Source organism: Sediminibacillus sp. JSM 1682029 (assembly GCF_041366435.1).
Lineage (GTDB): Bacteria > Bacillota > Bacilli > Bacillales > Amphibacillaceae > Sediminibacillus > Sediminibacillus terrae.
In genome coordinates this window covers 230,685-288,355 of sequence record NZ_JBEWYY010000003.1, presented here as the reverse complement: position 1 = coordinate 288,355, position 57,671 = coordinate 230,685, and the positions used below count along the sequence as shown (strand labels likewise).

The window sequence follows — 57,671 nt, the reverse complement described above, 5'->3', positions numbered from 1 at the left end:
ATATACGGAAATCAGAACACGATAACATAGCGAAGGCAAGATACGGAGACTCCTACGGAAACAGCACGAGTTGAAAATCCCGCAAGAAAACGGTTTGGTGCTTTCTGAGGAAGTGGAAGCCATACCCGAGGAAAGCGTAGTACGCCGTAGCGATAAGAAACCCATCGAACAACAGGATAAAAAGATCTAAGGAACTTACAAAACCAAAAAACAGGTTGAATGCTATTAGCATTCAACCTGTTTTGCTTGGCGGCCTTGCTTTTGTCCTGCCACCATGACTATACATTTGCTTTCGTTACGAAACAGTTTCCAAATTCATTGACGGTCCGAAAAATTCGAAATGGATGCGATTTTCAGGGACTTGCCATTCCAGCAGAAATTGGTTGATTGCCGACATAAATGGAACAGGGCCGCAGAAATAAAAATCAGCCTGATTGGTGCCAAGGACTTCTTTCAGCCATGACAATGTAACATAGCCTTCTTTGTCAAAGCTTCCGGCTGCTTTGTCTGCTTCCGTCGGATCGCTGTACACGACATAGCTGATGATATCTCCATTCGTTCTTGCCAGCTCCTTCACTTGTTCGTCCAGAGCATGTACCTTTCCATTTTGAGCGGCATGGATGAAGGTTACTTTACGTCCGGGCTGTTGATCCACAATTGTCCGTAGCATACTCATCATTGGCGTCAATCCAACCCCTCCGCTCAAGAGCACGACCGGTCTGTTACTATCCAGGTCGAGTGTGAAATCGCCAGCGGGTGCACTAACCTCCAGGGTGTCCCCTTCTTTCACATGACCATGAAGGTGGTTGGAGATTTTTCCGTCGGGATTGTTTTGTCCTTCTTCCCGTTTCACGCTGATCCGGTAATACGGTTTTCCCGGCGCATCGGAAAGACTGTATTGGCGGATTTGCGTGTACGGTTCCCCTTCGATTTTCACTTTCACAGAAAGATACTGGCCTGGTAAGTAGTCAGCCAGTTTGCCTCCATCTGCAGGAACAAGGTAGAAAGACGTAATTACATCACTTTCTTTCACCTTTTTGTCCACGATAAACGGACGGAAGTCTTTCCAGCCGCCCTCTTTCTCGGCTGCTTCCTGATACATTTCTTTCTCTACTTGAATGAATACATCGGCAATGACACCGTATGCCTCCCCCCAAGCCTCGATGATTTCATCTGTAGCCTGGTCTCCCAGCACTTCTTTTATAGCCAGTAATAAATTCTCTCCTACAATAGGATAATGCTCCGGCTTGATACCGAGACTGCGGTGCTTGTGTGCTATTTGTTTCACTGCCGGCAAAATCGTCTCAAGCTGGTCGATATGAGCAGCAGCAGCATAAACAGCATTGGCGAGCGCCTGTTGTTGTCTGCCTTTCTTTTGATTGGCATGGTTGAAAATATTCAATAGTTCCGGGTGGTTTTCAAATAAACGTTCATAGAATCTGGTTGTGATGGTCGTGCCGTGTTTTTCTAAAACTGGCACTGTAGATTTTACAATATCAATCGTTTTTTGACTTAACATAGGATTACCTCCAGCTAAAGATGTATTACGTATACATCTTTTCACTATTCGATATTTAAAGCAATATTATAAATACATGTTTTTGAATTTTGCCACATTCCTTTCACAAAACGTTCAAAATACCGGTAAAGCAGGCAAAGGAAAAACGGCCTGTTCTCTCCATCTAAAAAAATATGATACACTTAACACATAATCAGAAAAGAGGAAGATTACTATGAAATTGACACGTTTTACTGATTATTCGTTGCGAGTACTCATGTTTTTGGCCACCCGTCCGGAAGGTCAGCTGGTCCAAATCAAAACGATTTCAGCTGTTTATAATATTTCGCACAACCATTTGATGAAGGTCATTTATGAACTTGGTAAATTAGGATATATAGAAACGGTCAGGGGACGTAATGGAGGTCTGCGTCTTGCAAAAGACCCGCATGCCATTTCAATAGGAGAAGTAGTGCGTCAAACAGAGGAAGATTTCTTTGTCGTCGAATGTTTTGATCCCTCTAAGAAGGATACTTGCCTTATCAGCGATGCCTGTCGTTTGCAGGGGGTCCTCGGAAAAGCGCTGCATGCATTCCTGGAAACACTTGACCAATACTCTCTCGGCGATTTGATCATCAACAAAGATCAACTGCAAGCTCTGATGGAAGAAGTTACGTAGAGAAAGCCCCGGAAAACGTGAACGCACGATTTCCGGGGCTTTTCCTATAGAATATTCACCTTCCTACATCTCAGTACCATGTGGTTTCACAAAAAAATAACCGCCTTTTATAAAGGCGGTCCATAAATAAACAGATTAATCTTCGACTAAATCCTTTTCAGCCGTCCCTTCTTTCCGGACAGGCTGACTAGCTTTCGAGGGAAAGATTTGCTGTTCTTTCCCTAAAATACGCGCCACTCTGATGGCATCCCACAATGTCGGCAGCATCAGCAGTGACACCGGCACGGCCGTCACGACAATTGAGTTCTGAATGGCAGTAATACTCCCCGGATCGATCGCTAATAAAATAATCGACAGTACCCCGAAAAGCAGCACCCAGAATACGCGAATCCATTTTTGCGGGTGATCGTTACCGGTCAATGTGACCGCAACAGTATAGGAAATCGAATCGACTGTCGTTGCCACAAACACGAGCGTGACAATCAAGAAGCCGATGGCCAACAGCAATCCCAGCGGCATCTGATCCATGATGGCCATCACTGCTGCAGGCATGCCACCCGCGTTCAATGGCTCGGAAATGACTCCCGGATTGGTTAACTCGGCATCGATTCCGCTGCCACCGACAACGGTGAACCAGAAATTACTGATCAACGGCGCTACAATAGCGACGGCGATGATCAATTCTCTAATGGTTCTACCCCGGGAAATTCTGCTGATAAAGATGGCCATCATCGGGCCGTATCCCAGAAACCAGCCCCAGAAAAACACTGTCCAGGCACCAAGCCAGGCTTGATCTCCCTGGTATGTCGACATTGTCAGCATGTTTTGCAAATGGAAACCTTCTGCCGAAATAAACTTGTTGATAATAAACATCGTGGGACCGACAACCAGCATGAAAGCTGCCAGTACAACAGTCAAACTGACATTCATCCGGCTGAGGAACTGAATACCGCGGTCCACACCCGTTGCAACAGAAATCGCTGCTATCACGACGAGAACGGCGATAACAATGATATTCGTCACCAAGTTATTCGGCACCCCGAACAAGGAATGCAGACCATAAGTCAATTGCATGCCGAGAAAACCGATTGGTCCCATGGTGCCGGCTGCAACTGCCACAATCGAAACAATGTCGGCTATCGTGCCGACTACACTCTTTTGAAAGATTTTTTCACCAAACAGCGGGTAAAGCATCGCCCTAGGTTTCAGCGGATAGCCTTTATGATAGTGAGCATACATGAGAACGATGGTTGCCAGTGTTCCCAAAATCGCCCAAGCCATAAAGCCCCAATGCATGAAACTTTGTGCTAACGCAGGGTCGACACCTGCCATGGTCGAGGAGTTGTCTTCAAACAACGGGGGATTCGTGATAAAGTGATACATCGGTTCAGAAGCCGCCCAAAACACACCGCCGCTGGCCATCAGGGTGCATAAAATCATGGCGATCCAGCGGAAATAACTGTTTTCCGGCTTCGCTTTATTACCTAACCTTACCTTTCCATACTTGGAAACAGCCAAGCCTAAGCCAATAAGCAAATTTGCCAACAGCAGCAGCTGCCAGTAAGAACCAAAATATTTGGCAGAAACGTTGAAGGATGCTGTGATCCAGCCTCCTACCATATCTAAATCCATTAGTGATAAAAGGACAAATAAAAGCAGCAGTCCTCCACTTACGATAAAAACAGGATTATCCGTCTTGTTATTCAAACTTGTTTTTTTATCTTGTCGCACTTTTTTCCTCCTGAAAGTTAAGGAGCAAGTGCCTACAATAACGCTTCCCTCTCTCTATCTGTCATCATTGCAGACCATTGGATGGGAAATTATTCTGCTATAAAATTTATGATCATACCATTTAAAAATCGAATAATTTTCAAGTCCGAAAACCATCGGCTTGCTCTCTGAATTTTTTACTGTGTCTGAAGTGTCATTTTCATTCGATTTTTACTGCTAAAGGAAAACGGTCCACGTCCTTTCTTATTTTGCCAAAGATAATAAATATTATAGGGTTTCTTTCAAACATTCGTCAAATATTATAAACAGAACAAAGAAAAGCGCAAGCGCTTGTCTAAAGGAAACCTGACTAAAGGCTGGTTCCTGCCATTATTGTTCCACTGGCATTTCGTTGATTCTTTCACAGACAATTAAAAAGGGCTATCCGACAAACTCGGTATAACCCCTTGGATTGAAGAGAACCCTCGATTTCTTTCCGGTCAGAACGAAGAACAGGCCGAAGAAAGACCGCCCGACTCTTTCCGCGAAACAGAAGATATGTTTTAGTAAATTGCAGATCCTTTTTGAGAATGCAATATGCCATTAAATAGATATAGTGTTTTCCTGTTTCACCGCTTCCAGTTCCCGCTTCAAAAAACTTGCCATTTCCAGCATGCCATACTGGCCGGCTTTTGCTTCCGCTTCAGAATTATAATTGGTGTTTGTATTGACGTCGTAAGTGAAAAGCTCCCCATCTTGGTTGAAAATGAACTCAATACCAGCTACGCGTATACCATTATCCGCCAGGAAATGTTCATACCTTTCGATAATCGGCTGGTTGAAATTTTCTACAATGCGGAACTTTGTCTGATCCTCCGGTTGTTCTCCTGCCGGGCAGAACAAGTCGTCGATCGTACAGGCATCTGCAGGACATAACTCGAAGCCTTCAGACGTATCGACCTGGACAGCGTATAGAAACTTGCCGTCTATGAATTCACAGCGGGTAATATAAGGCTCGGGGGCTTGTATATATTCCTGAACCAGGGTGATGCCGTCGACCGGCTCGTCAAAATCGGGGCCATTCAAGTACTCCTTCAAACCGTCGATGGTATGAAACAACTGCACTCCCAACCCCTTACCAGCCCTGTTGTGTTTCGTGATGAAGGAGTCTGCATGGAGTTTGAGTTTTTCTGCCGCTTCCACAATCTGCTCCTTGCCGACGGCTGCCAGCGTTTTCGGAGTACGAATTCCAGCTTCATTCAATGCCATATACTGATTGACCTTGCTCAATTCCAGCCGGAGGGTACTGCTGCCATTGATCACCGTGCGCCCGTGTCGCTCCAGCCACGCTAAAACCGCCTCCGTCAATTCAGGGGCATACCGATGATCTCTTGTATGGGAGGAGGCACTGATCCGGCTATAAAAGATTCCTTCTGGTGGTTCTTCTGTCAAATCGACCATCCCCTGGTCCAAAAACCATTCTTCATAAGGGACATCAAGCTCCTCCAATCGTTTCGTCAGGTGCTCGGTCCATTCACTATTTTCATGGATGACATATACTTTGCTCATTCTGCCGTCTCCTCTCCTTGGTATGGTTTCAAGTTATTTCAATAACTGACGTCGTTTTTCTTCCACAAGCGGCATGACTTGCTGCGAGAAACGCTCCATTTCTTCCAGCTGGGGCGAAAACTGCAGCAATAATAAGTCCAATCCCGCTTCTTCGTATGCCGCGATCCTTTCCGCAATTTGGTCCGGTGTCCCGATTAAATTTGGACGCAAGCCCCGGTTCGAGACCGAATAATCATTAAGTTCAACTTGTTGCTCCAACTGCGATTTGCTGACAAAGTCTTGATAGCCGGCGTATCCCGCGCTATCTTTCACGTCAGTTATTCGTTTCCATTCTTCCAATGCTTCTTCCTCGGTATCCCGGCAAATCACGTAGGCCGCCATGCCAAACGATTGGAATTCTGGCTGACTGGCTTCTTCCCGCCTTACCTTCATTTCCGCTATCTTGCTGGCAATCTCATCGACCGTGCCTCCGTGCATGACATAGGCGTCACAGGAATCGACAATTGCCTGTTTGCCACGATCGCTTTCCCCTCCCGCATATAGGGTCGGGAAAGGTTTTTGTACCGGCTTAGGAGCAAGTTTGGCATTGTTCACTTCATAATAATTGCCATGGTAAGAAAACGTTTCTTCCTGCCACATCCCTTTCAACACTTCCAGGAACTCCTCTGTCCGGTCATACCGTTCATCGTGGGCGGTAAATGCTCCACCATATTGTTTCGCTTCTTCTTCCCACCATGCCGAGACGACATTCAGTGTAAACCTGCCGTTACTGATATGGTCAATGTTAGCAGCCATTTTTGCTGCTACAGCAGGATTGTGGAACCCGGGACGGACTGCTGTCATGATTTCGATTTTCTCTGTCACTGCTGCCAGTCCGGCCGCTGTCGACCATGCTTCCAGAGAATCTGCATCGATTCCTTTTATGTCGTTCAAATATAACTCAGCAATCAACGTGGTATCATAGCCCCATTTCTCTGCTGACTGGATCACTTGTTTTGCATAATCAAAGGTTGGAGGCATCAGTTCATCCTCTACATTTCGCAACCATCCGCCGAAAATCGGCAGCCAAAATCCGTACTTCATGTTATCTCTCCCCTGCCTGAATGCTGACAAATTTTGTTTCCGAATAAGATCTTATTTGAAACCAGGCGTTATAAAAAAGCCTTCTCCCAGAGAGGAAGAAGGCTTATTCGTCATTCAGCTTCTTATCTCTCAGAGTACATTCACTCTGTAGGAATTGGCACCTTCCTGAAATTCCAGTGGGTTGCCGGGCTTCATCGGGCCTGTCCCTCCGCCTCTCTTCATAAGAATCGTTATTCGGTTGAAGTAATCTTATCAAATAACTCGGGTTAATTGCAACTGGTTGATTTCCACAATTCCATTGATTTTGTTTTTCATAAAACCTATAAACTGTGAATTAACTTGAGTGAGTCCCCCTGACATCCGGCCTTTATTTAGGTTGGAGAACAGCGCTGAGGAAATACCCTGCGCTTTCCGCGGGCGGCTGGTGAGCTTCCTCGAGCTAACGCTCTGCGGGATCTCTCCGAGGCCTTTGCTCCCGCAGGAGTCTCCGGGTATTTCCTCAGCTAAGAATAGCTTCCTGTTTTTAAGCGAGTATACTAGATATATTTTTCTTCATTCAATAGCATGAAACATCTTATCAAAAGACATTTCTAGGAAAACAAGCAGAAAGCCGAGAGAAGGGGAAAAGACGAAACCCAAACTGTTTTTTATGAAAAGACACACATATCCTGACAAGCGTTTTATTAAGAGGCTTAATGTTTGCGATAATCAGCAAACTTCTTAGCGAAGGTAGCATACGAAGACTCCAGCGGGAACAGCGCGAGCTGAAGATCCACTTGGTAAAGCGGTTTTCTTTACCAAGTTAGCTGAAGCCGTGCCCGCGGAAAGCGAAGTATGCTACCGAAGCGTTAGTTACACGCTTTTTGCATAGGCAATGGAGCTCCCCATTAAAGTTACTGCATAGTTTCTATCAACTCTCGAGACGAAACAATAAAGTCTGCGATTCTTGTTTTGGCTGCATGCGCCCAATTCGGACGGAAATTGCTAGATGTCTCTTGCCTATGCCCTGTCATACAAATCTTCCGGCAGTTGTTGCAAAAAAGCGGACATTGGACCGATCGAGAACACAGCCAGTTCATGCATCGCCCTCGTACAGGCTGTGTAAAGCAAATTCCGCTCCAGTTCCCGAGAATATTGAGAAGCCGAAGCATTATAGATAATCGCCGCATCGAACTCGATTCCTTTTGCCAGATATGCCGGAAGCACAAGCAGCCCTTTTTGGAAGGTGTGCGTTTCTTCATCCATCAGCTTTGCTTCCGTTTCTTCGCGCAATAATTGATACGCCTCCCGGCTCTCCTCCATCGTTTTGCAAATAATGGCGATTGTTTGGTGATTTGCAGCGGTATAGCCCTTTATTGTCTGCAATATTTGCTGTTTTAGTTTATGTTGATCAGACACCTGGATAATCAATGGCTTTGAACCTTCCCGGTTGAAAGGCTCAATGACATCGCCGCCTGGCATAAAGGCTTTGGTAAACTCCACAATTTGCCTGGTTGAACGATAACTTCTCGTCAGGGTGATCCGTTCGTGCTTTGCTTCCAATCGAGAAGAAAGCAGGGTTTCTTCCGTGGAGGCATGCGCATAAATCGCCTGGTTGTAATCTCCTAGAAGCGTCATCCTGCTAAGAGGGAAAACCTCTTGGAAATAAGCAAACTGGAACGGGGAGTAATCCTGGGCTTCGTCGATGAATAAATGCCTGATAGACCGATTCACCTGAAAGCCGACCAGTCGATTGTAAAAGTATAAGTATGGAGCAGCTTCTTCCCAGGTCAATTTTCTTTTCTCCAGTAACTCCAGCGATTGCCGGCAAATTTCCGGCCAATTATCCGGAAGCTTTACGCCATCGACTCCTGTCTCAGCATCAAAAAGCTTTTGAAAAGTTTTTTCCGCATGAAAGAAGCGGCGACGCTTTATCTTTTGGCGCAACGGCTGGAAGTTATCGTCAATCACCTTTTGACGAAGCAATTCCTCTTCCCGTACAAAGTCATAATAAGGGTCATCGGAGGATGCATCCTCTTCCTGCAACTGCTGGTACACCGAAAGAAAGTCTTCTTTTTCCAAAAGCTGCCCTTCTTCCAACACCCAGTCCTCCTGCAGCTGCCCCTTTGCAAACTTGTCCACTTGTTTCAAAAGCCATTTGGCAGTCGCTTCCATCCTGTTCGGGAGACTCATCGCCGGATCAAGCCTGTAAAAGTAATCAGTTATGGAATATTTATCTACAATCACCGCGCCACGGAAGGTAACGTTCCTGAATTCGATTCCACCAGCATGCAATCCTTCAATAAACTGATCCACCAACCGTTTATACTGGGCTCCCGCTTTGAACGTCATCGCGGAAATCCGGGTATGATAATCGGCTTCCTGATTTGCGGCCAGGTAATATTCCACTTGGGCAAATGGCGTTTCAATGTCAAAACGACTGCCAAGACGCTGTTCCAAATATTCATGAAAGGTCGTCTGCTGCATATTTTCTTCGCCCAGTTCAGGTAAAACCGTGGATACATAACTATTGAACAACGGATTTGGAGAGAACAACACCATATTATCCGATGTTAAAACTTCCCGATAGCGATAGAGTAAATACGCGACACGTTGTAAGGCAGCCGATGTTTTGCCGCTTCCGGCAACCCCTTGGACAATCAGCAAATCGTTTTTCTCATTGCGGATGATTCGGTTTTGTTCTTTTTGGATGGTGGCAACGATGCTCTTCATCTGTGTGCTGGCATTGTTGCCGAGCACAGATTGCAATAAATGATCACCGATGGTCAATCCAGTATCAAACATCCCCTTTAACTGACTGTTCCGGATAATATATTGTCTTTTCAGCTTCATTTCGCCATTGATCGTTTCTTCCGTCGTTTGGTATGCCGCAGGTCCGGGCGGATAGTCATAATAGAGACTCGAAATCGGGGCGCGCCAGTCATAGACAAGAAACTCGTCTTCCTGTTCATCCATCAATGAAGCAATGCCCAAGTAAATTTGGTCTGCGTCCTGTTCCCCGTCTTCCAGAAAATCGATCCTTCCAAAATAAGGGGATTCCTTTAATCTGGCGAGTGTTTTCAACTGCTCACTCAATTGACCATGGCTTCTTTCCCGCTCCGATAGCAGCTCGGCCTGCTGTTTCAGGCTCGCCTGCGTTTCGATTACGTCATCCGGCTCATCCAGGTTGACGGTAACGTCTTCCCAAAAGTTTTTGCGGAGGTCCAAAACCCGGTCTTTGATTCCGCCTTTTCTTTCCTGCAACTTTTCAGCAGTTGCATCAATGATATCCAATACTTCATTCAATCGTTCTCTTTCTTGCTTCCAGTCTTTTTCGTCCAAGCCGCCACCCTCCTATCGGCATTGATCATCATATTGTTATGTAATCGCTCCTGACTTGAAGCCTAGGAAAAGGCTTTGGCCAGTAGCTCATACCCTTTTTGTTTATCGGCAAAATAGTAGTTCATCGATGCCAGCATGAACTCCTCTGTTCCGTATTCCTCACTTAACTGCAACAGTTGGCTGCGAACCGTTTCCGGCGAGCCTACCAGCATCCGCCTTCGGTTCTCCCGGACTAGCTGTATCTCATAAGGTGCAAATTGGTAACCCGCTGCTTCTTCCGGAGGAAGGATGCCTTCGCCGGTCTCTCCTCTGGCCATTTTCAACATTTGCACGTCCATGCTTTTAGCCTGCCACTCTGCTTTTTCATCTGTTTCTGCACATACCAGGAAAAATGCGGCTAATGCTTGCGGCTCTCTCTGCAATATCGATGGCTTATATCGTCGTTGATAACTTTTTACAACCGAACCACCATGCTGTCCACTGATAAATTGAGCGAAAGCATAGGAAATCCCCTGACCCGACGCCAAGCCCGCACTGCCCCCGCTCGAGCCAAGCAGCCATAATTGCGGCGCAGTATCGATATCCGGCATTGCTTTCAATCCTCGAAAGCGGTGGGTTTCATCAGATGATCCCGATAAATAATGGACAAGGTCTTCGATTTGCTGGGGATAGCTGTCTCCTCCCCCTGGCCCCTTACCTTCCTGCAAGGCTGCCGTGGCCAGAGGGATTCCCCCGGGTGCCCGTCCGACCCCGAGGTCGATTCTCCCAGGGTGCAATGCTTCAAGCAATCGAAAGTTTTCCGCAACTTTATATGCGCTGTAATGGGGCAGCATCACACCGCCGGAACCGACACGGATGGAAGACGTGTGTGCTGCGATATGGGGAAGGAACACCTCTGGACTGGAATGGGCCAGCGTTTCCAAATGATGTTCCGATATCCAAAAGCGGTGGTAACCGAGCTCTTCGGCCAGCTGGGCAAGTTTCACCGTGTTCTGCAATGCTTCCCTGGCTGATCCGCCTCGTGGAATCGGTGATTGATCCAATACACTTAGACGTACCATGGTAACTCCTCCTAAATAGAGAGTGCCTCTGCAAGCACTTCCTGGCAGCGTCTCTATCTCGATTTATTTATAATGCTTGATTATTCACTATTTTAATATGGTACATCCATAAATATGTATTTTCCAATTTCTTGCACACACGTTATCCATTTTTCTGTGTTCTGCTGGACTGAACCAGCGATGCATAATGACCGTTCTGCTTTATCAGCTCTTGGTGCGTTCCCTGTTCGGTGATTTGACCAGACTGAATCACTGCGATGATGTCAGCATTTTTCACCGTGTTAAGCCGGTGGGCAATCACAAAACTCGTTTTTCCTTTCATCAGCTGCTGGAAAGCATCATTGATTTTCATTTCCGTAATTGTATCGACACTGCTCGTCGCTTCATCCAAAATCAACAACGCAGGATCGGCAAGCATCACTCTGGCGATGGACAGCAATTGGCGCTGGCCATGACTGATGCCGGAACCATCGGCTTTCAGGACGGTATCATACCCCTTCGGAAGCTTACGGATAAATCCATCAGCATTGGCAGCTTTTGCGGCTTGCACGACCTCTTCATCCGTTGCCTTCAATCTGCCATAACGGATGTTTTCTCTGATAGTGGTTTCAAACAAAATAGAATCCTGCAGGACAATACCCATGTTACGGCGCAGACTTGCCCTCATTAACTTGGAAGCATCCCGTCCATCCAATAAAATCCTGCCACCATCCGGTTGATAGAACTGGGCGAGCAACGAAATCAAAGTCGTTTTGCCTGCTCCTGTTGGTCCCACTAGCGCTACCGTCTGCCCGGGGGCCACCCGAAGGTTGATATTCGAGAGAGTCCTCTCTCCTTCCTGATAAGCAAAATCCACGGATCGGAATTCAACCGCACCATGTAACCTGTCAACAGGTTTTGCTTGCGGACCGTCCTTTTCCGGTTCTTCATCCATGATTTCGAATACCCTTTCTGCCCCTGCCACTGCAGATAGGACCACATTGTACTGATTGGCCAGGTCATTTAGCGGACGAGTGAACTGTCTTGCATACGTAGTAAAGGTTACAATGATACCGATGGAAACCAAGCCATTCACAGCAAGAATGGCACCGAAACCGACAATGATGGTGAAACTGAGATTGTTCAGAGAGTTCATCAATTTGGGAATGAAACCCGAGTATGTCTGTGCCCAATACCCTGAATCCCGGAGTCGTTCATTCTTTTCATGGAACGCTGCTGTCACCCGTTCCTCTTGGGAGAACGCTTTGATGATATGATGTCCGGACAAGGTTTCTTCCACATAACCGTTTACATCCCCCAAATCTCTTTGCTGCGCTTTAAAGTATCGCCCTGTCCTGTTAGTAATCCACCTCATCCCCCAATACATCAACGGTACGATTGTAAGGGTCAACAACGTCAACAGCGGGCTCAACCAAAGCATGATCGTAACAGTTCCACCAAGCGTCAGCACGCTCGTTGCCAGCTGAATCACGGAGGAATTCAACGTCCTGCTTACATTTTCCATGTCATTTGTCAGACGGCTCATTACTTCTCCGCTCTGTCGCTTTTGGAAAAAAGGTAACGGCAAAAGCAGTATATGACTGAATAGGTCGTTTCGCATTGTCTGTACGGTTTCCTGGGCAATCGTGATCATCCAATAATTTTGCATCCAGACTGCACCGGACTGGGCAATAAAAATCACGCCGAGCAGGATGAGCATCACGGTCAGTTGGTTGGTTTGGAAATCGGCGACCATGTGATCCACCGTTACACCAAGCAGATAGGGACCGAGCAGTGAAAGGGCAGAACTGACAACTACCATGATGAGGACAAGATAAAACAGCTTTTTTTTAGCATACATATAACGCCATATCCGTTGGAGCGTCTGCCTCATGTTTTTTATGTTCGGCTTTTGCCTCGGAGCTCCATGGTTGTGTCTGGAGGGTATTCTGGCAGGCTGCTTTCCGGATACATTACGATTCGTTCCCTGCATGCTCGAACACCCCCGCTTCTGATTGAGATTGATAGATCATACGGTAATAAGCACTTTGTTCGATAAGCTGGCGATGTGGACCGCTTGCCTCCAGCTCTCCATGTTTCAACAGCAATATTTTCTCGGCATTCTTAACGGAACTGATTTTGGAAGCGATAATAAAAACCGTACAGGACCGCCGACGAAGTGCCTGCAAAACCCGGGCCTCCGTATTGGCGTCCAATGCGCTCGTACTGTCATCCAGAATCAGGATTTTCGGTTCGCGGATCAATGCCCGGGCAAGGGAAAGGCGTTGTTTCTGTCCGCCCGAAAGATTGATCCCCCGCTGGCCGATAACCGTATCATACCCTCGCGGCAGACTCATGATGTAGTCATGGATGCTGGCATCTACCGCCGCCTGGATGATCTCCTTCTCTGACGCCTCTTCGTTACCCCATAGAAGATTCTCTTTGATAGTTCCGGAAAACAAGTGGGCCTGTTGCGGAACCATGCCGATTTGCCGACGTAGTTGCTGCATTTCAAATGATTCGATCGGCTTCCCGTCTAAAAAAATACCTCCACGGGTCACCGGAAACAGGCTCGGAATCAGTTGTGCCAAGGTCGATTTTCCAGAGCCGGTTTCCCCGATGACCCCCACCATTTCGCCTGCATCGGCTGAAAAAGATACACCTTGTAGTGCCGGCTGCTTTGCTTCTGGATAACAGAAAGAGACATTCTCAAAGGCGATTTGACCCGACATTCGTTGTTCCCCCTGGTCACTTTTATCCAATTGTTCTTCAGGGGGTTCCAGCAGCACTTCGGTTATGCGTGCAGCAGAAGCCTTCCCCCGGGAAAAATTCATCAGTAAAAAAGAAAAAACGCCGAATGAACCAAGGATTCGCGTTGCATAATTCAAGATAGCGACAACTTCGCCAGGTTGGGCATCCCCTGTTTCCAGTTGAATGGACCCTAACCATAGAATCGTTATGATTCCGGCATTCATCCCCAGCATGACGATCGGCATTACTGTCTCCATTAACTGCAGTGCCCGTTTATTTGTCTCCATCAGGGATTGATTTACCTTCCGGAATCTGTCCGTCTCGAATGAATTCCGCAAAAAAGCCTTTACAAGCCGGATACCGAGCAGGTTTTCCTGAATAATGGAATTCAGTCGATCAATCTTAGCCTGGACAGAACCAAACAGCTTGACCCCCTTTGTCATCAGAAAAAGCATGACGAGCAGTAAAAAAGGCACGAATGCTGCCAAAATAAGCGCCAATTGGACATTTACGGTAAAAGCCATGATAACCCCGCCTATGATGAACAAAGGGGCTCGCAGCATAATTCGCATTGCCATAAAAATCAACGACTGAATTTGTGTAACGTCAGTAGTCAATCTCGTAATCAAGGAGGACGCCGCAAACCGTTGAATTTGCGTAACGGAAAACCGCTGAATCCGTTCGTACACATCTTTTCGCAAATCATATGCAGTTCCCTGGCTGACTTTTGAAGCAAAAAAAGAATTCAAAATGCCGGAAGCAAAGGCCAGCACCGACGTACCGAGCAGAACCGCTCCCCAAAAGCCAATCCTTCCCATATCGCGCTGCACTACCCCTGTATCGATAATCGATGCCATTATAACCGGCTGAATCAATTCGACGACTAACTCGACTGCCATCAAAAGCAAAGCCAAGACAGCAGCTGCTTTATATTTGGCTACGTATGTAACGATTTCCTTCATCCCTATTTCCCCCGTAATGTGCCGTTAGCAAAGAATGCTACTAACTATTATACGTCATTGATAAGAAGGTATGGCAGTTGAGGATTCATTTTTCGAGGTTCCATTTCCGCCACTCGAGGAAAAGCACATTGCAAATCCCTTTTTATTTGAAAGAGTATCGGCTAAAATATTTAGTGTTACGAAATATTTTGAAAGAAGTGACCCATTATCACGACACAGGAGAAAATTGCAAAAAGAAACTTGTTCATCATGTGGTTTGCCAACTTTTTCATCGGCGGCAGTATGACCATGATCCTGCCGTTTATTTCGTTATACATTGAAACGCTTGGCAATTTTTCAGATACATTTGTGCAAAACTGGTCGGGATGGACGTTTGGAATAACCTTCGTTGCCGCCTTTACCTTTTCTCCCATTTGGGGAAAAATCGGAGACCGATACGGTAGAAAACCTATCCTGGTCGTTTCTGCTGCAGGTCTTTGTGTATCTGTTTTCGCAATGGGCTTTGTCACGACGGTTTGGCAGCTATTTCTGCTGCGGCTGTTCATGGGGGTTTTCACTGGATTTATCTCGATGTCGCAAGCGCTCATTTCCACCCAGACTCCGAAACATATCGCCGGTAAAGTACTGGGCACGTTACAGACCGGCAGCATCACCGGCAGCTTGATGGGACCATTGATCGGCGGTGCGGTCGCCGATGCGCTCGGATTCGCCACAACGTTCAAAAGCATATCGATCGCTTTGCTCCTGTCGGCCTTGCTCGTATTATTCGGCGTCAAGGAACAGCGAATCGAGGAGGAAGCCGGCAGACAAGCATCTTATACAAGTAAGGAAGTCATTCTGCATATCATACGACATCCTGTCTTGTTGATCGTGATGCTTGTCTCGATGTTCGTTCAAATCGCCCACTTCAGCATTCAGCCGATTTTATCTTTGTATGTGGCAGAATTGCACGGTACTGCGAATATTGCCCTCTTTTCCGGCATCGCGTTTTCGGCGGCGGGACTTGGCAATTTGTTGATGGCAAGGAATTGGGGGAAAATCGGCGACCGGATCGGCTATATTAAAATTTTGGTGTTTCTATTATTCATGGCCGGCATTGTCTATTTTCCGGGAGCCTTTGTCACGAATATATGGCAGTTGGTTGTATTGCGGTTCTTTCTTGGAGTGGCGATTGGCGGCATCATTCCCGTCCGCATCGCTTATATCCGGCAGGAGGCCCCGATTTCCATGCAGGGAGAAGTGCTTGGCTACAATACCAGTATCCGCTTTTTCGGCAATATGATCGGACCCGCGCTGGGAGGAATGTTGTCCGGCTTTTTCGGTTTCGCCTCCGTGTTTTTTGTCACAAGCAGCTTGCTCGTTTTAAGCGGAATCGTTTTGCTAGGTACCATGTATCGCCATCCCGCCCTGTCGGGGCATCAGTCTCATTCCCATTGACAAGGAATGATAGAAATATATCAAGAAGGTTGGCTGGGACAAACACAAGTTTGTCAAAGCAAAAACCGAGCGAATTCGAACACTTAGCAGTTCGAATATCGTTCGGTTTTTTGATTTTCTATTACCTGAAAATTAACTTGGCAAATAAGATACCTTTTTAACTTTCCAATGATCGCAAACACGCCAATCCGGCAAGTTACTTCGCTTGCCGTAGCGATGACAAGCACTCCATAAGTTAAGGTTTTGTTTCAATTTCAACTCTTTATTGATCATTCATCCATGGTGAATTGTTGAAAAATCGTATCGCGCTGATTGGAGTAAACCTGCCTGCCGGCGATCCGATTGATGATGTGCACATTGCGCTGAACGGACAAGCCCAGGTTGGTCGCACCCGCTCCATGGGAATGCTCCAAATTGGTCAAGGTGAAAAACTGGTTCGGCCGGTTCCGCTTGAAGGCAAGTCGATAATCTCTCGTCACCTTGAACCGTTTGTCATCCTCCCACTCGATCTTATCCGCTAACCGATCATGGAACCAATCAGGAATAGCTGGCTTATATCCTGTGGCAAGCACCACTTTGTCCGTGTTAAAAGAGAATGTCTTGTCCTGCTGCCATTGATGGCATGTCAATTGATAGCCATCCTGATTTTTCGTGATATCCTTTATCTCCGTCAAAGGCTGGATGGTGACCGGAATTTCCCTTCCGCCATGAGATTTTTGATAAAGTGTGTTGTAAATCTCCGTCAAGGTGTCCGGATCGATTCCCTTCCGCAGCTTGTCCAGCATACCAAGGGTTTCGGCCCGCTCCTCAAAATCCAATGCATGGAAATAATCGACATAATCAGGGGAAAAGAACTCCTGTCCCAGCTTGGCCTGCTCCAGTTGAAACAAACCGGGAGAGCGGGTGAACAAAGCCAGATGGCAGCCTATTCTATCCTGTTCCTTTAATAAATCGAGAAAGACTTCCGCTGCACTCTGTCCCGATCCAACAACCGTAATACATTCCGCACCGAGCAGATTGTCTTTTTCCGCCAAATAGCGGCTGGTATGGACAATATCGCCAGCCGGCATTCCTTCAAGCGGCTTTGGTACGGATGGTTTACTTCCGGTGCCCATTACGACATGGCGCGCATGGTGACTGGTGCGCGTTCCATTGCCAATATCCTCCACGATCAGTTCGTAATAAGGAACCTCTGCTTCCTGGTGATCCAGGATGTCGACGACCCGTGACTGAAAATGAAGATTATCGAGCTTTTGTATCGCCCATCTTAAATAGTCATTGTACTCATTCCGCGGAACCTCGAACTTTTTAAAGAAATAAAATTGGTACAGCCGATTGCGTTCATGAAGGAAGTTCAAATAACTGAATCGGTTTGTCGGGTCGGCGAATGTCACCAAATCGGCTAAAAACGGGACTTGCAAATCCATTTCTTCGATCAACATACCTGGATGCCAGGCAAATTCTGGCGATTCATCAAAAAAAGCGGCTTCAAACTCCGGCACATTATCGAGCAACGCCGCAAGTCCGAGGTTATAAGGACCAAGACCTATACCGATTACATCCTTTATATTCTTCATTGGTTTGCAAACACATCCTTGCAAAATTTAATTAATATTAGCGTCCCCCATGGTCGGTTATTTTACGCTGCATGACTCTTCTCTGTTTCTCTCCAGGACTGCTCCAACACAATGACCAAAATGGTTCCGACCAGCAGTCCATTGCTCGCCAGGTTTTGAATCAGTACCGGGAGCTCAGCGAATACCTCCATCGGTAAAAACATACAGCCAATCCCGAATAGATAGGAGACACCGATGATGGTCAACCGTCTGGAATCAAGCGGCTCGCTGGCGACATTGCTGAGGCCGAGTCCCATCAGCTGTACGAATGTCGCCAGGATGGCTGCATTGGCTATCGGTGCAGGGATACCAGAAATCCAGGCCACGATAGGCGGGAAGAACGCAATGATGATCAATAAGCCGGAAGCGAGCAAAAACGGCCGTTTCCGCGTTTGTCCGGTCATTTTGATAAATCCAGCCGACGTCGCAAGCGGCACGTTTGCAATTGCCGAAAACATCCCCACCAATCCATGATTGACTCCGAGGACGGTGCTGCCTCTATTGATTTGACTGCTGGAATAAGATGCTTTTCCATATACCGACTGGCTCGTCGCCACCACGGAAGCCACCACGTTCGATAGCAAGATGACAGCTGTGATGAAAGCGATTGGCAAGACTCCCCAATCCATGTTCGGGGCTCCCCAGGCAAACCATTCCGGTACGGAAAATCCAGCCACATCCGGTGTCCGGGAAGAGTCATTCCCCACGAATATGCTGTAGGAAATCCAACCGATTACAATCCCGATCAGTACGGCGTAATTGCCAAGCCAGCCTTTGCCGAATATCGAAAGGCCCAACACGATAAAGAAAGTGAGAAATGCCAGCACTGCTTCTGTTCCGTGAATCGCTTCTACTTCTTGTTGAATCCCAAGCATTCCCTCCAGAAACGTACCGCTCAATTGGATTGTCAGGAGGAACAAAAACGAACCTGTTACAAGCGGTGTAAACAACGGCAGCAGCTTTTCGGCAAGGCGGAAGACACCAAAAAGGACCAGAAAGCCACCGGTGAACAGCATTGCTGTCTCTACTGATTGCAATGTCTCTCCCGTACTCATCCCTTGCTGGGCCCCGGTGACCGCCATCACGGAAAAAATACTGATCCACAGCCCCGCAGGACCTTCCATGATGGGCAATCGATGGCCGAGCAGGCCCTGCAATAGCGAGGCAGCTCCAACAATAAAAAAAGTGCGCTGCATTAAGCCGGCGACTTCGGTAAAGTTCATTTCATAAAGAGAGCCGATGACAATCGGCAAGGCAACCGAGCTTGCCAACAAGAAGATGAACCATTGCAATGTCTCAAGCCCGGTTTTGGAAATCGATGTATTGGAAGAATCCATGCAAATCTACGCTCCTGTAGCCAAAAATGGTTTTTATCTTATCTATCATAATAGGAAAAAGCCGCTATCGTCTATTATAGCGGCTTTGCCATATCACTTTTTAATTGAACAACCCTTTGATTCCTTCGATCAACCGGTTAAAGAAATCGGCCACTCCCTGCCAGAAACCTTCATCGCCGGCAACCTCATCAAGCTTTGAACGGATATCACTGGCGATGTCATCAAGCTGGCTGCGCACATTGTCAAAATCGATGTTGATATTGCGCATTTTCTCGAAGAGATTCGTGAGCATTTGCCTGTCCTCTTCACTCAACTCGATATTCATTTTATCCAGCTGCTCCTGGACGATTTGCTCTACCTCTTCCTTGGTTGCAGGGTTTTGCTCCGCGATTTGCTGCTTGATTTGGGTGAGCAAATCACTTACTTTTTCCTGGTCCATTCCTTCCTTGTCAGCAAGGTCGGTCGCAACATCCAATTCTTCATTGGCTACTTCCATGCGATCTTTATCGAGCGATTCGCCTTCCACGTTGAACGCTTTGTAAATACCAGTGAGCGCCGAATGGCCTGTAACTTTCACCGGGGAAGCGACATCTACTACCGCATTTTCCACTCCGGCAGTCAGCAAGGCATTTGCATACATCTCATTGGTGACCTGGGTGATATTTTCAGAATTGACGACATTGATCACTAATCCGCTTCCTTCTTCCGTACGGGTGATTTTCGCTGAGGAATACATCCGGGAATTCGGATCACCATCGATGTAATTGACCAGATCCTCAGCCGTCACAGTGTATTCGTCCACCGATTCAGGATCCTCCACATCGAGGAGATTTCGCACTTTATCTTTTTGGGCTTCTGTCAATGTTTCTCCATACACAACCCGGGGAACGCCCAATTTTTCATTGATGACATCCCCGCTTTCTTTATCATTGCCGTCACTGGCGAATACGGTGGTGGCTGTACTGACAAATCCTATGACTAACATCAAAATGAACGATATTTTTAACCATTTTTTCATTGTGTTAACGTCTCCTTTTTTCAAAGCGAGTGATAATGGTTGTCCCATTATTATTATTATGCTGGTTTTCTCATAATATGGGAAGTTATTTTTGAGAAGTTATTGGAACAAACACACCCCAACTTTATCAGTCTCTCTGCAGAAAGGAATCGGCCTAAAGGCGTATTTTTCTCGGAGTCTGCTCCCTAAAGCAAGGGGGAGTATAAATGCCAGCCAGTCTTGATGGAAGGTCAAAGAATATAAAGGATCCTGGGACAGAAGCATCGTGACCAAAATGAAAACCGAACGATTCGTTCGGTTTTTTGATGAGCAAAAAGCTAATCGTTTTTCCTTATGTCACCTTGTCTTTATCATGCGGAAATCAGATGGAGCGGAGGCAAGATACGGAGAATCCTACCGGAACAGCACGAGCTGAAAATCCCGCAGGAAAGGAGGCCACTGAAAAAGTCCTTTCTAAACCAAAAGAGCTGTTAAAGGTTGTTGTTGATGCTCACGCGGGCTCTGCCCGAGGAGGCTTGCCACTCCCCCGCGGAAAGCGGAGGGTATTCGGGCTACGGGCTAATGACAAACTCTATAAGGCGGCATTTTGCTCGGTTTTTACTTTAGTGGCCATGGTTTTGTCCTGGTCCCCTCCATTTTATTCCCTTACCGCCAATACATCCATCTCGATGCGGACATCTTTCGGAAGCCTGCTTACCTCCACGGTGGCTCTCGCTGGATATGGTTTGCTTAAATAGCCGGCATATTCTTCATTCACTGTTGCAAAATCATCCATCGAAGCAAGATAAATCGTAAACTTGGCGACGTTGGCAAACGTCAGGTCTGCCTCTTCCAGCACTGCCTGGAGATTTTTCATCACCTGGTTGGTTTGCTGCTCGATCCCTTCAACCACTTCACCTGTAGCTGGATCGATCGGAATCTGGCCGGATACAAACACAAACCCTCCCGCTTCGATAGCCTGAGAATAAGGACCAATTGCCTGTGGAGCGGCTTTTGTTTGGATTTCTTTTCTGTTCATCAGCTTTCTCCTCCCATGTTTCTGATTCTTTTTCTATTTCCAGTCTATCATATACGAGTCCTCTCAATAAGCTTTATAGAACCTGCATGTTACAATAGGGAAAACAAATGGAGCAGCGAGGAGGATATGTTATGGATAAAATCAATGTCGGCCTTGTCGGTTATGGATTTTCAGGAGCAGTGTTTCACGCTCCGCTGCTAAAGGTATCTGAACAGTTCGCTATCACCAAAGTAATGACTTCCCGTCTTGAGGAAGTGGCAAAAGACCTGGGAGAAGTAGAAGTTGTCGATGATTTAGAGGACATTCTCCATGATAGGACGATAGATTTGGTTGTCATCACCACCCCCAATCAATTTCATTTCGACATGGCCAAGCGAAGTTTGACAGCAGGTAAACATGTGGTACTGGAAAAACCGATGGTGCTCACCAGCAAAGAAGCAGAAGCACTTATCGAGTTGGCAAACCAGAAAGACCTTGTGCTCAGTGTTTACCAAAACAGGCGCTGGGACAGCGACTTTTTGACCCTCCAAGAATTAGTCCAGAACGAGAATCTGGGATCCATCAACACGTACGTCGCTCATTTCGACCGATTCAATCCGCAACCGAACCAACAATGGCGGGAACACCGGCAAAAAGGTTCCGGTATGCTCTATGATTTAGGCTCGCATCTGATCGATCAAGCCTTGTATTTATTTGGCGAACCGCAGGAAGTGTTTTGTGACCTTTGGAACCAGCGGGAAGCTTCGCTGGTAGATGACTATTTTCATATCATCCTGGGTTACCAGCGCATGCGCGTGATTCTGCATTGCGGATCGATCGTCAAGCAGCAGGGACCGAAATTCATGGTCCACGGCAGCAAAGGGAGCTTTATCAAGTATGGGATCGATGGACAGGAAGCTGCCCTGAGTGAAGGACAATTACCAGATCAAGGAGATTGGGGTGCCGATGAACCGGAATTCTACGGAAAGCTGTATGTAAACGAAGTTGGACAAGAGATGGAAAAAACGATTAAATCCGTTCCAGGCAATTATCCTGCTTATTATCAGGGGATTTATGATTGCATCCGGCATGGCGCTGAAAATCCGGTTCCGGCAGAAGATGGATTGCGAACCATCAAGATCATCGAAACCGCAGTAAAAAGCAGCAAAGAGAAGGCAGTAATACGGCTTTACTAAAACACTTCTCATTGAGACGTGTCACAGTTTAAATCTCCAAGTTTTCAGGAACTGGCTGGATGGAAGATGGAATAAGTTGAAAATGCTTATATCTCTACTCCGATTGCCAGAATCGTTAAGGAATAAGCTTTATCCGATATCCGTCTGATACAGAAAGCACACGATTAGAGCGGGAGGAAAGATATTGGCGAGACCCCGCAGAGGATAGTTCGGGGAAAATCATCAACAGTCCGCGGAAAGCGTAGTGTGTTTCTGCAGCGAAACGCCAAATATGCTCTGTCCGGGTTATCCCGACAGGATGCTATTGCTTAATGTATCTTTTTCTAATATACCAAAAAGAGAAAAGGAGATTCGTCATGAAGAAGACTTTTCAAGTGAAAACAAGCAACCACTCACAGATGATCGATATCACCGATGAATTGGAAGCCTGGATTAGACAGGAAAATGTCGATGAGGGGATACTCATTGTTTCCTCTTTGCATACCACTGCAGGAGTCACCGTGAACGAAAATGCTGATCCTGATGTGAAAACAGACTTTTTAATGCGTCTCGACGAGGTATTTCCTTGGGAACACCCGAAAGACAGGCATGCAGAAGGCAACACGGCCTCTCACTTGAAAACGAGCACGGTCGGCCATGCCCAAACCCTGATTATATCCAACGGCAAACTTGAGTTGGGCACATGGCAGGGTGTTTACTTCTGTGAATTCGACGGCCCGCGCAGCCGGAAATACTTGGGTAAAATCATTGAGGGATAAACGGGAAAGGAGCTGCATATGATTTGGCAGCTCCTTTTCTTACCCCCTTTTTTTCAACTCTTCGATTGTCTTACTTAAATCGGCATGGATGACAAACTCAAACTGATCATCCATCGCTGTCGGTTCCCGATTGATCAATCCGGATGGTTTCCGTCCATCCCATGCGTATATCGGCAACAGGTTGAATGGAGATACGAGCAGGGAAGTGCCCATTACCAGTAACAGATCTGCCTGTCGTACAGCTGCTTCCGCTTCCTCATGCTTGGTGATCGGATCACCAAATAAAACGATATCCGGTTTCAATATATCGCCACATCCAGCCTGTGTGCAGCCTGGAACTTGTTCGGTCATTATATGCTCCAATGGGTACTGCGTTCCGCAAGCAGGACAAGTTGCTGTATTTAGATTGCCGTGGTATTCAATCACATGGTGATTCCCTGCAGTGGAATGCAAGCCGTCAACATTTTGGGTGACTACTGAAACTTGCTTGCCCTTCTGTTCCATTTCCCGCAAATACAGATGAACATGGTTTGGGGCGTAATTCTTCAGGAGCTTCAGTCGGAAGATTTCCTTGTACTTGTTCCAGAAATCTTCGGGATTATGTTGAAAGTACTCACGCGACATATAGTATTCCCGTGATTGGTCTTCCCGCCATATTCCGTTGGCAGACCGGAAATCAGGAATTCCGCTTGCCGTGGACACACCTGCACCAGTCAAGACTGCAATCGCATTGGCGTTATCTATTTCGGCTGCCAGTTTTTTCACTTGTGGATCCAAGAGAATGACCCCTTTTCTTCGATGTTATGGCATTATCTTATAACTAATACCGGTTTTATGTAAATAAAAGGGCCTCTTTGTTTATTTGGATTTATTTTTGCTGATCATATCCAACGCTACTGCAGCTAAAAGCACCAATCCTTTTATCGCCTGCTGCCAGTCAATTCCGATTCCCAAAATCGACATGCCATTATTCAAAACACCCATAATCAGCGCTCCGATGACTGCCCCTATAACGGTCCCTACACCTCCTGCGAGGGATGCACCGCCAATGACCGCAGCAGCAATGGCATCGAGTTCAAATAAATTGCCGGCCTGAGGAGTTGCTGCGTTCAATCGACCCGCAAAAATCAATCCGGCCAACGCGGAAAGAACCCCCATGTTGACAAATACCCAAAAGGTCACTTTTTTCGTCTTGATACCCGATAACTGGGCAGCGTGCGTATTGCCGCCTACAGCATAGATATGACGACCTGTCGTTGTATTGTTCATATAATAGCTATAGCCGATAATCAGCAATAGAAGAATTAACAATACATTGGGCATCCCGGCATACAAAGCGAGAACATAAGAAAAAATTAGAATTATTATAGAAATAGCTATCAATTTACCAAGAAACAAAGGGAAACTGATAATGTTGTAGTTATACTTAATATAGTCTCTCCTCAACTTCACTTCGTTGAACAGATAGACAACCACTGCCAATCCACCCAATAGCAAAGTCAAAATGTGTAAATTCCCTCCACCGAACAGATCCGGGAGAAAGTCTGAGCTTATTGTACTGAACCCTTCTGGAAAAGGGGACAACGTCCTTCCGCCCAATACAATCAAAGTTAATCCTCTGAAAATCAACATTCCTGCCAATGTCACAATAAAAGCCGGCACATTGACGAATGCGACCCAGAAACCTTGCCAGGCCCCGATGAGAGCTCCCACCAAAAGCGAAAGAATGACTGCAACAGCTACAGACATATCGAGATTGATCATAAAATAAGCAGAAATCGCACCGATAAATGCAGCTACCGAACCAACAGATAAATCAATTTCTCCGGTGATGATGATTAACGTCATCCCGATGGCCAGTACGATGATATAACTGTTCTGCATGACGATATTAGTTATGTTCAAAGGAGTAAGCAATATACCGTCTGTAAGTATTTGGAATAAAATCGCAATGCCAATTAATGCAATCACCATTCCGAATCTTCTTATATTCTGTGAAAATACCTCTTTTACCTCTCCCATTGTCAAGACCTCCTGCTACGAGTCATATAAGTCATTAATTTTTCCTGGTCTGCGTCTTTTCTATTGACCTCCCCGCTGATTGCCCCTTCTGCCAACGTATAAATCCTGTCACACATACCCAATAATTCAGGAAGTTCAGAGGAGATCATTAAAATACCTTTTCCTTCTGAAGCTAGATCGTTGATTTTTTTGTATATCTCATTTTTGGCCCCTACATCTATCCCTCTAGTAGGCTCATCTAGGATCAGCACATCTGGATCGGTAAAAATCCACTTCCCAAGCACAACCTTTTGTTGGTTGCCACCGCTTAGATTCACTGTCTTCTGTTCAATGGTAGGCGTTTTAATATTCATCGACGCTTTTAAACTCTCAGCTTGCTCGACCTCTTCATGTTTATGAAGAATCCAGTGGTTGGAAATCTTGTTTAAATTGGCCAGCGTCAGGTTTTCTCTTACACTATCATTCAGTATCAAACCATACTTTTTGCGGTCTTCCGATACATAAGCCATGCCCTGCTCAATCGCCTGGTTCACATTGTCTATTTTAATCTCCTGACCATTTTTAAAAATTCGGCCGCTTATATTCCGTCCGTAAGACTTCCCAAATATGCTCATCGCCAACTCCGTTCTGCCTGCCCCCATTAAACCAGCTATTCCGACAATCTCCCCTTTTTTAATAGAAAAACTGGCATTATGGATAATTTGGTGCTGAGGGTTTTCCGGACTGTAGACATTCCATTCCTGAATCTCCAGTACGGTATCCCCAATCGGGGAGATGCGTTCAGGATAAAGATCATCCATATCGCGTCCTACCATCCCTTTGATGATACGTTGTTCCGTCACTCCGTCCTTTTCCATTGAAAGGGTTTCGATTGTCTTCCCGTCCCGAAGAATGGTGATGCTGTCTACAACAGCCATCAATTCATTCAGTTTATGGGAAATCAGTATCGAAGTAATACCTTGATTTTTGAATTCAACCAAAAGGTTCAGGAGATTCTCACTGTCTTCCTCATTCAAGGCTGCTGTTGGCTCATCGAGAATAAGCAGTTTTACTTCTTTTGAGAGTGCCTTGGCTATTTCCACAAGCTGTTGTTTTCCTACACCTATATGTTTGATCAACGTTTGGGGGTTGATAGCTAAACCTACTTTGTCAAGCAACGCTCTGGTCTTCTCAATTGTTTCCGGCCAATTGATGACACCTTTGGTCGATTGCTCGTTCCCTAAGAACACATTTTCAGCTATCGACAGCTCCGGAATTAAAGCCAGCTCCTGGTGTATGATTACGATTCCCAATTCCTCACTCTCGTTGATGTTCTTGAACTCGCATTTCTGGCCTTGAAAAAAAATATCGCCAGAATAACTATTGGAAGGATGAACACCGCTGAGTACCTTCATCAGCGTAGACTTTCCTGCACCATTCTCTCCTACCAATGCATGGATTTCCCCTTGCTCCACTTCCAGGTTTACATTATCGAGCGCTTTTACGCCCGGGAATGTTTTTGTAATATTTTTCATCGATAATATTGTCGCCATCTGATTGATCACTCCTGCAAAAAGGATATAGATGACTCGGTTAACAACCGAATCATCTATGTATCAGATCTACTTTAAATCTTCCTCTGAGTAGTATCCTGTTTCGATAAGTTCTTCTTCGTAGTTCGAAGCATCTACAGAAACCGGTTCAACAAGATAAGAAGGGACGACTTTCTTTCCGTTATCATAGGTTTCCGTATCATTCACCTCGGGCTCTTCCCCTTTTAATACGGCGTCGGCCATTGCAACCGCTTGTTCGGCCAAAGTACGTGTATCTTTAAAAATTGTTTGCGTCTGTTCTCCTGCAATGATCGACTTTATTGAGGCACTTTCAGCATCTTGTCCAGTTATCACCGGAAGCGGCTTGTCGTCGGAACCATATCCGACTGCTTTCAAAGAAGAGATAACCCCAATACTTATTCCATCATAAGGAGAATAAACAGCATCCAGTTTTTTATTTGAATAATGAGCGCTGAGGATGTTGTCCATACGTTCCTGTGCCTCTGAACCACTCCACCTTAAAGTTGCCGCTTGATTAAAATCGGTTTGACCACTTGGAACTTCCAGCTTCCCTTCATCCATGTAGGGTTGAAGCACCGACATCGCCCCATCCCAGAAGAAATAAGCGTTGTTATCGTCCGGAGACCCTGCGAATAACTCTATATTGAATGGTCCCTTTTCACCGTCAGCAAGGCCTAATTTATCCTCTAGATACTCTCCTTGCAGCACACCCACTTGAAAGTTGTCAAAGGTCGCATAGTAGCTTACATGTTCGCTATTCATGATTAATCGATCATACGCGATAACCGGAATATCAGAACGTTGAGCCTGATCCAGGACATCCGTCAGGGCCTCTCCATCAATAGAAGCGATAACTAACAGGTCTACTCCTTTCGTAATCATATTTTCAATTTGGGACACCTGATTTTCCACTACATCTTCTGCATATTGCAAATCCGTTTCATACCCTAACTCTTCAAACTGCTCCACCATATTATCGCCATCGCGCACCCATCTCTCCGATGACTTTGTCGGCATGGCAATTCCTACGGTTTTATCGCCTTCCCCCTGTCCGCCTGCCTGACCACTGTTTCCGCAAGCACTCAAGATAAGCGTAAACACAATGACTACTAGTGCACAGCATTTTTTCATGCTTCTCCCCCTCGCCTTTCTCAACGAATTTTTTAGATAGCGCTTTCAACAACGAGTCCACTTGTTTATCAAGCGTCACCTAAGTTGTACGTACGATTATTATAAAATAAGCGCTTTCATTATGCAATGACTTTTTGCAAGTTTCTAAAAACTTGTACGTTTTTTATAGTAAACCGGCTATTTAAAGGGGGTTTTACGTAAGAAATGCCAATAAAAAAGAGGATCTGGTTGTACGTACTTTTAACCAAATCCTCTTATATATATCATTTCTTTCGACAAACACCCTGCGTTCCGTTATCCCTTCACTATCTGGAGATTTTTCGTAGAGTTTCTTTCAATCAATTCGGGTTCATATACGACAGAGGAGATAGAATCTTGGTTCCTGTTATCTCTTTCATTCTTGGCATCTATCAATTCAACAACCACTTGTGCCGCCTTTTCCCCCATTTTGCTCTTCGGGTGGGCGATAGTAGTCAGTTTCACTTCAGATAATTGAGCGAGGATAGAATCATCATATCCCACTATCGAGATATCATCGGGTATTGATAACATCCTTCCTCTCAAAACATCTAAAATATTCAACGCAAGTTCATCATTATAGCAGACCAGTGCAGTTGGTATTTCGGAGGAGGACAGAAGCGATTCTAACTCTCTTGAGGGCTTCAGGAATTTCTCTTCTGTACTGTATGTGACGATATTTTGCGGATCAATCTGCAAACGGTTGGCCCGATGGGCTTTGATAAACCCCTTCATCCGTTTTACTCCTTGCAAATCATCCGTTTTAAAAAAACCGACGATATTTTTATGCCCTTGTTTTATAAGATGCTCCGTCTGGTTAAACCCCCCTTTTTCATCATCCATCACAATATAAAGGGGTTCCAGTTCCTCGTAAAAGGCATTGATCATTAAATAGGGGATATTCAGCCTTTCTAAATTTAAGTACAAGTTGATGTTCGGGTTGCTGAATGCGCTTTGCGTAGGCTCGACAATCACACCATCATACTGCTGCGTCAACAGCCTCTCCAATATTTCCTTTTCGTTTTGATGATTATTATTCGTACTGAACAACGTCACATTGTAACCCTTATCGCTTAGGTATGATTCTGCACCGCGAATAATAGAAGGAAAAATATAATCAGAAATATACGTCGTGATAATGGCAATGCTTTTTTGACCGTTCCTGCCTTTTTCCTCTAAATGGGAACGATCGGCACAAAATGTGCCAGAACCTTGTTCCCGATATAGCCACCCTTGATTCACCAGGTCACCAATAGCTAAACGGACTGTATGCCGGCTGACATTAAATTGTTTCATTAGTTCACTTTCAGAGCTTATTTTTTGATTAGGCCGAAAGGTGCCATCGAGTATTTTTGATTTTATCGCTTGTTTTACCATACTATGCTTCGTTTGCATGTAAACACCTCAGTTTATTATCCATTCCGTAAGTTATTCGTATAAGTTACCCTTGTCAGTATAACACCTCCTTCTATGAAAGGCTATGGTTCCAAAACATTATCCGTTCTTGCCTGTATCTCCCTTAGACATAAAAAGGACAGAGATTTTGTTTATCATCTCTGCCCCACACTCATTGTTATTTCCAGACAGCTTCATTCCATTTCAGCTCGTTTTTTAATTGACGCACGTTGGTATCCTTGTCGATAACAATACATTCCATCCGTGTCATTTCCGCAAAATCCAAGAGCTGATCAGTCGTTACATTAAAGGATAAAACCGTATGATGGGCGCCCCCTGCATAAATCCAAGCTTCTGTAGCCACGCTCAATGATGGTTGAGGTTTCCAGAGGACCTTGGCTACTGGCAGATTCGGTGTTGCGAACGGCGGTCGCTCCGCAGTCACTTCATTGACTACTAATCGGTACCTGCCGCCCATCTCGATGAGAGACGCATTAACAGCATGACCACCGCGTCCGTCAAATACCAGTCTGGCCGGATCTGCTTTTCCTCCCATGGTCAGAGGATTGACAACGATCTCTGGTTTCGTGTCAGAAACCGTAGGACAAATCTCCAGCATATGGGATCCCAAAATCATCTCGTTCCCCGGCTCCAAGTGGTACGTATAATCCTCCATAAAAGAGGTGCTTTGATTGTTGGCAATGATTTTCATCATTCGCAGCAATGCAGCGGTACGCCAATCCCCTTCACCAGCAAAACCATACCCCTCGGCCATCAGACGTTGTGCGGCCAATCCCGGCAATTGCTTCATGCCGTGTAAATCCTCGAAATTCGTCGTAAATGCCGAATAACCTCCCCGTTCCAAGAATTGTTTAAGGCCTATTTCTATTCTTGCCTGTTCCTTTATGGAGTCTCTGTTTTCATCCTCATCACGGATGTTGTAGAGACGTTGGAATTCTTCATACAAGGCATCGACCCGATCCTCTTCCACCCGGTTGATTTCCTCCACCAAATCGCCAATCCCGTAATAGTCAACGGACCAGCCAAACTTTATTTGGGCTTCGATTTTGTCCCCGTCGGTAACTGCCACATTACGCATGTTGTCGCCGAAACGGGCCACCTTGATATTCCTACCTTCCACAACGGCCACCGCTGTCTGCACCCAGCTCGAGATTTTATTCAAGACTTCCAGACTACGCCAATGACCGACCACCACTTTGCGGGCAATGTCCATCCTCGTCCCGATAAACCCATACTCCCGATCTCCGTGGGCTGACTGGTTCAAATTCATGAAATCCATGTCTATATCCCGCCATGGTATGTCCCGGTTGTACTGGGTATGCAGATGGAGCAGCGGCTTTTGAATACTGCCGAGTCCTGCAATCCACATCTTCGCCGGTGAAAATGTATGCATCCAGGTTATGATTCCCGCACAATTTTCATCCGCATTTGCCTGCTGACTTAGATGATAAATTTCTTCTGCTGTCGTAAGCACAGATTTAAATATTATTTGAAAAGGGAATGCTCCTTTTTCATTCAGCCCTTTCACTAGTTGGACCGAATGCTCTTCCACTTCTTTCAATGCATCGTCTCCATAAAGGTGCTGACTTCCCGTGATAAACCAAAACTCGTAAGGTTTCATCTTCAACATCAATGTTCCTCCTCTGCCCAGTTAAACGATCATTATTTCAGGTAGTTTTCACTGCTTCTTTTCTCACATCTGCTTTTACATGCTTCAACCGTTTCATCACATCGTTTTCGCCACGCCCGAAGTAGTCATGCAGTCTGTTGTATTCTTGATAGAGCCGTTCATAAACGGTTACATGCTCCGGTATTGGCCGGACAATCTCTTCTTTTACTCGACCCATTTTTTCTGCAGCTTCTACGATGGAATCGAAACCACCCTGCCTTTTTCCAGCAGCAACAGCGCTAAACATAGCTGCTCCAAGGGCCGGAGTCTGCCTGGAATCGGCAATCCGGATTGGCCGGTTGGTGACATCGGCATAAATCTGCATTAATAATTTATTTTTTTGCGGAAGTCCACCGCATGCATACAATTCGTTAACTGGCACGCCATTAAAATGGAATGCATCGACTATTTTTCTTGTACCGAAGGCAGTAGATTCGAGAAGCGCGCGATAAATTTCTTCCGGTTTTGTTTGGAGTGTAGCTCCGATCAGCAGACCACTCAATTCAGTATCTACAAGCACCGAGCGGTTGCCGTTCCACCAATCAAGGGCCAATAGTCCAGATTCTCCCGGTTTATATGCGTTCGCCCGGGTTTCCAGCCATTCATGGACGCTGACGCCCTTTGCTTCAGCTGCCTGGAATATTTCTTCTGGACAAGCCTTATCAACAAACCAGGCAAATATATCACCCACTGCCGACTGTCCTGCTTCATAGCCATAATAGCCCGGAATTATCCCATCTTCTACGACGCCACACATACCTTCCACTTCTCGCTCTTCTGTTCCGAGCAGCATATGGCAAATCGATGTTCCCATGGCCATCACCATTTTCCCCGGCGAAACCACCCCCATCGCCGGAACGGCAGCATGGGCATCAACATTTCCGACAGCTACTGCAGTACCAGGTTTCAACCCTGTTATACGCGCCATTTCTTCAGTCAATCCCCCGGCTCTTGTCCCCAACGATACCACTTCGCCCCGAAGCTTTGTGTCTGTCAGGTTTTCGAGCTTAGGATCCAATGCTTTGAAAAAGTCTTTGTCCGGATAACTTTCCCGCTTATGCCATATTGCTTTGTACCCCGCAGTACAGCTATTACGCAAAAGCTGATTGGTCATCCTGGAAACGACCCAGTCCGTTGCCTCTACGAATTGATCGGTTTGTTCATAGATGTCAGGAGCTTCATTGAGGATTTGCCATATTTTCGCTATCATCCATTCAGAAGAAATTTTCCCTCCATAACGAGGCAAAAACGATTCTCCACGGGTTGCGGCCGTTTCATTCAACTTGGTCGCTTCCGGTTGTGCTGCGTGGTGTTTCCACAGTTTCACCCAGCTATGTGGATTATGTGTCAAGGAAGGATCGAAACATAGCGGATTGCCTGTATTATCGATTGGGAGCATGGTACAAGCAGTAAAGTCGATTCCGATACCGATGATGTCCCCCGGATTGACGCCGGATATTTTCAATACGACAGGTATGGAATGACGAAGCACTTCCAAATAATCATCCGGATGCTGCAAAGCCCACTCCAAATCTAATTTTTCCCCCGTAGGGAGCTGATCGGTCATCACACCGTGTGGATAAGCCGTTACATGATCCGCGATTTCTCTTCCATCGTTCAAGGAAACAAGTACAGCCCTGCCTGATTCTGAACCAAAGTCTACTCCGATTGCATATTTTTCTGTCATTGCCTATCTCCCTCCTTACTTATTTCTGTCCATAGTAAGCACCAGTTCCATGTTTTCTCAGGTAATGCTTATCCAATAATGCGTGATCCATGTGGTCCACCTCTGGATTCAACTGAAAGGTATGCAAGGCCATTTTCGCCACTTCTTCGAGCACAACGGCATTATGGACAGCTTCCCGGGCATCCTTTCCCCAGTTGAATGGCGCATGGCTATGTACCAGTACACTTGGCACCCGTTGGTAGTCAAGATTTTCAAAGGCTTCTACGATGACTTTTCCTGTTTCCAACTCATAATCTTGTTGAATTTCCATTTCAGTCATCCGACGCGTGCATGGAATGCTTCCATAAAAATAATCGCCATGGGTAGTACCGAGTGCTGGTATCGCTTTCCCTGCCTGAGCCCAACTCGTAGCCCAGGGAGAGTGAGTATGGACAATGCCTCCGATATCTTTAAATTGCCGATATAGAACAAGATGTGTAGGCGTATCCGAGGATGGCTTTAAAGTACCTTCCACGACATTGCCCTGCAAATCGACGACCACCATGTCTTCTGCAGTAAGATTCTCATATGCCACTCCGCTTGGTTTAATGACAACGAGTTGGCTCTCTCTTTCGTAACCGCTTACATTTCCCCAAGTAAAGGTCACCAATCCATGTTTGGGTAAAGCAAGATTTGCCTCCAACACTTCCTGTTTTAGCTGTTCGAGCATGCTGCTACCCCTTTCGTTAATGAGTTATCATTATTTGTACGTATAAGTTAATGATAACTACATAATAATTCAAATTGTACGTACAATCAATACTTTCAAAGGAATATAAAGAAAAAATGTTGGAAAGGAGAAAGAGGAAGACTGGGAGAGCAAAAGCTTCGTAGTGTAGACAGATGTCAGAAAGGGGGCTGAGTGGAAGAGCTCCTGACAGAAACTACATCCATTCTACTATTACAAAAAAAGCCCAACCAAACCTGGTTGAGCCTTTCACTAGTGGGGAATTTTATCATCATGCTTCCCTTTATGATGTTTATGTTCGATAACAAAACCGTTCTCTTCAAGCATTCGGTAGTGTTCATCAAGATGCTCGATGATTTTGTCGGCTTTTTCCTTCTCGATTACACCGAACTCCACATATTTGCTGATAATCCCTTTGCGCTTATCAAACATATCCTGATACATGATTGCCAGCTCTTTTTGTTGGTTTTCCGTTAGTTCTGGCATGGTTTCTGTTGGCTTCTGGTCCTCCGCCTGAATGCCGCCTGCACCTGTAAACAAAACGGCTGCCAGTAGCGCAATGGCCCAACAACTTCGATAAAAACGCCGCATCGCTATCCCTCCAATCTATGACTCGTTATCGTCATTTTTTGCATCTTTTGCAAAACTATACAAAAAAGAAGTGGGGACATGGCATTCAGCCGTTTCAAAAACGATCAAGGATTGCACAGATATGGGAGATTAGCGATGAGAAAGGGAATTTAGCACAAAAGGGCAAGTTTGTATGTACGTATTTTTTATAAAAGAAAACGAACGGGTTCGAATGCTGTGGAATTCGAATCACCGCTCGGTTTCTGTTTTATCCGTATGCTTCAACCCCTGGGCCTTTCCGGTTATTGTTGAAGATTGACGACCATGCGCCCTTGAGCTTTTCCTTCCAAGATGGTATTCAAGGCTTCCGGTAAATCTTCCAGACGGATTTCTTTTTCAATGTATTCCGTCAATCCAGCAGGCTTCAAATCATCTGCCAGTCGTTCCCAAACTTTTTTACGAATATCCATCGGACAATTAACAGAGTCAACCCCCAACAGTTGGATACTGCGGCTGATGAACGGAAATACTGCTGTAGGAACGGAAGTGCCACCCGTCAAGCCACTGACAGCTGCCGCTCCTCCGTATTTCAGCTTCGCAAGCAACGCAGCGAGCTGTTCACCACCGACAGGATCGACTGCCCCGGCCCACTCCTGTTTGTCCAGCGGACGGATTTTCCCATCATAGACTGCTTCACGGGAAACAATCTCGTCAGCACCAATATTGCGTAAATACCCATGGGCACTCTCTTTTCCTGTGCTGGCTACTACATGGTAGCCCCGTTTGGCCAGCATCGCAATCGCAGTACTGCCCACGCCGCCCGTTGCACCTGTAACCAGGACCTTTCCTTTATCCGGATTCAATCCTGCTGCTTCCAATTGCTGAATGGACAGGGCGGCGGTGAAGCCTGCTGTTCCGAAAATCATTGACTCTTTCAAAGACAATCCATCCGGAAGCGGCACAATCCACTCTGAGGGAATTCTGGCATATTCACTGTAGCCGCCATAATGACCGGTTCCGATTTGATAACTGGTCGCGATCACTTTATCTCCGGGTTTAAACTGGTCATCTTCCGACTCAACCACTTCACCAGAAAGATCAATCCCTGGAACCATCGGGTAGGTCTCCACTATTTTGTTATCGGGTGTGTTGGCCATTGCATCCTTGAAATTGACGCTGGAATAATGGACTTTGATCAACACTTCTCCCTTTGGCAGCTCTTCCGGTTGAAGGGTCCTTATACCGGCCGAAAAGCCAGATTCTGTCTGATTCACTTTGTATGCTTTAAATGATTGCTTCATATACATACTCCTTTCCCGTCTATCCTTCTCCTATGTATTTCCACCTATGCTGGCAGAATAATCTTTCTTGCTGCCCATCTTTCATTCTCCCTTGTAAATTGCTTTACAGAACGGGCTTAACAAAAAAACGCAACCGGATAAACGGCTACGTGTTGAGAATGAACTTCACATCCGGGTGCTGGTAAACTGTTTGAAAGTCGCCGTTCTCCTTTAAATTATTATACAGGTCTTCCGGCGAAAACCAAAGAAAGTCGTTTTCCAGCTTATAATCAGCTCCATAGTAATAGCTGAGCCAAATCAGTTTCGAGCAGTATATATATTCCCAAGGATCATCCAGTGAGGATGACAGGTTGAATGAAAAAACAGGTGCCTGCTGCCCTTTTTCCTTGAATTCATTTAGATATCCTTCTGCATATTCCGCTGCAGCCTTACCATCCTCCGAAGCTTTTGGCCGAAAGTGACCGTGGACAGGGTGCTTCGTCAAAAACTGTTGTATGGGAGCTTTGCGAATGGCCGGATGCAAGCCCGGCGATTCAATGACATTCTCTTGATCCACAACAAGCGCCGAATGCCCGACATATCCAGTTTTTATCTCATCGAGATTGTCACTCGCGACCAGAATATCACCAGGTTGGAAATCCCTTTCTCTGAAGTTTTGCTGACCTATGCGAAAGTTCCAGCCGGCAAAAGCTACAGGTCTTCCTGTCGGCAGTTCAAAAGAGATAATTTGTAACTGATGGAATCCTTCCCGAAGCATGGTCGTATCGATGGAAAAACGACCGCCTTGCACTTGCACCATATACAACAACTGATCGATATAAACACTGTGCCCGACATCTTCCCTGAGGAAGCTTGATTGGATCGTAATACGTTCCGGTTCCTGATTTAATTGGAAATGACTAGTCAATTACATCACCGCCCATAGCTAACCTATTCAGTGGCAGTGAAAAATGTGCTTAACTTGCCTGTTTTTGCTTCCTTTTCTGCATGGCTTTTTTGACGAACGGTGCATGATACATGTAATCAAAAGCAGTGCTTATTACCAGTCCATGCAATATAACCCCCACTATTGTCAGCAGTACCACCGTCACCTGGCCAATTGCTGTGGCCGGTGCGAAGTCCGCCTGCCCAAAAAAAGTGAGACTCATCAAACTGCCGAGCAATGCTTCCCAGTAACTCGTCAATCCTGGCTCGTAATAATACAACGGAATGATAGATACAAATACCAAAACCATGGTGACGGAAAAAGTCGTCCCTATATGTTGACGTCGTAAAAGCTTGAGGAAAGGCTTCGTATAGTATTTGGTGATTGTTTTCAATCGCAGTAAATGCAGAATCCTGGCTAAGCGCGCAAATTGGAAGACTGCATCTAAGGGAATTACAGCAATGAGGAGAAAAGGATTACTTTTGATGAATTGCCATTTGTGCTTGCTGCGCAGAAAGCGGTAAACAAAGTCGACGAAAAATATAGCCCAAGTGACCCAGACGATATAACCGTCATACTGGGTGCTTTGCCAAATCGTTGCAATCGAGCATGCAGCCAGAAAAATCATGAATATTTCATAAACAAACTGTTTTTTTGATTTAGTCTGCAAAATCGGCATCCGGGCACCTCCGTTCTCCGTTTCGATAATCCATCGTTTTCAGTATAACGGAAAACAAGGAAGGCTTAAATGGATAGAAAATTACCACTCCACCCATATTATTAAGTCCTCCATTTCCTTATAATCCGAACATGCATAGGGTGTTGTGAGCGGCACTTTCTTTTCATCGTAACCACGCCTCTTTGGCTTGGTACTTCGCTCATTTGAAAGTTATACGAAAAAATCAAAAAACCGAACGAATTCGAGTGCTTACCATTTCGAATATCGCTCGGCTTTTAGTTGTTCACCATGCATTTTGAAGCTACTTTTATTTAAAACACAATCGTTTTGTTTTGATGGACGATGATCCGGTCTTCCAGCTGCCACTTGACCGCCCGTGCAAGGACGCTCCGTTCGATCGATTGTCCGATTTTCTTCATGGCCTCACTGTTGTCGCGATGGTCTACGCGGCTGATATCCTGTTCAATGATCGGCCCTTCGTCCAGTTCATCGGTAACAAAATGAGAGGTTGCCCCGATTAATTTCACACCGCGCTGATAGGCACGCTCATATGGATTTGCACCGACAAAAGCCGGCAGGAAAGAATGATGAATATTGATGATCTTGTTCCTGTTGGCTGCCACGAAGTCTGGTGTGAGGATTTGCATATAACGTGCCAGAACGATCAAATCGATGTCATATTCCTTTAACAGTTCCAGCTGTTTCGCTTCTACCTGTTGACGAATATCCTTGTTTGCCGGAATATGATAAAACGGAATACCCAGTGATTCAACAATCTCCTTTGCATCTTCATGATTACTGATGACGAGTGGAATATCTGCCATTAAATCGCCGCTCTGCCACTCCCATAACAATTCACGGAGACAGTGCAGTTCTTTACTGACGAAAATGGCGACCCGTTTTAGTTGATACAGGTAACTGAACCGCCAATCCATTTGGAAGGATCGGGCGATTGCTTGGAACTTCTGCTCCAGTTCTTCTTTAATAGATGGAAGCTGTTCTGCTTCGAATACCACCCGCATAAAAAATTCCCCGCCGGCAGGGTCGGTCGTATATTGATTAGACTCGATGATATTTGCGCCCTGTTGGTATAAAAATTCAGAAACAGCCGAGACGATCCCCGGCTGATCCGGACAATGAATCAGTAACCTCGCTTTGTTTTTATTTTGTTCCTGGAAAGCACTCCATTTGGTTTGCAATGTATCTGTCATGAAAATCCCTCTTTTGCTAAGTATCTGCTTTTATATTGTACTCGATATGCACAATATATTTAAGGAAAGTGCAAGCATCTTGTCGTCTCCCGCAAGTTACCACGCCAGATACCAGTCCTGTTTATCCCGATTTGGTCTTCGAAACACCTTTTCTATACCAGCCACTGGATTGGTCTCTTATCCCTGAGCACCATACTTCCTGAAAAATGCAAAGCGGCAGACCTTTATGAAGCAAATACCTTTTCCATCACAGAAATGAATTGATCAATTTCCGTTTTATTGGTTGTCAATGGGGGCAGTATGCGGATTACGCTCGGCCCGGCTACCAAGACCAACAAATGGTGTTGTTCCCTCGCTTTTATCACATAATCCATTGCATTGCCTTCGACGACGATTCCCTGCAGCAGACCCTTTCCCCTGATTTCTTTGATGTAGGAAAACTGCTGTTTTAGACATTGTAGTTGCTCTTCTAAATAGGCACTCAATTCTGCAGCTTGATCAATCAGCCCATTGTCCATGATGTGCGTAATCGTCGCGAGTCCGGCTGTCGAAGAAAACGGGTTACCACCGAACGTACTGCCGTGCGAACCCGGTGAAAACGCGCTGGCCACTTTTCGACCGGCGATGATCGCGCCGATTGGAATGCCGCTCCCCAGTCCTTTAGCAAGGCTGATGACATCCGGTTCGATTCCGTACTGTTCATAAGCGAACAAGGTTCCTGTTCTGCCAATACCAGTTTGTATCTCATCGATCATCAAAAGGATGTCGTTCTGCTTGCAAAGAGCCGCCAGCTGTTTCACCCAATCTTCGTCTGCCGGAATGACTCCCCCCTCTCCCTGAACAAGCTCGAGTAAAACAGCACAGGTTCTGTCGGTGACCAACTGTTCCAGCGCTCTCTTGTCATTATACGGCAAATAGCGGAACCCTTCGGCCAGAGGGGCAAAGCCTTGTTGAATTTTATCCTGTCCCGTAGCTGCCAAGGTAGCTAGTGTCCGCCCATGGAACGATTGACTAAAGGTGACGACCTCGTATGCGTCGGTCCCTTTGATTTCCTGCGCATATCTTCTCGCCAGTTTGATAGCTGCTTCATTTGCTTCAGCTCCGCTGTTGCAGAAAAACACCTGGTCGCCAAAGCTATGCTCCACCAGTTTTTCCGCCAATTGCTCCTGAGCCGGTATATGGTATAAATTCGAACAGTGCCAAATTTTATCCAGCTGATTTTTCAATTGTTGCTTGACGCTGTCAGGTGCGTGCCCTAAATTGCATGTGGCGATGCCTGACGTATAGTCGAGATATTTACCACCTTTGTCATCCCATACCCAGCTTCCCTTTCCTTCGACCAAGGTAAGAGGAAAGCGATTATAGGTGGGCATGAGCATAGGGGCTGCCGCTGGTATTGTTTGTTTAGACATATCCAACCTCCGAAGTTAAACTGATTTTTGTTCCGACTGCTGCTCCCTGGTAAAAAGACAGCAGGCTGTCCGACACCAAACCATTCAAGATGACGGTTTCCGGCACTTGGTTCTTCAATGCCTGCAAGGCTGAACGGACCTTCGGAATCATCCCGCCGGTGATCGTGCCATCGGCGATAAGCTGTTCGATTTGGCTGCTGGTTGTTTCATGCAAAACCTTTGTTTCACCATTGTTCTCGACTAAAATCCCGGGGATGTCACTGATGTAACATAATCTTGCCTGCAATGCCTGTGCAACGGCAGCCGCCGCCACATCGGCATTGACATTCAACTTGTTTCCTTCTTCATCCATGCAAATCGGGGAGATGACCGGGATGAATCCTTGGTCGACGAGATGGTGGAGAATCGAAACGTGCACCTTTTCCACCGTACCGACAAAACCAAGTGCAGCATTGTCAGACTGGGTTGCCTGCAGCAGTCGGCCATCCACTCCGCTTAGACCGAATCCTTTCCCGCCTTGTTGCTGCAGTTTTTGGACAAGCTGTTTGTTCATGGTTCCGCTCAAAACCATTTCCGCCACTTCCAATACTTCTTTTGTGGTCACCCTCAATCCGTCGACAAATTGAGTTTCCACCTGCAGGCGGGACAGAGTACGGGAAATCAGCGGACCTCCACCGTGGACAAGCACCGGCTGGACCTCTCCCTTATTATGCAGTTCTGCAACATTCTGATAAAAAGCAGGAGGCAGCTGGGAAAAAATACTGCCACCGCATTTGATCACTACATATTCCAATCCAATTCCTCCCTCAAGTACGGTACGATGCATTTATCCGTACATAATCATAAGACAAGTCACAGCCCCACGCAGTAGCCGTTCCGGTTCCGCTGCCTAAATCGGTGTGGATCGAGACATGCTCCTGTAACAAATAGTCCTTTGCAGCACTTTCATCGAACACAACAGGCATTCCGTTGTCAACTACCAGTACCGGTCCGAGCGAGATGCTGACTTTGCCGGGATCAACAGGCTGGCCGCTGTAACCGATCGCTGTAATGACCCGCCCCCAATTGGCGTCGGCTCCATGAATGGCGGTCTTTACCAGGTTGGAGGATATGATTGCCTTGCTGACGGCACGAGCCGCCTGGTCTGACTCCGCTCCTTCCACCTGAACCTCGACTAATTTAGTGGCTCCTTCTCCATCGCGGGCGATTTCTTTGGCCAGTGTTTCACAAACTGCCGCAAGCCCTTGTTTGAAGAGAAACCAGTCCGGGTGTCCTTCATGCAGCTGGCGGTTTCCCGCTTTTCCATTCGCAAGCACGAGCACCATGTCATTTGTACTTGTATCTCCATCCACCGTGATCATGTTGAATGAGGTATCGGTGATTTCCCTCAAAGCCTGTGACAAGGCATCTGCTTCAACTGCAGCATCGGTCGTTATAAAACTCAGCATCGTCGCCATGTTCGGGTGGATCATTCCCGATCCTTTGGCCGCTCCGCCGATCGATACTTTCTGCCCATCGATTTCGAGTTCAACTGCCACCGCTTTTTCCCGGGTGTCTGTTGTTAAAATGGCCTGCCCGAATCTATTTGAATGATTGTTGTCCTGCAGCTGGGTTTGGTCAATTCCGTATTTGATTTTCTCCATCGGGAGGGGCTCACCGATCAAACCGGTAGATGCAATGGCCGTCAATTCCTCGGGGACACGGAAGGCATCCGCTCCCCACTTCCGCATTTGATAGGCATCGGCCATCCCTCGTTCGCCCGTACACGCATTGGCGATGCCGGAATTGACTAGCAGTGCCTGGATTTTCTGCCCACTGTCAATGCTTTCCTGGGTGACCTTAAGCGGAGCAGCCTGAAAAGTATTGGTCGTATAGACACCGGCTGCTGTGGCGGGAACCTCCGAATAAACCCAACCAAAATCCAGTTTCGTTTTTCGGATGCCGCAGTGGACTCCCCCAGCCGTAAACCCCCTGGGAGTGGTTATGCTTCCTTTTGGCAACAGGGTCAATTCGACCGCTTGTTTTACTTGCTCTGTCATTTTGTCGCACCCTCCTTATGGATAAATAGGTAAGTAGTTTAATCCTGTCGTGACGTCCCAGCCTTTCAATAGATTCATATTTTGAATGGCCTGGCCTGAGGCACCCTTCACTAAGTTGTCGATGACCGAAATGATCGTCAATTTTCCCGTCCTTTTATCTGCATGAATGCCGATGTCACAGTAGTTGCTTCCATAAACCTCTCTCGTTGCCGGAAGCTCGCCGTTCATCCGGATGCGGACAAACGGCTGGTCCCGATAAAACGCTTTGAACACTTCGATTATTTCATTAGTAGAAACTTGCCGGGTAAGGTCAGCATAGATCGTACTCATAATCCCCCTCGTCATCGGGATTAGATGAGTGGAAAACGTCACTTGCACAGGGTGTCCTGCTGTTCTTGTCAGAATCTGTTCGATTTCTGGTATGTGCTTATGTTGTCCTAGTTTGTAAGCTTTCAAATTTTCATTCATTTCCGGATAGTGAGTGCTTGGCGAGGTACCGCGTCCGGCTCCAGAAACACCCGACTTGGCATCGACGATGATCGAACGATCTTCGATCAAGCCGGCGTGAACGGCCGGCAGCAGTCCGAGCAATGTGGCGGTCGGATAGCAGCCCGGATTGGCTATGAGTTTAGCACCTGCAACCTCTTGGGCATAAATTTCACTTAATCCATATACCGCTGTTTTCAAATAGCTTTCATCAGCTGCAGGGGAACCGTACCATTCTTGATAGTCCGTCGGTGACTTCAGGCGAAAGTCACCAGAGAGGTCGATGCATTTTACGTCACGCTCCACAAACTGCGGCGCGAGATCTTTGCTGACAGCTGGCGGCGTGGCGAAGAAAACCACCTCGACTCGCTCAGCCAGCTCCTCTACCACAAGCTCTTCCAAAGGCTTTTCCAGCAAGCCGTCTGTGTGGGGATAAACTGCACCCAGCACCCGGCCGCTTTGTGAATGGGAAATAACCGCTTCAATTTCTGCATATGGATGATTATATAAAAACCGTATCAGTTCGATGGCCCCGTAGCCGGTCCCACCGATTATCGCTACCTTCACCGTGAATTCTCACTCCTGACCTTTCAATTGATTGGTAAATAATTATACTTTATTATGCATTTTTATACAACAGCGTTTTTTCTTTTTTTTCGAATTTTCGCCTTCATGCTTTTCTTCGACCGGATAACCTATAATCAAATCAGATGCCAGCTAAAATGGAGAGTGTTACCATTAAAATAAAACGACTTTTATTATGGAAAGAAAGGGAGAGAAGCATGACTCAAAATCAAGAAATCCAATTAGTGAAAAGACCAGAGGCAATGCCGACTGAAGAACATATTCGCATGATGGATACGGAAATGCCCGAGCCCGGAAAAGACGAGGTACTGCTAAAGACGGTGTACGTGTCGGTCGATCCGTATATGAGGGGCCGGATGAGCAGCGCCAAGTCTTACGTAGAACCATTTGCTCTCAACAAAGCCATCAGCGGCGGCGTGATTGCCCAGGTGGTAGAATCTAATGCAGAAAATCTTCAGCCAGGGGATGTTGTCACCGGAACGTTGCCATGGGCAAAATATTCCACGGCGCCAGCAGAGACGCTTAGAAAAGTAAATCCGGAACTCGGACCAGTCACGACCTCTTTAGGTGTGTTAGGCATGCCTGGATTGACTGCATATTTCGGCCTTACCGATATCGGAAAGCCGAAAGAAGGAGAGACAGTCGTCGTTTCAGCTGCAGCTGGTGCAGTTGGATCGATTGTCGTACAAATTGCGAAAATCTATGGTGCCCATGTAGTGGGAATCGCCGGCAGCGAAGAAAAAAACCGCTATTTGACCGAAGAACTGGGCGCCGACAAAGCCGTTAATTATAAAACCGACAACCTTCCGGAAGCATTGGCCGCAGCTTGCCCTGACGGTGTCGACGTCTATTTTGACAATGTCGGCGGAGAAGTGTCGGATGCAGTATATCCCCTGCTGAACGACCATGCCAGAATTCCCCAATGCGGCTCCATAGCTACTTATAATGATCCGGATGCTCAAGGGCCGCGATTGCAAATGCATATCGTCAAATCCCGGGCGTTGATCAAAGGGTTCATTGTCGGAGATTACCAGCCCCGGTTCAAAGAAGGTTTCAGCAAGCTTGCAGAATGGGTGGGAAATGGCAAGCTGACGTATGAGGAAACAATCAAAACCGGATTCGACCAGATTCCGGAAGCTTTTTTCGGTTTGTTCACAGGTGAGAACATAGGTAAACAGCTAGTCAAAACAGCCGAATTAGAATAAACAGAAACAATCAAGCCGATTTGTCGTCAGAACACGGACAAATCGGCTTTTCACTTAACTATGGACGGAATGTCCTTCTTTCCACGACACCCCTCGACAGTCTTGTGCAATTTGGGGCAGAAATGAGCAATCTTGGTGATTTTCTTTCTATGAAACTTGTACTATAATAAACACTAATTTAGTTTGTCAGGAAGAAGTTGATCCGATTGAAAAAACTGCTTATTCTATTACCTTTTATATGCTTGGCGTCCATCTTTTATTTATTCTATAAAACCACGTCTTTGCCCGCCAAAGTGGAAGAAAAAACTCCGGCAGCAAATCCATCCGTAAAACAGATCGCCGAACCGGTCGTCCAGTCTAACGCTGAGCTGCAGATTGGAGAAAAACAAACCAGCAACCCGGTACTCCGTAAAGGGGATAACTATTACTTGCCGGCCGCCCCGATTTTGGCTTATCATCCATCTACCGAACTGGCTTACGATCCGATTCTACAGGTAGCTACCGCAACGGTAGACAAAGAGACGCTGCATTTTCCCCAGTCCAGGGAAAATGGTTACCAGAACATGCTGGAAGCTTTAAAGACGGATTCAATCGAACAGGAACAAGTGATTCCCTATGAAAATAAGCTTTATGCCACGGCAGACTTCCTTAAGCAGTTCGATATCCCGATTGCTAAACAAGAACAAGATGACGAGCTTTTATTTATACTCGATATTCCCGAAGAAAAAGCGGATTTGCCTTTGGACGTGCCACTTATCGAGCAAATGGCGGCCCCCCGTCTTTATAACGGCTGCGAGGTAACAAGCATGGCCATGATTCTGAATTATCACGGGGTGAACGTGACGAAAAACGAACTGGCGGAAAATGTGAGTGTCGTCCCGCTCACCTACGAGAGCGGCTTGAAGGGAAATCCTAACGACGGGTTTGTCGGGAATATGGCAGACGGCCCAGGCCTCGGAGTCTACCATGGACCAATGCTCGATTTGGCGAAACAATATGTCGGTGACAGGGCAGTCGATTTAACCGGCAGCAGCCCCGATGCGATTTATCAATCGTTGGATGAAGGGCTTCCTGTATGGGTCATTACCACTTCCTCCTTTGCTCCTGTCGGCGGCTTTGAAACTTGGCAGACCCCGAGCGGCGAAGTGGAGGTGACATTCAGCCTGCACAGCGTGGCTGTAACCGGTTATGATGACGAATCCGTGTACATCAATGACCCATATGGAGGTAAAAACAAACCGGTGGGTCGGGACAATTTTGAAAAGGCCTGGGAGCAAATGGGCAGCCAGGCAATCGTTATCAAAGAATAAACAAGTGGCTTAGAGAGACTTAGAGATGACGTAGCAGCGATGGAATAATCGAATTCTATCATTCAATTGATCACCGCAAAGGAAAAACAACGAAGGAAAATGGTTTTGCCTGGATGGATTTCCTTTCATTCTTCCGTTTCTGACCGCTGTGTCAAGATACCAGACTTCAGCGGGATGAGTGCGAGTCGGCGCCTCCCCGCTGATAGTGAAGTATCTTGACGGAGTGGAGAGTTACACTGAATAATCGTTCGTTTTTTCTTTCTTCCCTATTCCCTTGCTCACGATGTTTATGCATCCTGATCGATAACAGCGTTTTCCAACGTCCCAATATTTTCGATTTCCATCGTAACCCGGTCTCCAGCTTTCAAAAACTGCGGCGGGTCCATCGCAAAACCGACTCCGTGCGGGGTGCCTGTCAAAATAATATCGCCCGGTTCCAGTGTCATTAGTTCCGAGAGGAAGGAGACGAGGTAAGGAACATCGAAAATCAGCTCGCTTGTACTGGAAGATTGTCGCAGCTCGCCATTGACGTAAGATTTCACTGCCAGTTTTCCCGGGTCCTCGATTTCATCCGCTGTTACAATCCAAGGACCAATCGGTGTACTTCTATCGAGTGTCTTTCCCTGAAGCCACTGCGGCGTCCGTTTCTGTAAATCACGAGCTGAGATGTCATTGCCGATTGTATATCCCGCAATGTATTGATTCGCATCTTCTCTGGAAACCCCTTTTGCACGCTTCCCGATCACCAGAGCAAGTTCGACCTCATAATCAAGTTTTTCTGTGGCCGGAGACTTTTCGATACTGTCTTCCGGACCGATCAGGGAGTTGGCAAATTTGGCAAACAGCACCGGGTGTTGCGGGATAGTACTATTCATTTCTTTTACGTGGTCTGCATAATTGGTGCCGATGCAAATGATTTTTCCCGGATTAGGCACTGGAAGCTCGAGCTTCACGACAGCTCGCTCCACTTCCGCAGTTGTCACTTGCTGCTCCACTGCATATGCATAAGCCTTCTGCGCCTGACGGATGCCTTTCCGGCCCAAGTGATAGAAATCAGTCGGATCGGATGGCAGCAACAGTGCATCCGCTTCTTCACTTTTTGACAGAAGGAACTGCCTATGGGATTCCTGGAGATCAATAATACGATCACCATGGACTGCGCCCATGCGTGGCTCTCCAAGCTTGTTTTTATAGGTATAGCTGACCAGCTTCATCTTTTTTCCCCGCTTTCAAAAAATTTCGGTAATGATATTTTTATTATAAAGGATTCATGGAACAAAAGCGCAATCGTCTGTTTAAAGGAGCACAGGCTAAAGCCGCCACGTCCTGTGGCAACGCCTGCATGACCTATATCCTGTGGGCCTCCGACAAGCTTAAGAACAGCCTCGCCGTGGCGCTTATTGCAACACAGAGGGTGGGCTTAAGACCTCGAGGGGGTAGGCGCTGGAGCTGGACGTAGCTGTTTCAGCCAATAATTATCCAGTCGATTACATTTTCATTTCCTATACAACAAAGAAAAAGCATTCAAGCTTTCTGAATGCTTTTCCAATTATTTAGGGAGAACATCAATAAATGCTTTATAATCCCGGGCTTTCACCAGTTTTTGCACGATTGCCGGGTCATCGATTACTCTGCCGAGCAAGTCATACATGGACTGCAAGTCGGCTGTGCTGTCCTTTTCCACACTGAGCAGGCAGACAAATTGCACGCGTTTCCCGCTCCAGTCAATCGCCCGATTCAAAGTACAAAACGCCAAGAATGTTTGATTCGACTGCGGGGTAATGGGATGAGGAACGGCCACCAAATTTCCGAATGCTGTAGGAGCCACAGCTTCCCTCTCTTCCACTGCCGCAAGGAAGGTCCCGTCCACCAGTTTTTTTTCTGTCAAAGTGTCGGCGAAAAACTCCAGGACCTCCTGTTTCGAAGTGAAATCCTTTTGTAAAAACACCAAGTCCTGCTTAAAGTAATCGGCGATACTATGTTTCGGATCGGCTACAAATGTCTCGATCTTCTTCAAATCGGCGTCTCCGAGAATGGTGTTCACTTCGATGACCGGCACCGGAAGTTGCTCAGAAATCGGAATCGAGCTTACGATAAAATCAATGTCTTGAAAAGATGCCTGATTCAACCTGTAGTACTCAGTCGTCCCGACAACGTCCAGCTTTTCTCCGAATTGTGATTTGAGCTTATAAAACAGTAACTGTGCACTGCCCATCCCGGAGGCACAAACAACCAGGCACCGCTTCGGTCCTGTTTTCAGTTTTTGCCTCTCGATGGCCGCCCCAATATGCAACGCCAAGTAACCGATTTCATTCTCGTCGATTTTGGCATCGGTGTATTCTTCGAGCACAAGACCAGCAATAAGACCGGCTTCAAAGGCCAACGGGTAATTGCTCTTGATGTCCTCCAACATTGGGTTCCGAATATTCATTCCGTATTTATAGCGATTGATGGCCGGCTTCAAATGAAGGCCCAGGCTGATGATCAGCTCTTGGTCTTGCTTGATGCCAAGTGCCAGTTTTTCTTCGATTCGGTCGAGGATGCTCATCACCACTTGATAGATATCATCCTCCATCACCTGATCGATTTCCATACCGGTCTGATACAGCATTTTTGTCCCTAGTAAATGAATGGCTATATAGGCAACCTCTGGCTGCGGAAAAGCGACTTGAAAGCTTTCCTCGACCCGCCCGACGATTTTCTTGGCGACCTGGTATTCCTTTTTGTCGAGAATGTCATCCAAATCTTTATTGTACAACGAGACATGGTATCCATTTTTTATCCGTTGATAAGCGATTGCCAAATGGATAAATAAATTGTTGATGGCAATATCGGACAGGGTCAGTCCGTTTTCCTTGATTTGATTCATGATGATTTTCCAAATAACCGTCAAGTCTTCCTTCGCCAGGGATGTCAGCTGGTCATTCAACAGATTTTGCCCGGCCTCTTCGCTACGGTCAAAAATATACTCCGCCATACAAAAGCGCAGTTTCAACTCACTGCCGGTGGCTTTCAAGCCATAATTCGGACGGCTTTCCAAATGGATATCATAGTTAGCCAATATTTTTTTTGCATTCTTTAAATCATTTTGAATCGTAGACTTGCTGATGTGCATTTCATCTGCCAAGTCATCCAGCTTCAAGTAATGATCTGTTAGCAGCAGCCTTCTGATCAGGTAAGCGATCCGTTCCTCCGGAAGATCAGGAAGGAGCGTGCCTTCACCTGTTTCCTCTTCCAAAACCTCCTGAAGAAACTTGCGAAATCGTTGGTCATCCTTGATGTAGAGCTTATATCCAGTTCCGCGAATCGATTCGATTTCTGCTCCGTTATGGAAGAGTGTGGCGTCGAGCTGTTTGACATCCTCCCTTGTCGTCCTGGATGTCACTTGATTGATGCTGGCCAAGTAGTCACTTGTCAATGGCGAACGGGCTGCCATTAATTCACGCAGTATGGTGATGGTCCGGGAGTTCATCTAAACGCCTCCTTTCATCGAGGGCTGACTCGTTCCTTCACGCGGAAAAAAGGTTCTGATGGCATCAGAACCTTTTCCAACTGAAAGGATTTTTCCCAATCCACGATTGGTTGCGAGGTACTGTTCTTTTATTATACTACTGTTTCAAAAAATTGTGGCAAGTGTGCTTTATGCGCTTCCAGCATTTCATCGAGAATCTGTTTGGCAACCGTGTCGGATGGGACAAGCGGGTTGATCGTCATGGCAAGCAGTGCTGTACGATAATCACCAGTCACAGCTGCTTCAGCCGCTGTCCGCTCAAACGATTTGATTTGCTGGACAAGTCCCTGTACAGGGACAGGTAATTCTCCTACCTGAATCGGTTTCGGTCCATCCTTGGTGATCACACAATTGACTTCGACAGCCGATTCTGCAGGGATGCCGGAAATTGCTCCGTTGTTTCTCGTATTGACCGGCTGGATATCCCCCCTGTTGTTGTAAATCGAGTCGATCAGGCTACAGGCAGCATCACTGTAATAAGCTCCTCCCCGCTCTTCAAGCTGAGGAGGTTTGATCGCCAATTCTGGGTCGCTGTACAGTTCAAACAATTCCTTTTCCAACTGCTGGACAACCTCTGCGCGCGAGCCCGCTTCGTTTGCTTCTTTTTTCTCCTGGTTCAGCATTTTATCTGTTTGATAATAATAACGATGATACGGACATGGAAGGACTTTCAATGCCCGGATGAATTCCGGCTCCCAGCCGAGATCGACGATGTTTTTCATCGTCATGCTCTCCCCGCTTGTCAGTTTATCCAATACCTGGCTGGTAACTTCTTCACCGTCCAAGTAAACGCGGAGTCCGAAAACCATATGGTTCAAACCGGCAAAATCAATGTGTACTCTATCGGGTTCGACTTCCAGCATCTCCGCCACGCTCATCCGCATTCCGATCGGCACATTGCAAAGCCCGACCGTTTTTTTGATGTCGGTATAACGCAAGACAGCTTCTGTCACCATCCCGGCTGGATTGGAAAAGTTAATTAGCCAGGCATCAGGGCATAACGCCTCTATATCCTTGCATATGTCCAGTATCACAGGGATTGTTCGCAAACCTTTAAACAAACCACCAGGACCATTGGTCTCCTGTCCGATGACATCATATTTCAGAGGGATTTTTTCGTCTTTGGCACGTGCCTCCAACAATCCCACCCGAATTTGCGTCGTAACAAAATCTGCTCCAGGCAGCGCTTCCTTGCGGTCATAGGAAAGCTTGATTTCCATCGGGACACCCGCTTTTTTCACCATTCGTTTGGCAAGTGCTCCTACGGTTTCCAGCTTATCTTTACCTTCCGGAATATCGACGAGCCACAGTTCCCTTATCGGAAGCTCGTTATACCGTTTGATAAACCCTTCTACCAACTCAGGTGTGTAGCTTGATCCCCCACCGATAGTCACCACTTTGATACCAGTCATTATTTTCACGCCTCTCCACTGTTATCGTCATTGCTCTTAGTCAAATCCGCAAAAAAAGGATGGAAAAAAAGACGCAGCGGAATGATTACAATCAATCGGTTCCCGCTGCGCCTCCCCTAATCAGTCGCAGCAAGGTTAAAAGCCATTATTTTCTGCAACTTGTTTGATCCAATCAGCACTTTTCTTCGGTGTTCTTTCTTTTGTTTCTATATCTACGGAAAAGAATCCATATCTATTCTTATAAGCATTCATCCAGGACCAATTATCCATGAATGACCATAAATGATACCCTTTTGTATTGGCCCCTTCTTCGATTGCTTTATGAAGCCATTCTAGATGACCTTTAATAAATTCGATTCGATAATCATCCTGGATTTGGCCGTTTTCGATAAAGCGATCCTCGTCCTGGACACCCATTCCGTTTTCAGATATGAAGGATTCGATGTTGCCATAGTTTTCTTTCAGATTCATCATGATATCGTAAATACCTTTTTCGTAAATCTCCCAGCCGCGATATTTGTTCATTTTCCGGCCCGGCATCTCGTAATGATCAAAGAACCATTCCGGCATGAACGGACTGTAAGGGTTAGGCAGGGTTTCTTTCGCTTTGACACGGCGAGGCTGATAATAGTTAACACCAAGCAGATCCACTGTGTTGTTTTTGATCAATTGTTTATCGCCTTGTTCTGTCACAGGCAGCTGGCCATGTTCCTCTAGGATATCGATCAATTCTTGTGGATATTCCCCTAAAACAGACGGATCTAAGAAACTGCGGTTGAAGAACAAATCAGCAATACGGGATGCCCTTAAGTCAGCCGGGTTCTGGCTTCTCGGGTAAGAAGGAGTCAGATTCAAGATGATACCTATTTTTCCCTCTTTGATATCAAATGTGCGGAACGCCTCGACTGCCTTGGCGTGCGCCACCATCGTATGGTACCCAACCTGAGCAGCCCGCTTGGCATCGACTACGTTCGGGTAGTGGAAATCATACAGATATCCGCCCTCAACCGGAACGATTGGCTCGTTGAACGTAAACCACTTGCTTACTCTGTCGCCAAACAATCGGAAAGCATGCTTGGCATATTCGGCATAAGCCTCCACGACGCCCCTGCTTTCCCAACCGCCCTCGTTTTGCAGTTCAAGGGGCATGTCGAAGTGATACAAATTGACAAACGGCTCAATGTCGTTGGCAATCAATTCATCGATTACATTATTATAAAAGGTGACTGCCTCTTGATTCACTTCTCCGCGACCTCCGGGGATAAGACGGGACCAGGAAATCGATAGACGAAACGTATTATGGCCGATTTGCTTCATCAGCTGGACATCTTCTTTATAGCGATGATAGAAATCAGAAGTGGTCTGTGGTCCTACTCCTTCAAAAAAACGGTTCGGCTCTTGATCATACCATTCGTCCCAAATGTTTCGGCCTTTCCCGCCTTCCTTGGCAGCTCCTTCGATTTGCGTGGCAGAGGTAGCGCTTCCCCACCAGAATCCTTCCGGAAATTTGTATTGAACAGACATAGCTATTACCTCCAGTTACTTGTGTCGATATATTTCGATGATTTCCACGGCTAAATCTCTGACGGTCATCGAGGTCATCAGGTGGTCCTGTGAATGCACGAGAATCACATTCACAGAAGCCCCCTCCCCGCTTGCTTCTTCTTGAAGCAATTTTGTTTGATAACCGTGCGCTTTGCCAAGCTCCTCGCCTGCTTCTTCGATGAGACGGTCGGCTTCAGCAAAATTTCCTTCTTTTGCCTCCTGGATTGCTTCCATGGCACTCGACTTGCCATTCCCAGCGTACAAGATGATTTGAAAAGCAATTTCTGTTAAGTTATCCATCGGTTATTCCACCTTCGAGTCTCAAGTTAGTTACATATTTACCGTTTCATTCCGCTGCTCTTCCGCAGAATTTTCATTTTCATAATATTGTTTATCCATGATTTTCAGGAACGGCCACCAGATGACAAACACCACAGCGATGTTGACCAATTGCAAGGCCCCGCCCTGCCAGCTGTTGCCTGTCGCCAAGAATCCACTCAGCACGGTTGGCGTTGTCCATGGCACGATGACACCATTCGGATAAGGAACCATACCAGAAGCCATCGCAAAATAAGTGATGAACGTAACGATAACAGGCGCGATCAACCAAGGAATGATGACCAACGGATTCATGATGATCGGAAGACCGAATATCACCGGTTCGTTTACATTAAATATTCCTGCCGGTGCTCCCAATTTACCCAATTCTTTCAATTGACGACTTCGCCCGATCAGGAAGATACCGATGATAACCGCCAAAGTCATACCCGATCCGCCGATTCCGACGATGAAGGTATCAATGAACTGCTTGGTGACAATGTTCGGAAGTTCCTGCCCGGCATTGAAAGCATCCAGGTTTTGGTTGTTCAAAGCATACCAGATTGGGTCAAATACAGAGTTGACGATAATCTGACCATGAAGACCGAAGAACCAGAACAATTGAATCAGCAATACTGCAATCAATGTAGCCGGCAGTCCGCTTCCAAGTGCTGTAAGTGGTTCTTGGATCAAGGTATAGATGAAGTTTTGTACGGTATCGAATGGTGTGTAGCTGAAAATGATTCTGACAACCAGGAATATAGACAATGTCAACGTAATTGGAATAAGGGCACTGAAGGAACGGGATACTGCGTCCGGTACACCTGCAGGCATTTTGATCGTCCAATCTTTTTCTACAAAGAAACGGTACAGTTCAGCCGCAAAGAAAGCGGTGAAAATACCAAGGAACATCCCTTCCGCTCCCAAGCTTGCAGTCGGGATGACCCCGCCGACTTGCTCGACAGTTTTATTTGCCGTTTCGAAATCGATGACTTGCGGTGTAAGAATCAAGAATGAAGCCAGGGCAACCGCACCGCCATAAATCGATTCGCCTCCATAATGCTCTGTCAGCTTATAGCCAATGCCGATAATGACGAACAACCCCATAATGCTCAAGGTGGAAGCAGATGCAGGGCCTAAAGCCGCCTGGTATGCTTCGTATGCACTTTCACTGATCCACTGATCAAGGAAAGGAAAATTGGCGATTACGACAAAAATGGAACCGAAGATGATGAATGGCAAAGCAACCATAAAGCCGTTACGCAATGCGGTCAAATAGCGGTTGTTGTTTAATTTGTCCGCTATCGGCATCAGAATGTTTTCTAAAACCTCCATGAATTTGTTCACGTTTATTCTCCCCTTTTTTCCAAAACGGCCCGCCGTATCCAACGTACTTTGCCACGCTGGTTTGAACGGGCCTGTTTTATTCTGTTAAACTATCATTCACCCATTAGTTCTAAAGCTTTATTCAAAACAGCCGCGCCATCGACTCTGCCATAAGATACCGGGTCGATGACATCAAGCGGAATGCCAACTTCCTCTGCTGTTTTGGAAAATTTCTTTTTCATAAAACGCATTTGCGGTCCGATCAACAGTACATCGGCACGCTCCATTTCTTTCGGTGCTTTATCTTGTGCGACAGCCCAAATTTCAGCTTCGATGCCTTTTGCCTCTGCCGCCTCTTTCATTTTCGAAACCAATAAGCTGGTGGACATTCCTGCTGAACATGCGAGTAATATATGTTTCATCTATAATTCCTCCTCAGATGCTGTTATTTTGTATCTGCTTTCATTGTAGGTTACAACCGCTTTCATGAACACACATTGTTTTTCCGTTGCACAACGGAAATGATTATGCGCTTACATTTTGTTCCGTTGGCTTAGGGAGGTGTAAACCGATAGGTAAAGCTGAAAAGTAGTAAATACTTGAAACTTTCAGCATTAAATAATCGTATAGGAATAGATTAAAAATTTTTCAGGTTGCCTCATTCAAACAAATGGAGAGGAATAATAATATGGGAAAACCAAAGTTTCGTGGACTAGGAATTATCCTTGGCGTTGGGATTGGTACTAGCGTCGGAGTGGCCATTGATCAAGTAGCGATAAGTATAGCAATCGGCATTGTGTTAGGATTAACAATTGGTTCTATGGTAGACAAACGGAATCAACACTAAAGGTAGGATTTGATATATTTTCGGGGAGGGTGCAGATGGGGACTGTCAATGAACTGACAACACCGGAAGAATGGAAAGATACATGGGAAAGTTCGATGAATTCACCAATATTAGTCTTTAAACATAGTACTTCTTGTATGATTAGTGCAAGAGCCTTCAAGCATGTAAAGGCTTTTTTTCAAACATCTGGTGAAGATAAAATAGATTGCTATATGGTAAAGGTTATCGAAAGCAGAAGATTATCACATCAGATTGCAAATGATACAAACATTCCTCATAAATCACCTCAAATTCTTCTGATAAATAAACAACAAATTGTATGCAACGCCTCGCATTGGAAAATAACAGAAGACCGTATAAGGAAAGCGGTTATATAAAAAAACGTTGAAAGCTTGCTTCATTGGAAACAAGGAGTTATCGATGCGATTTCCCTTATTACTTAAGGATATACCAACACTACACTTTAATAGATCCTATAAAGCAGGCTGCCCCATTACGTTTTTTACTTGCGGGACAGCCTATTTTTCAATGCTGTTGCTTTATTTTCTTATGAATCCAAATGGCTGCTTGCATGCCGTCACCCATGGCGATGGTCACTTGTTCCGAGTGGGCGACGATATCTCCGGCAGCAAAGACGTTTTCGACATTCGTCATCTTGGTTCTGGGGTCTACAAGAATGTGCTTGTTTTTGTATAATTCGACGCCCAACTGCTCGGCGAGCTGGGATCGTACTTCATTACCGCCCATTGCTACAAAGGCATGATTCGTTTCCAGATTGCTGCCGTCCTCGAGCTTCACGCCTCTGATTTGATCCCCATCGGCCTTCAATTCAACAATCGATTGGTCAATCGGTTTAATACCTCGGGAATCAAGTTTGCTTTGCATCTCCTCTTCAATCGGCTGTCGTCCATGATTGATCAACTGGATTTGGCTGGTCCAATTGGTCAATGCGAGCGCCATTCCTGCCGCCGCATTGCCGGAGCCAATGACAACCACCTTTTTATCCAGCACTTCATACCCGTCGCAATCAGGGCAAATATAAACGCTAATACCGAGACAAGGCGGCAATTGTTCAAGTTCCGGCAAATGGTCCTTAATCCCCGTTGCAATCAAAATCGTCTTTGTTTCGTGATTACTGTTACTAGTAGCAACAGAAAATAACTGGTCCTGCTTGTTGACCTGCTCTACGGTTTCTTCAATAAAGTTTACTCCGAGTTCTTCGGCCTGTAGCCGACCGGTACGGCGCAAGGTGGCACCGCTTATCCCTTCTGGCCAGCCAAGAATATTATGATAACAGCGGCAAATACTGGACCGGCCGTCTGCGGCATCGATAACCAGAACATTGTCACGGTAACGGCCCAACTGGATAGCCGCCTGCAGCCCGGCGATTCCGCCACCGATAATGATACAATCGTAAGCCACTATTCCGCCTCCATTCATCACGAGTTGTTGTCATTAGTGTAAACAGAAGCTGTAGTTTCACGGCTGTTAGTTTTTAACAAAGAGAAACGTTCCTGTTGTGCAGTTAAAGAACAAGAAACATTAACAATGGAATCGTGATGATGCTCAGCAATGTACTGAGCAGCGTAGCGCTTGATACGAATCCAGGTTTTGTTTGGAATTGCAGGGCATAAATCGTGGTGTTCGCTGCCGTCGGAGTAGCGGCGGTCAATATCATGATCGCTTTGACCATATCGTCGACCGGTAAAAAAAATGCAATCGCGAACGCTATGACCGGGGCAAGAAGCAGTTTGATCGACAGTGAAGCACCCAACTTTCGATAATCCAATTGTTTCAAGGAAATACTGGCAAGCTGCATCCCCAAAACAATCATTACAGTCGGAATTGTTGCATCGGCCACCATGCTGACTGCCGACATCACTTGGTCTCCGATTCCGATTTGCAATCCATTCAACAGCAGCCCCAATATCGCGCCATAGACAATCGGTACTTTGACCACTTCCTTCAAAGGGGAAAATGACTGTCCGCCCTGATCACTGCCCTTGGCAGCATAGTAAATGCCTGCCGTACACATGATCAACTGCTGCAAAACCATCAAAATTACCGCGTAATGAAAACCTTCCTCCCCGAAAAGAAGCAATATCAACGGCGCTCCGTAATTCCCGTTATTCATAAACGCAGAAGCAAGGATAAAGCCACTGGTCGTGTTTTTATCCCAACGATTGAGCCAAGCAAGAAGATAACAAATCACAATGGATACCGCACATAACACGACTAAATAAATGCTCAAATAAACATAATCAAGCGTGATTTCATTCTGATAAAACGTCCGGAAAGCCAAAAAAGGCGACATTAGATAAATGGCAATGGTCGAAACAGGCTTTAACTCGAACTTCCATACTTTCTGCCCGATGAAACCAAGAGCGAACACTCCAAAAATCGGGATAAGGACTCCAAAGAATTCCACCATTCTACCCCCTACATAAGAAAAGGGACCTTTTTCAGATCCCTTTACAGTTTTATTCCTTATTGATTGTGCCACCATTTTCAGAAATCACTTGCTGGTACCAGAAAAAGCTGTTTTTCCTGATCCGTCGTAAATCTTTTTCCCCTTCTTCGTCGCGATTGACATAAACAAAGCCGTACCGTTTCTGATAGCCGTTCAGCCAGCTCAGCAAATCGGTGAACGACCAGACACAGTATCCGAGCAAATCCACCCCGTCCGTTATCGCCTGCTGACACTGCTGCAAATGACTTTTTATATAGTCTATCCGATAATCATCCTTGATGACGTCATTATCCTCTAATTGATCGAACTCACCCAGTCCGTTTTCGCTTATCAAAATCGGAAGTCCGTACCGGCTTGTAATCCGGCGCATACCGATCCGCAGGCCGACAGGATCGATCTCCCAATCCCAATTAGTCGCTTCCAGGTTCGGATTTTTCTTGGTTTTGTACAATCCAGGAATACCTGTTTCCGGTGTCGTGCCCTTTTTTCCTGACGTGTTCATTCCACCGGAACCAACTCCCCCTTCCAGAGGATTGTGTTCATATGTAGTCGTCCGGTAATAATTGACCCCCATGAAGTCGGGCTTTCCTTGTGCCAGCAGTTCCAAATCGCCGTCTTCCATTTCAGGGGCCAATCCGTTCCGCTCCAAATAGTCCCATGCTGCCTTAGGGTATTTCCCCCAAGCGTACACATCCATCCACCAGTGGCTTAAGAACTCCTCGGCATTCTCAGCTGCCAACACATCCTCCGGTTTGGAAGAATACGCATAGGCAGGGCTGTACGCGAAACTCGGTCCTATCTTGCCGTTCGGCACATATTTATGGAAGTCGGAAATCACCTTGGCATTGGCAAGACTGGCATGATGGTTTGCCTGATACATCCGCTTCCGATCCTGGACGCCGGGGGGATGCAAGGCGAGCTGATAACCCAAACTGATGAAAACATTTTGCTCATTGAGACTGACCCAATACTTTACCCGATCACCAAGCCGCTTGAACAACGTGACACTGTATCGGTAGAAGTCATCAATCACCTGTCGTGATTCCCATCCGCCGTATTGTTCCTGGAGCGCCTGCGGCAAATCCCAGTGATACAACGTGACGATCGGTTCAATGTCGTGTTTGAGCAGTTCATCGACCAGCTGATCATAAAAATCGAGACCCTGCTCGTTTACTTCCCCGTTTCCGTCCTTTATGACCCGTGGCCAGGAAACGGAGAAACGATAAGATTTCAAGCCCATCTCCGCCATTAATCGGACATCTTCCCGCCAGCGATGATAATGGTCTACTGCCACATCACCATTGGTACCCTTATATGTTTTGCC

47 protein-coding genes and 1 riboswitch (1 of these 48 only partly in view) are annotated in these 57,671 nt (G+C 46.3%); of the genes, 8 read left to right on the top strand and 39 right to left on the bottom strand.

All coding sequences use genetic code 11. The annotated features are described in order from the left end of the window. Positions 1-295: 295 nt before the first annotated feature. Positions 296-1,519 (bottom strand): NO-inducible flavohemoprotein, encoded by a 1,224-nt coding sequence (hmpA, locus tag ABVF09_RS07625; RefSeq protein WP_371068915.1) that lies wholly within the window; start codon positions 1,517-1,519, stop codon positions 296-298. 214 nt (positions 1,520-1,733) lie between these two features. On the opposite strand from hmpA, the gene ABVF09_RS07620 reads away from it, so the two are divergent. Continuing rightward, positions 1,734-2,177 (top strand): RrF2 family transcriptional regulator, encoded by a 444-nt coding sequence (locus ABVF09_RS07620; RefSeq protein ID WP_026568732.1) that lies wholly within the window; start codon positions 1,734-1,736, stop codon positions 2,175-2,177. Between the two features lie 135 nt (positions 2,178-2,312). Here the strand turns inward: ABVF09_RS07620 and ABVF09_RS07615 are convergent, their stop codons facing one another. The 7 genes from ABVF09_RS07615 to ABVF09_RS07585 form a co-directional block, all read right to left on the bottom strand. Next, positions 2,313-3,908 carry a BCCT family transporter gene (locus ABVF09_RS07615; protein WP_035426379.1) on the bottom strand — a complete coding sequence of 532 codons (1,596 nt, stop codon included), beginning with the start codon at positions 3,906-3,908 and terminating at the stop codon, positions 2,313-2,315. 582 nt (positions 3,909-4,490) lie between these two features. Then, the gene (locus tag ABVF09_RS07610; RefSeq protein WP_371068914.1) at positions 4,491-5,456 is read right to left on the bottom strand and encodes an ATP-grasp domain-containing protein; all 966 of its coding nucleotides are present in this window, start codon (positions 5,454-5,456) and stop codon (positions 4,491-4,493) included. Positions 5,457-5,489: 33 nt separating this feature from the next. Further along, positions 5,490-6,539, bottom strand: coding sequence for an LLM class flavin-dependent oxidoreductase (locus ABVF09_RS07605; RefSeq protein ID WP_026568735.1), 1,050 nt, complete (start codon positions 6,537-6,539; stop codon positions 5,490-5,492). Between the two features lie 119 nt (positions 6,540-6,658). Continuing rightward, a riboswitch (SAM riboswitch) is annotated at positions 6,659-6,766 on the bottom strand. 772 nt (positions 6,767-7,538) lie between these two features. Continuing rightward, positions 7,539-9,860 (bottom strand): RNA polymerase recycling motor HelD, encoded by a 2,322-nt coding sequence (helD, locus tag ABVF09_RS07600; protein ID WP_026771959.1) that lies wholly within the window; start codon positions 9,858-9,860, stop codon positions 7,539-7,541. Between the two features lie 62 nt (positions 9,861-9,922). After that, complete coding sequence (locus ABVF09_RS07595; protein WP_026771960.1) at positions 9,923-10,921, bottom strand: LLM class flavin-dependent oxidoreductase; 999 nt, start codon at positions 10,919-10,921, stop codon at positions 9,923-9,925. A 142-nt stretch (positions 10,922-11,063) separates the two neighbouring features. Beyond that, positions 11,064-12,893 carry an ABC transporter ATP-binding protein gene (locus ABVF09_RS07590; protein WP_371068913.1) on the bottom strand — a complete coding sequence of 610 codons (1,830 nt, stop codon included), beginning with the start codon at positions 12,891-12,893 and terminating at the stop codon, positions 11,064-11,066. Next, the gene (locus ABVF09_RS07585) at positions 12,874-14,613 is read right to left on the bottom strand and encodes an ABC transporter ATP-binding protein (RefSeq protein ID WP_026568739.1); all 1,740 of its coding nucleotides are present in this window, start codon (positions 14,611-14,613) and stop codon (positions 12,874-12,876) included. Before ABVF09_RS07585 ends, ABVF09_RS07590 begins: the two co-directional genes overlap by 20 nt. A gap of 249 nt (positions 14,614-14,862) precedes the next feature. Here ABVF09_RS07585 and ABVF09_RS07580 point away from each other — a divergent pair, with 249 nt between their 5' ends. After that, positions 14,863-16,050, top strand: coding sequence for an MFS transporter (locus ABVF09_RS07580; protein WP_035426380.1), 1,188 nt, complete (start codon positions 14,863-14,865; stop codon positions 16,048-16,050). Positions 16,051-16,319: 269 nt separating this feature from the next. On the opposite strand, the gene ABVF09_RS07575 is transcribed toward ABVF09_RS07580, so the two are convergent. The 4 genes from ABVF09_RS07575 to ABVF09_RS07560 form a co-directional block, all read right to left on the bottom strand. Further along, a complete protein-coding gene (locus ABVF09_RS07575; RefSeq protein ID WP_371068912.1) occupies positions 16,320-17,627 on the bottom strand; it encodes a lysine N(6)-hydroxylase/L-ornithine N(5)-oxygenase family protein in 1,308 nt (435 codons plus the stop codon). 62 nt (positions 17,628-17,689) lie between these two features. Beyond that, entirely contained in the window at positions 17,690-19,003 is a 1,314-nt protein-coding gene (locus tag ABVF09_RS07570; protein WP_026568742.1) for a purine/pyrimidine permease, read from the bottom strand. Between the two features lie 100 nt (positions 19,004-19,103). Then, on the bottom strand, positions 19,104-20,021 hold the full coding sequence (locus ABVF09_RS07565; RefSeq protein ID WP_026771964.1) for a DUF1002 domain-containing protein: 918 nt from the start codon (positions 20,019-20,021) through the stop codon (positions 19,104-19,106). A 637-nt stretch (positions 20,022-20,658) separates the two neighbouring features. Then, positions 20,659-21,039 (bottom strand): RidA family protein, encoded by a 381-nt coding sequence (locus tag ABVF09_RS07560; RefSeq protein WP_026568744.1) that lies wholly within the window; start codon positions 21,037-21,039, stop codon positions 20,659-20,661. Positions 21,040-21,170: 131 nt separating this feature from the next. On the opposite strand from ABVF09_RS07560, the gene ABVF09_RS07555 reads away from it, so the two are divergent. Both ABVF09_RS07555 and ABVF09_RS07550 read left to right on the top strand, forming a co-directional pair. Beyond that, positions 21,171-22,214 (top strand): oxidoreductase, encoded by a 1,044-nt coding sequence (locus ABVF09_RS07555; protein ID WP_026568745.1) that lies wholly within the window; start codon positions 21,171-21,173, stop codon positions 22,212-22,214. A gap of 356 nt (positions 22,215-22,570) precedes the next feature. After that, positions 22,571-22,972, top strand: a complete 402-nt coding sequence (locus ABVF09_RS07550; RefSeq protein WP_153463785.1) for a secondary thiamine-phosphate synthase enzyme YjbQ — start codon at positions 22,571-22,573, stop codon at positions 22,970-22,972. A gap of 39 nt (positions 22,973-23,011) precedes the next feature. Here ABVF09_RS07550 and ABVF09_RS07545 read toward each other — a convergent pair whose 3' ends face one another. From ABVF09_RS07545 to argC, 17 genes are all read right to left on the bottom strand, one after another. After that, positions 23,012-23,749, bottom strand: coding sequence for an NAD-dependent protein deacylase (locus ABVF09_RS07545; RefSeq protein ID WP_153463788.1), 738 nt, complete (start codon positions 23,747-23,749; stop codon positions 23,012-23,014). Positions 23,750-23,830: 81 nt separating this feature from the next. After that, positions 23,831-24,994, bottom strand: a complete 1,164-nt coding sequence (mmsB, locus tag ABVF09_RS07540; protein WP_026771967.1) for a multiple monosaccharide ABC transporter permease — start codon at positions 24,992-24,994, stop codon at positions 23,831-23,833. A gap of 2 nt (positions 24,995-24,996) precedes the next feature. Next, positions 24,997-26,526 (bottom strand): multiple monosaccharide ABC transporter ATP-binding protein, encoded by a 1,530-nt coding sequence (mmsA, locus tag ABVF09_RS07535; protein WP_035426381.1) that lies wholly within the window; start codon positions 26,524-26,526, stop codon positions 24,997-24,999. Between the two features lie 69 nt (positions 26,527-26,595). Further along, a complete protein-coding gene (gene chvE / locus ABVF09_RS07530; protein ID WP_026568749.1) occupies positions 26,596-27,678 on the bottom strand; it encodes a multiple monosaccharide ABC transporter substrate-binding protein in 1,083 nt (360 codons plus the stop codon). 294 nt (positions 27,679-27,972) lie between these two features. After that, complete coding sequence (locus ABVF09_RS07525; RefSeq protein ID WP_371068911.1) at positions 27,973-29,091, bottom strand: GntR family transcriptional regulator; 1,119 nt, start codon at positions 29,089-29,091, stop codon at positions 27,973-27,975. A 178-nt stretch (positions 29,092-29,269) separates the two neighbouring features. Beyond that, the gene (araA, locus tag ABVF09_RS07520) at positions 29,270-30,742 is read right to left on the bottom strand and encodes an L-arabinose isomerase (RefSeq protein WP_371068910.1); all 1,473 of its coding nucleotides are present in this window, start codon (positions 30,740-30,742) and stop codon (positions 29,270-29,272) included. 37 nt (positions 30,743-30,779) lie between these two features. Continuing rightward, entirely contained in the window at positions 30,780-32,468 is a 1,689-nt protein-coding gene (locus tag ABVF09_RS07515) for a ribulokinase (protein WP_371068909.1), read from the bottom strand. A 19-nt stretch (positions 32,469-32,487) separates the two neighbouring features. Continuing rightward, the gene (gene araD, locus ABVF09_RS07510; protein ID WP_026568753.1) at positions 32,488-33,177 is read right to left on the bottom strand and encodes an L-ribulose-5-phosphate 4-epimerase; all 690 of its coding nucleotides are present in this window, start codon (positions 33,175-33,177) and stop codon (positions 32,488-32,490) included. A 270-nt stretch (positions 33,178-33,447) separates the two neighbouring features. Next, positions 33,448-33,786, bottom strand: coding sequence for a YckD family protein (locus ABVF09_RS07505; RefSeq protein ID WP_153463798.1), 339 nt, complete (start codon positions 33,784-33,786; stop codon positions 33,448-33,450). A gap of 281 nt (positions 33,787-34,067) precedes the next feature. Then, the gene (locus ABVF09_RS07500) at positions 34,068-35,066 is read right to left on the bottom strand and encodes an NADPH:quinone oxidoreductase family protein (protein ID WP_026568755.1); all 999 of its coding nucleotides are present in this window, start codon (positions 35,064-35,066) and stop codon (positions 34,068-34,070) included. A 145-nt stretch (positions 35,067-35,211) separates the two neighbouring features. Next, positions 35,212-35,973 (bottom strand): hypothetical protein, encoded by a 762-nt coding sequence (locus tag ABVF09_RS07495; RefSeq protein WP_371068908.1) that lies wholly within the window; start codon positions 35,971-35,973, stop codon positions 35,212-35,214. Positions 35,974-36,022: 49 nt separating this feature from the next. Then, positions 36,023-36,670: a hypothetical protein gene (locus tag ABVF09_RS07490; protein ID WP_371068907.1), complete on the bottom strand. Its 648-nt coding sequence runs from the start codon at positions 36,668-36,670 to the stop codon at positions 36,023-36,025. Between the two features lie 311 nt (positions 36,671-36,981). Further along, complete coding sequence (gene purU / locus ABVF09_RS07485) at positions 36,982-37,881, bottom strand: formyltetrahydrofolate deformylase (protein WP_371068906.1); 900 nt, start codon at positions 37,879-37,881, stop codon at positions 36,982-36,984. Between the two features lie 224 nt (positions 37,882-38,105). Beyond that, the gene (locus ABVF09_RS07480) at positions 38,106-39,293 is read right to left on the bottom strand and encodes an acetylornithine transaminase (RefSeq protein ID WP_371068905.1); all 1,188 of its coding nucleotides are present in this window, start codon (positions 39,291-39,293) and stop codon (positions 38,106-38,108) included. Further along, positions 39,286-40,086: an acetylglutamate kinase gene (argB, locus tag ABVF09_RS07475; protein ID WP_371068904.1), complete on the bottom strand. Its 801-nt coding sequence runs from the start codon at positions 40,084-40,086 to the stop codon at positions 39,286-39,288. Before argB ends, ABVF09_RS07480 begins: the two co-directional genes overlap by 8 nt. A 13-nt stretch (positions 40,087-40,099) precedes the next feature. Beyond that, positions 40,100-41,332, bottom strand: coding sequence for a bifunctional ornithine acetyltransferase/N-acetylglutamate synthase (gene argJ, locus ABVF09_RS07470; RefSeq protein ID WP_153463812.1), 1,233 nt, complete (start codon positions 41,330-41,332; stop codon positions 40,100-40,102). 15 nt (positions 41,333-41,347) lie between these two features. After that, positions 41,348-42,385 carry an N-acetyl-gamma-glutamyl-phosphate reductase gene (argC, locus tag ABVF09_RS07465; protein ID WP_371068903.1) on the bottom strand — a complete coding sequence of 346 codons (1,038 nt, stop codon included), beginning with the start codon at positions 42,383-42,385 and terminating at the stop codon, positions 41,348-41,350. A gap of 215 nt (positions 42,386-42,600) precedes the next feature. Here argC and ABVF09_RS07460 point away from each other — a divergent pair, with 215 nt between their 5' ends. Continuing rightward, positions 42,601-43,608 (top strand): NADP-dependent oxidoreductase, encoded by a 1,008-nt coding sequence (locus ABVF09_RS07460; RefSeq protein WP_371068902.1) that lies wholly within the window; start codon positions 42,601-42,603, stop codon positions 43,606-43,608. A 563-nt stretch (positions 43,609-44,171) separates the two neighbouring features. Continuing rightward, positions 44,172-44,918 (top strand): C39 family peptidase, encoded by a 747-nt coding sequence (locus ABVF09_RS07455; RefSeq protein ID WP_081704625.1) that lies wholly within the window; start codon positions 44,172-44,174, stop codon positions 44,916-44,918. A gap of 287 nt (positions 44,919-45,205) precedes the next feature. On the opposite strand, the gene ABVF09_RS07450 is transcribed toward ABVF09_RS07455, so the two are convergent. The 7 genes from ABVF09_RS07450 to ABVF09_RS07420 form a co-directional block, all read right to left on the bottom strand. After that, on the bottom strand, positions 45,206-46,132 hold the full coding sequence (locus tag ABVF09_RS07450) for a fumarylacetoacetate hydrolase family protein (protein ID WP_371068901.1): 927 nt from the start codon (positions 46,130-46,132) through the stop codon (positions 45,206-45,208). Positions 46,133-46,467: 335 nt separating this feature from the next. Further along, on the bottom strand, positions 46,468-48,390 hold the full coding sequence (locus ABVF09_RS07445; RefSeq protein ID WP_371068900.1) for a BglG family transcription antiterminator: 1,923 nt from the start codon (positions 48,388-48,390) through the stop codon (positions 46,468-46,470). A 131-nt stretch (positions 48,391-48,521) separates the two neighbouring features. Next, entirely contained in the window at positions 48,522-49,841 is a 1,320-nt protein-coding gene (locus ABVF09_RS07440) for a 6-phospho-beta-glucosidase (RefSeq protein WP_371068899.1), read from the bottom strand. A 135-nt stretch (positions 49,842-49,976) separates the two neighbouring features. Continuing rightward, entirely contained in the window at positions 49,977-51,365 is a 1,389-nt protein-coding gene (locus tag ABVF09_RS07435) for a glycoside hydrolase family 1 protein (protein ID WP_026568766.1), read from the bottom strand. Between the two features lie 15 nt (positions 51,366-51,380). Further along, the gene (locus tag ABVF09_RS07430) at positions 51,381-51,686 is read right to left on the bottom strand and encodes a PTS sugar transporter subunit IIA (protein ID WP_026568767.1); all 306 of its coding nucleotides are present in this window, start codon (positions 51,684-51,686) and stop codon (positions 51,381-51,383) included. 30 nt (positions 51,687-51,716) lie between these two features. Continuing rightward, a complete protein-coding gene (gene celB, locus ABVF09_RS07425) occupies positions 51,717-53,051 on the bottom strand; it encodes a PTS cellobiose transporter subunit IIC (protein ID WP_026568768.1) in 1,335 nt (444 codons plus the stop codon). Between the two features lie 92 nt (positions 53,052-53,143). Then, a complete protein-coding gene (locus ABVF09_RS07420) occupies positions 53,144-53,452 on the bottom strand; it encodes a PTS sugar transporter subunit IIB (RefSeq protein WP_026568769.1) in 309 nt (102 codons plus the stop codon). Between the two features lie 248 nt (positions 53,453-53,700). Between ABVF09_RS07420 and ABVF09_RS19785 the strand changes: the two genes are divergently transcribed. Together ABVF09_RS19785 and ytxJ are read left to right on the top strand one after the other, a co-directional pair. Then, positions 53,701-53,877: a glycine zipper domain-containing protein gene (locus ABVF09_RS19785; RefSeq protein WP_483314319.1), complete on the top strand. Its 177-nt coding sequence runs from the start codon at positions 53,701-53,703 to the stop codon at positions 53,875-53,877. 35 nt (positions 53,878-53,912) lie between these two features. Next, positions 53,913-54,254 carry a bacillithiol system redox-active protein YtxJ gene (ytxJ, locus tag ABVF09_RS07415; RefSeq protein WP_371068898.1) on the top strand — a complete coding sequence of 114 codons (342 nt, stop codon included), beginning with the start codon at positions 53,913-53,915 and terminating at the stop codon, positions 54,252-54,254. A gap of 148 nt (positions 54,255-54,402) precedes the next feature. On the opposite strand, the gene ABVF09_RS07410 is transcribed toward ytxJ, so the two are convergent. The 3 genes from ABVF09_RS07410 to ABVF09_RS07400 form a co-directional block, all read right to left on the bottom strand. Beyond that, positions 54,403-55,299 (bottom strand): NAD(P)/FAD-dependent oxidoreductase, encoded by an 897-nt coding sequence (locus tag ABVF09_RS07410; protein WP_371068897.1) that lies wholly within the window; start codon positions 55,297-55,299, stop codon positions 54,403-54,405. Between the two features lie 103 nt (positions 55,300-55,402). After that, positions 55,403-56,305, bottom strand: coding sequence for an AEC family transporter (locus ABVF09_RS07405; RefSeq protein ID WP_026568772.1), 903 nt, complete (start codon positions 56,303-56,305; stop codon positions 55,403-55,405). 52 nt (positions 56,306-56,357) lie between these two features. After that, a protein-coding gene (locus ABVF09_RS07400; protein WP_371068896.1) for a glycoside hydrolase family 1 protein crosses the window boundary here: on the bottom strand, positions 56,358-57,671 show its 3' portion. 135 nt of this gene lie beyond the right edge of the window; only the last 1,314 of its 1,449 coding nucleotides appear in the window; its start codon lies off the right edge, out of view; the stop codon is at positions 56,358-56,360.

Coding starts and splice junctions, on each gene's coding strand:
- ABVF09_RS07420 (WP_026568769.1), bottom strand. CDS start 53,452: ATGAAACATATATTACTCGCATGTTCAGCAGGAATGTCCACCAGCTTA.
- ABVF09_RS07500 (WP_026568755.1), bottom strand. CDS start 35,066: ATGAAGCAATCATTTAAAGCATACAAAGTGAATCAGACAGAATCTGGC.
- mmsB (WP_026771967.1), bottom strand. CDS start 24,994: ATGGGAGAGGTAAAAGAGGTATTTTCACAGAATATAAGAAGATTCGGA.
- ABVF09_RS07560 (WP_026568744.1), bottom strand. CDS start 21,039: ATGAACAGAAAAGAAATCCAAACAAAAGCCGCTCCACAGGCAATTGGT.
- araA (WP_371068910.1), bottom strand. CDS start 30,742: ATGTTGAAGATGAAACCTTACGAGTTTTGGTTTATCACGGGAAGTCAG.
- ytxJ (WP_371068898.1), top strand. CDS start 53,913: ATGGGGACTGTCAATGAACTGACAACACCGGAAGAATGGAAAGATACA.
- ABVF09_RS07555 (WP_026568745.1), top strand. CDS start 21,171: ATGGATAAAATCAATGTCGGCCTTGTCGGTTATGGATTTTCAGGAGCA.
- purU (WP_371068906.1), bottom strand. CDS start 37,881: ATGACAGATACATTGCAAACCAAATGGAGTGCTTTCCAGGAACAAAAT.
- ABVF09_RS07565 (WP_026771964.1), bottom strand. CDS start 20,021: ATGAAAAAATGGTTAAAAATATCGTTCATTTTGATGTTAGTCATAGGA.
- ABVF09_RS07585 (WP_026568739.1), bottom strand. CDS start 14,613: ATGAAGGAAATCGTTACATACGTAGCCAAATATAAAGCAGCTGCTGTC.
- araD (WP_026568753.1), bottom strand. CDS start 33,177: ATGCTCGAACAGCTAAAACAGGAAGTGTTGGAGGCAAATCTTGCTTTA.
- ABVF09_RS07515 (WP_371068909.1), bottom strand. CDS start 32,468: ATGACAGAAAAATATGCAATCGGAGTAGACTTTGGTTCAGAATCAGGC.
- ABVF09_RS07440 (WP_371068899.1), bottom strand. CDS start 49,841: ATGACTGGTATCAAAGTGGTGACTATCGGTGGGGGATCAAGCTACACA.
- ABVF09_RS07450 (WP_371068901.1), bottom strand. CDS start 46,132: ATGAAGCTGGTCAGCTATACCTATAAAAACAAGCTTGGAGAGCCACGC.
- ABVF09_RS07550 (WP_153463785.1), top strand. CDS start 22,571: ATGAAGAAGACTTTTCAAGTGAAAACAAGCAACCACTCACAGATGATC.
- ABVF09_RS19785 (WP_483314319.1), top strand. CDS start 53,701: ATGGAGAGGAATAATAATATGGGAAAACCAAAGTTTCGTGGACTAGGA.
- ABVF09_RS07595 (WP_026771960.1), bottom strand. CDS start 10,921: ATGGTACGTCTAAGTGTATTGGATCAATCACCGATTCCACGAGGCGGA.
- ABVF09_RS07435 (WP_026568766.1), bottom strand. CDS start 51,365: ATGTCTGTTCAATACAAATTTCCGGAAGGATTCTGGTGGGGAAGCGCT.
- mmsA (WP_035426381.1), bottom strand. CDS start 26,526: ATGGCGACAATATTATCGATGAAAAATATTACAAAAACATTCCCGGGC.
- ABVF09_RS07620 (WP_026568732.1), top strand. CDS start 1,734: ATGAAATTGACACGTTTTACTGATTATTCGTTGCGAGTACTCATGTTT.
- ABVF09_RS07605 (WP_026568735.1), bottom strand. CDS start 6,539: ATGAAGTACGGATTTTGGCTGCCGATTTTCGGCGGATGGTTGCGAAAT.
- chvE (WP_026568749.1), bottom strand. CDS start 27,678: ATGAAAAAATGCTGTGCACTAGTAGTCATTGTGTTTACGCTTATCTTG.
- ABVF09_RS07610 (WP_371068914.1), bottom strand. CDS start 5,456: ATGAGCAAAGTATATGTCATCCATGAAAATAGTGAATGGACCGAGCAC.
- argJ (WP_153463812.1), bottom strand. CDS start 41,332: ATGACAGAGCAAGTAAAACAAGCGGTCGAATTGACCCTGTTGCCAAAA.
- ABVF09_RS07460 (WP_371068902.1), top strand. CDS start 42,601: ATGACTCAAAATCAAGAAATCCAATTAGTGAAAAGACCAGAGGCAATG.
- hmpA (WP_371068915.1), bottom strand. CDS start 1,519: ATGTTAAGTCAAAAAACGATTGATATTGTAAAATCTACAGTGCCAGTT.
- ABVF09_RS07580 (WP_035426380.1), top strand. CDS start 14,863: ATGTGGTTTGCCAACTTTTTCATCGGCGGCAGTATGACCATGATCCTG.
- ABVF09_RS07570 (WP_026568742.1), bottom strand. CDS start 19,003: ATGGATTCTTCCAATACATCGATTTCCAAAACCGGGCTTGAGACATTG.
- ABVF09_RS07590 (WP_371068913.1), bottom strand. CDS start 12,893: ATGCAGGGAACGAATCGTAATGTATCCGGAAAGCAGCCTGCCAGAATA.
- ABVF09_RS07455 (WP_081704625.1), top strand. CDS start 44,172: ATGCTGGAAGCTTTAAAGACGGATTCAATCGAACAGGAACAAGTGATT.
- ABVF09_RS07480 (WP_371068905.1), bottom strand. CDS start 39,293: ATGTCTAAACAAACAATACCAGCGGCAGCCCCTATGCTCATGCCCACC.
- ABVF09_RS07505 (WP_153463798.1), bottom strand. CDS start 33,786: ATGCGGCGTTTTTATCGAAGTTGTTGGGCCATTGCGCTACTGGCAGCC.
- ABVF09_RS07490 (WP_371068907.1), bottom strand. CDS start 36,670: ATGCCGATTTTGCAGACTAAATCAAAAAAACAGTTTGTTTATGAAATA.
- ABVF09_RS07525 (WP_371068911.1), bottom strand. CDS start 29,091: ATGCAAACGAAGCATAGTATGGTAAAACAAGCGATAAAATCAAAAATA.
- ABVF09_RS07575 (WP_371068912.1), bottom strand. CDS start 17,627: ATGAAGAATATAAAGGATGTAATCGGTATAGGTCTTGGTCCTTATAAC.
- ABVF09_RS07430 (WP_026568767.1), bottom strand. CDS start 51,686: ATGGATAACTTAACAGAAATTGCTTTTCAAATCATCTTGTACGCTGGG.
- ABVF09_RS07445 (WP_371068900.1), bottom strand. CDS start 48,390: ATGAACTCCCGGACCATCACCATACTGCGTGAATTAATGGCAGCCCGT.